General features: G+C 64.2%; 40 protein-coding genes and 1 pseudogene. 28 read left to right on the forward strand and 13 right to left on the reverse strand.

Annotated elements, in window-relative coordinates:
- A partial coding sequence (locus IG169_RS14105) for a septum site-determining protein MinC (protein WP_487345383.1) occupies positions 1–294 on the reverse strand: 294 nt, incomplete at its 3' end.
- A gap of 282 nt (positions 295–576) precedes the next feature.
- Between IG169_RS14105 and IG169_RS14110 the strand changes: the two genes are divergently transcribed.
- Complete coding sequence (locus IG169_RS14110) at positions 577–3,228, forward strand: bifunctional diguanylate cyclase/phosphodiesterase (protein ID WP_210326025.1); 2,652 nt, start codon at positions 577–579, stop codon at positions 3,226–3,228.
- Between the two features lie 21 nt (positions 3,229–3,249).
- Here the strand turns inward: IG169_RS14110 and IG169_RS14115 are convergent, their stop codons facing one another.
- On the reverse strand, positions 3,250–3,558 hold the full coding sequence (locus IG169_RS14115; RefSeq protein ID WP_343225655.1) for an SbtR family transcriptional regulator: 309 nt from the start codon (positions 3,556–3,558) through the stop codon (positions 3,250–3,252).
- Between IG169_RS14115 and IG169_RS14120 the strand changes: the two genes are divergently transcribed.
- Together IG169_RS14120 and IG169_RS14125 are read left to right on the forward strand one after the other, a co-directional pair.
- Positions 3,549–3,929 carry a hypothetical protein gene (locus IG169_RS14120; protein WP_428982251.1) on the forward strand — a complete coding sequence of 127 codons (381 nt, stop codon included), beginning with the start codon at positions 3,549–3,551 and terminating at the stop codon, positions 3,927–3,929. The genes IG169_RS14115 and IG169_RS14120 overlap by 10 nt on opposite strands.
- A gap of 295 nt (positions 3,930–4,224) precedes the next feature.
- Positions 4,225–5,097, forward strand: a complete 873-nt coding sequence (locus tag IG169_RS14125) for a helix-turn-helix transcriptional regulator (protein ID WP_246717388.1) — start codon at positions 4,225–4,227, stop codon at positions 5,095–5,097.
- Positions 5,098–5,121: 24 nt separating this feature from the next.
- Here IG169_RS14125 and IG169_RS14130 read toward each other — a convergent pair whose 3' ends face one another.
- Positions 5,122–5,685, reverse strand: coding sequence for a hypothetical protein (locus IG169_RS14130; RefSeq protein WP_193176872.1), 564 nt, complete (start codon positions 5,683–5,685; stop codon positions 5,122–5,124).
- 222 nt (positions 5,686–5,907) lie between these two features.
- Here IG169_RS14130 and hmgA point away from each other — a divergent pair, with 222 nt between their 5' ends.
- From hmgA to IG169_RS14145, 3 genes are all read left to right on the forward strand, one after another.
- Positions 5,908–7,263 carry a homogentisate 1,2-dioxygenase gene (hmgA, locus tag IG169_RS14135; protein ID WP_193176873.1) on the forward strand — a complete coding sequence of 452 codons (1,356 nt, stop codon included), beginning with the start codon at positions 5,908–5,910 and terminating at the stop codon, positions 7,261–7,263.
- A gap of 287 nt (positions 7,264–7,550) precedes the next feature.
- On the forward strand, positions 7,551–8,573 hold the full coding sequence (locus IG169_RS14140; RefSeq protein WP_193176874.1) for an LLM class flavin-dependent oxidoreductase: 1,023 nt from the start codon (positions 7,551–7,553) through the stop codon (positions 8,571–8,573).
- Between the two features lie 97 nt (positions 8,574–8,670).
- The gene (locus tag IG169_RS14145) at positions 8,671–9,831 is read left to right on the forward strand and encodes a sialidase family protein (RefSeq protein WP_193176875.1); all 1,161 of its coding nucleotides are present in this window, start codon (positions 8,671–8,673) and stop codon (positions 9,829–9,831) included.
- Between the two features lie 16 nt (positions 9,832–9,847).
- Here the strand turns inward: IG169_RS14145 and IG169_RS14150 are convergent, their stop codons facing one another.
- From IG169_RS14150 to IG169_RS14160, 3 genes are read right to left on the reverse strand one after another with little or no spacing between them, the layout of a single operon-like run.
- On the reverse strand, positions 9,848–11,521 hold the full coding sequence (locus IG169_RS14150; protein ID WP_193176876.1) for a CRTAC1 family protein: 1,674 nt from the start codon (positions 11,519–11,521) through the stop codon (positions 9,848–9,850).
- Positions 11,518–12,927 (reverse strand): di-heme oxidoredictase family protein, encoded by a 1,410-nt coding sequence (locus IG169_RS14155; RefSeq protein ID WP_193176877.1) that lies wholly within the window; start codon positions 12,925–12,927, stop codon positions 11,518–11,520. Before IG169_RS14155 ends, IG169_RS14150 begins: the two co-directional genes overlap by 4 nt.
- A 4-nt stretch (positions 12,928–12,931) precedes the next feature.
- A complete protein-coding gene (locus IG169_RS14160) occupies positions 12,932–14,155 on the reverse strand; it encodes an ROK family transcriptional regulator (protein ID WP_193176878.1) in 1,224 nt (407 codons plus the stop codon).
- 210 nt (positions 14,156–14,365) lie between these two features.
- Between IG169_RS14160 and xylF the strand changes: the two genes are divergently transcribed.
- From xylF to IG169_RS14180, 4 genes are all read left to right on the forward strand, one after another.
- The gene (gene xylF / locus IG169_RS14165) at positions 14,366–15,403 is read left to right on the forward strand and encodes a D-xylose ABC transporter substrate-binding protein (protein WP_193176879.1); all 1,038 of its coding nucleotides are present in this window, start codon (positions 14,366–14,368) and stop codon (positions 15,401–15,403) included.
- Between the two features lie 85 nt (positions 15,404–15,488).
- Entirely contained in the window at positions 15,489–16,787 is a 1,299-nt protein-coding gene (locus IG169_RS14170; protein ID WP_193176880.1) for a sugar ABC transporter permease, read from the forward strand.
- A 2-nt stretch (positions 16,788–16,789) separates the two neighbouring features.
- The gene (locus IG169_RS14175; protein ID WP_193176881.1) at positions 16,790–17,560 is read left to right on the forward strand and encodes an ATP-binding cassette domain-containing protein; all 771 of its coding nucleotides are present in this window, start codon (positions 16,790–16,792) and stop codon (positions 17,558–17,560) included.
- A 155-nt stretch (positions 17,561–17,715) separates the two neighbouring features.
- The gene (locus tag IG169_RS14180) at positions 17,716–18,459 is read left to right on the forward strand and encodes a helix-turn-helix domain-containing protein (RefSeq protein ID WP_193176882.1); all 744 of its coding nucleotides are present in this window, start codon (positions 17,716–17,718) and stop codon (positions 18,457–18,459) included.
- 113 nt (positions 18,460–18,572) lie between these two features.
- Here IG169_RS14180 and hemN read toward each other — a convergent pair whose 3' ends face one another.
- Both hemN and IG169_RS14190 read right to left on the reverse strand, forming a co-directional pair.
- Positions 18,573–19,928, reverse strand: a complete 1,356-nt coding sequence (gene hemN, locus IG169_RS14185; RefSeq protein WP_193176883.1) for an oxygen-independent coproporphyrinogen III oxidase — start codon at positions 19,926–19,928, stop codon at positions 18,573–18,575.
- Positions 19,925–20,434, reverse strand: coding sequence for a hemerythrin domain-containing protein (locus IG169_RS14190; RefSeq protein WP_193176884.1), 510 nt, complete (start codon positions 20,432–20,434; stop codon positions 19,925–19,927). The genes hemN and IG169_RS14190 overlap by 4 nt, the downstream gene beginning before the upstream one ends.
- A 181-nt stretch (positions 20,435–20,615) precedes the next feature.
- On the opposite strand from IG169_RS14190, the gene ccoN reads away from it, so the two are divergent.
- From ccoN to ccoP, 4 genes are read left to right on the forward strand one after another with little or no spacing between them, the layout of a single operon-like run.
- Positions 20,616–22,226 (forward strand): cytochrome-c oxidase, cbb3-type subunit I, encoded by a 1,611-nt coding sequence (gene ccoN / locus IG169_RS14195; RefSeq protein WP_193176885.1) that lies wholly within the window; start codon positions 20,616–20,618, stop codon positions 22,224–22,226.
- A 12-nt stretch (positions 22,227–22,238) separates the two neighbouring features.
- A complete protein-coding gene (ccoO, locus tag IG169_RS14200; RefSeq protein WP_193176886.1) occupies positions 22,239–22,970 on the forward strand; it encodes a cytochrome-c oxidase, cbb3-type subunit II in 732 nt (243 codons plus the stop codon).
- A gap of 9 nt (positions 22,971–22,979) precedes the next feature.
- On the forward strand, positions 22,980–23,135 hold the full coding sequence (locus IG169_RS14205; protein ID WP_193176887.1) for a cbb3-type cytochrome c oxidase subunit 3: 156 nt from the start codon (positions 22,980–22,982) through the stop codon (positions 23,133–23,135).
- A gap of 3 nt (positions 23,136–23,138) precedes the next feature.
- Positions 23,139–24,011 carry a cytochrome-c oxidase, cbb3-type subunit III gene (ccoP, locus tag IG169_RS14210; protein WP_193176888.1) on the forward strand — a complete coding sequence of 291 codons (873 nt, stop codon included), beginning with the start codon at positions 23,139–23,141 and terminating at the stop codon, positions 24,009–24,011.
- Positions 24,012–24,033: 22 nt separating this feature from the next.
- Here the strand turns inward: ccoP and IG169_RS14215 are convergent, their stop codons facing one another.
- The gene (locus tag IG169_RS14215; protein ID WP_246717389.1) at positions 24,034–24,717 is read right to left on the reverse strand and encodes a DUF2270 domain-containing protein; all 684 of its coding nucleotides are present in this window, start codon (positions 24,715–24,717) and stop codon (positions 24,034–24,036) included.
- Positions 24,718–24,968: 251 nt separating this feature from the next.
- Between IG169_RS14215 and ccoG the strand changes: the two genes are divergently transcribed.
- Genes ccoG through ccoS form a run of 4 tightly spaced genes read left to right on the forward strand, consistent with a single transcriptional unit; the run spans position 24,969 to position 29,527 of the window.
- On the forward strand, positions 24,969–26,558 hold the full coding sequence (ccoG, locus tag IG169_RS14220; RefSeq protein WP_193176889.1) for a cytochrome c oxidase accessory protein CcoG: 1,590 nt from the start codon (positions 24,969–24,971) through the stop codon (positions 26,556–26,558).
- A complete protein-coding gene (locus tag IG169_RS14225; RefSeq protein WP_193176890.1) occupies positions 26,555–27,046 on the forward strand; it encodes a FixH family protein in 492 nt (163 codons plus the stop codon). Before ccoG ends, IG169_RS14225 begins: the two co-directional genes overlap by 4 nt.
- A gap of 22 nt (positions 27,047–27,068) precedes the next feature.
- Complete coding sequence (locus IG169_RS14230; RefSeq protein ID WP_246717390.1) at positions 27,069–29,372, forward strand: heavy metal translocating P-type ATPase; 2,304 nt, start codon at positions 27,069–27,071, stop codon at positions 29,370–29,372.
- Complete coding sequence (gene ccoS / locus IG169_RS14235; RefSeq protein WP_193176891.1) at positions 29,369–29,527, forward strand: cbb3-type cytochrome oxidase assembly protein CcoS; 159 nt, start codon at positions 29,369–29,371, stop codon at positions 29,525–29,527. Before IG169_RS14230 ends, ccoS begins: the two co-directional genes overlap by 4 nt.
- A gap of 9 nt (positions 29,528–29,536) precedes the next feature.
- Here ccoS and IG169_RS14240 read toward each other — a convergent pair whose 3' ends face one another.
- The 3 genes from IG169_RS14240 to IG169_RS14250 all read right to left on the reverse strand — a co-directional run bounded on the left by IG169_RS14240 (position 29,537) and on the right by IG169_RS14250 (position 32,754).
- Entirely contained in the window at positions 29,537–30,259 is a 723-nt protein-coding gene (locus IG169_RS14240) for a hypothetical protein (RefSeq protein ID WP_193176892.1), read from the reverse strand.
- Between the two features lie 94 nt (positions 30,260–30,353).
- Complete coding sequence (locus tag IG169_RS14245; protein ID WP_210326026.1) at positions 30,354–31,271, reverse strand: DMT family transporter; 918 nt, start codon at positions 31,269–31,271, stop codon at positions 30,354–30,356.
- Between the two features lie 64 nt (positions 31,272–31,335).
- Positions 31,336–32,754, reverse strand: coding sequence for a helix-turn-helix domain-containing protein (locus IG169_RS14250; RefSeq protein WP_193176893.1), 1,419 nt, complete (start codon positions 32,752–32,754; stop codon positions 31,336–31,338).
- 135 nt (positions 32,755–32,889) lie between these two features.
- Here IG169_RS14250 and IG169_RS14255 point away from each other — a divergent pair, with 135 nt between their 5' ends.
- The 8 genes and pseudogenes from IG169_RS14255 (at position 32,890) to scpA (ending at position 41,143) form a co-directional block, all read left to right on the forward strand.
- The gene (locus IG169_RS14255; RefSeq protein ID WP_193176894.1) at positions 32,890–34,422 is read left to right on the forward strand and encodes an acyl-CoA carboxylase subunit beta; all 1,533 of its coding nucleotides are present in this window, start codon (positions 32,890–32,892) and stop codon (positions 34,420–34,422) included.
- Positions 34,423–34,510: 88 nt separating this feature from the next.
- Complete coding sequence (gene yghU / locus IG169_RS14260) at positions 34,511–35,428, forward strand: glutathione-dependent disulfide-bond oxidoreductase (RefSeq protein WP_193176895.1); 918 nt, start codon at positions 34,511–34,513, stop codon at positions 35,426–35,428.
- Positions 35,428–35,805 carry a hypothetical protein gene (locus IG169_RS14265; RefSeq protein WP_193176896.1) on the forward strand — a complete coding sequence of 126 codons (378 nt, stop codon included), beginning with the start codon at positions 35,428–35,430 and terminating at the stop codon, positions 35,803–35,805. Before yghU ends, IG169_RS14265 begins: the two co-directional genes overlap by 1 nt.
- 92 nt (positions 35,806–35,897) lie before the next feature.
- Positions 35,898–36,239 (forward strand): endonuclease domain-containing protein, encoded by a 342-nt coding sequence (locus IG169_RS14270; RefSeq protein WP_343225656.1) that lies wholly within the window; start codon positions 35,898–35,900, stop codon positions 36,237–36,239.
- Between the two features lie 99 nt (positions 36,240–36,338).
- A pseudogene (locus IG169_RS14275) lies at positions 36,339–37,820 on the forward strand (acetyl-CoA carboxylase biotin carboxylase subunit); the annotation flags it as partial.
- Positions 37,806–38,444 carry a biotin/lipoyl-containing protein gene (locus IG169_RS24455; protein ID WP_428982252.1) on the forward strand — a complete coding sequence of 213 codons (639 nt, stop codon included), beginning with the start codon at positions 37,806–37,808 and terminating at the stop codon, positions 38,442–38,444. The pseudogene IG169_RS14275 and the gene IG169_RS24455, both read left to right, overlap by 15 nt.
- Positions 38,444–39,004 carry a hypothetical protein gene (locus IG169_RS14280; protein ID WP_193176898.1) on the forward strand — a complete coding sequence of 187 codons (561 nt, stop codon included), beginning with the start codon at positions 38,444–38,446 and terminating at the stop codon, positions 39,002–39,004. The genes IG169_RS24455 and IG169_RS14280 overlap by 1 nt, the downstream gene beginning before the upstream one ends.
- Before the next feature lie 3 nt (positions 39,005–39,007).
- Positions 39,008–41,143: a methylmalonyl-CoA mutase gene (gene scpA / locus IG169_RS14285; protein ID WP_193176899.1), complete on the forward strand. Its 2,136-nt coding sequence runs from the start codon at positions 39,008–39,010 to the stop codon at positions 41,141–41,143.
- Positions 41,144–41,150: 7 nt separating this feature from the next.
- On the opposite strand, the gene IG169_RS14290 is transcribed toward scpA, so the two are convergent.
- Entirely contained in the window at positions 41,151–42,017 is an 867-nt protein-coding gene (locus tag IG169_RS14290) for a DUF2189 domain-containing protein (RefSeq protein WP_193176900.1), read from the reverse strand.
- A gap of 275 nt (positions 42,018–42,292) precedes the next feature.
- On the opposite strand from IG169_RS14290, the gene IG169_RS14295 reads away from it, so the two are divergent.
- Together IG169_RS14295 and IG169_RS14300 are read left to right on the forward strand one after the other, a co-directional pair.
- On the forward strand, positions 42,293–43,192 hold the full coding sequence (locus tag IG169_RS14295; RefSeq protein ID WP_193176901.1) for an NAD(P)-dependent oxidoreductase: 900 nt from the start codon (positions 42,293–42,295) through the stop codon (positions 43,190–43,192).
- 25 nt (positions 43,193–43,217) lie between these two features.
- Positions 43,218–43,373: a hypothetical protein gene (locus tag IG169_RS14300; RefSeq protein WP_193176902.1), complete on the forward strand. Its 156-nt coding sequence runs from the start codon at positions 43,218–43,220 to the stop codon at positions 43,371–43,373.
- Positions 43,374–43,617 lie beyond the last annotated feature (244 nt).

The raw sequence follows: 43,617 nt of genomic DNA on the forward strand, positions 1-43,617 counted from the left end.
CGCCGGAGGCATGTCACGGCCGAGCAGGGACGACCGCGCGCCCTCGATGCCCATGATCCGGACGCCGCGCTTGTCGAGTTCGCTTACGAGGTCGCGCAATTGCGGGCGGTCGATGTCGACACCCTCGAGGTCGAGCACGATCGGGCGCTGCAGGAAAAATCCCGCCGAACGGGCAGCCAGATCGTCGAGCCGCACCAGCCAGTCATCGAAGGGCGGCTCCGGGCTGAGCACCATTGCGAGGAAGGAACGGCCCTTGAGGCGGATGGGCTGGGTGGCGGTTAGCACTTCGGTCATCTTCGTTAATTTTCCGTTGCCCAGTTCTATTTGAAACGTGGTTAACGAATGGTTATTTCGCGTGCCTTGCGGGAGGATGGAAAAGCCGCCGACGGGTGTGAAATTTTGTCTTGGCGCCTCCATCGATGACCGGCGCGGGCGCGCCGATCGCGCGAAAGTTCCCCTTAGTCATTTGTTTGAGGTTTGGCGGTAACCTGACCGCGGATAAATGAAGTGCGGTTCCCAAGGTCCGGAGATTTTGGGAATTTCTCGATTTCGCAGGGTTCTATGGCAAGACGTTTCATGCCCCGGTTCAAAGCAGGCCAGGCCCTCTCGCGGCCCAGTGTCATCGCCGCCGGGATCGCCCTTGCCGTCACCCTGGCGGCGGGCATATTCGCCGAATATCAGAACCGCCTGGTCCATCACCAGCGCGCGCGCGCCGATGTCGCCGAACAGCTCGGCCTGATTCGGTCCAGGCTCGAAGGCAACATCAACAGCAATATCCAGCTGGTGCGCGGTCTCGTGGCGGTCATCGCCACCCAGCCCGATATCGACCAGCAACGCTTCAGTGCCATCGCGGCCAGCCTGATCGGCAATCACTCGCAGTTGCGCAACATCGCCGCCGCCCCGGATCTGGTCGTCAGGCTGATGTATCCAATCGAGGGCAACGAGAAGGCCATCGGGCTCGACTACCGCAAGAACGAGCAGCAACGCGACGCGGCTATGCGGGCCGTCAATTCCCGCCACATGGTTCTGGCCGGCCCGGTCAATCTCCTGCAGGGCGGCCGGGGCTTCATCGGGCGATTTCCCGTTTATGTCGACGATGCCGACGACACCAGGCATTTGTGGGGTCTCGTTTCGGCTGTCGTCGATGTCGACCGGCTCTATGCGGATAGCGGACTTCTCGATCCCGACCTGCCGATCGAGATCGCCATCGCCGGGCGGGACGCCACTGGCAGCGACAGCACGGTCTTTTTCGGGCCGGCCGGGATCTTCGGCCGCGATCCCGTCGTTTCGGACGTGTCGCTTCCGACCGGCAGCTGGCGGATCGCCGCGATTCCCCGCGGCGGCTGGACCGGCGCGCCCGCAAACGCCTGGGAGTTCCGGTTTCTCATCCTTGTCGCGGGCCTGCTTGTCATCCTGCCGATCTCGATTGCCGGCTATCTCTACGATCAGCGCCGTACGCACATCAGCGAGCTGAGGCGGCGCCAGGACCAGATGCGGAAGTTGTCGCAGCGCCTGAAGCTGGCGCTCGACACCTCGAAGATCGGCGTTTGGGAGTTGAACCTCGACACGCGGGAGATGGCCTGGGACGACCGGATGAAGGAGCTCTATGGCGTTCCCGACGACGTCGACCCGACGAAATACGATGTCTGGTCGACGGCGCTCCATCCGGACGACCGCGAACGGGCCGAAGGGGAGTTCCGGGAGGCGATTTCCGATTGCGGCACATATTCGTCGGAGTTCCGCGTCGTTTTCCCCGACGGGACGATACGCTGGATCCGGGCCATCGGCGCCGTGCACGACAATATCGGCGGACACCGCCATATCATCGGCGTCAACTGGGACGTGTCGGACGACATCCGTCTCAAGACCCGGCTGATGGAAGCCAAGCGGAATGCCGAGCTCCGCAACCGCGAGCTCGAGGACGCCCGCGCGCAGATGGAGCACAACTCGCTGCACGACAGCCTGACCGGACTGCCGAACCGGCGTTTTCTCGACGAGCTGCTTCTGAACGGGCGCGACGGCCGCAAGCCGACGGCCCTGCTGCATATCGACCTCGACCGCTTCAAGCAGATCAACGACACTCTGGGCCATGCCGCCGGCGACGCGATGCTGATCCATGCCGCGTCCGTCCTGAAGGCGAATACGCGCGCCGACGACTTCGTTGCGCGGATCGGCGGCGACGAATTCGTCATTGCCACGACGACGCAGATCGATGAAGCGCAATTGTCCCATCTTGCCGACCGCATCATCGACCAGATGCGCCAGCCGGTTCCCTACAAGAACCATCTGTGCCGGTTCGGCGCCAGCATCGGCGTCGCCCTGGCGGACGAGAGCGTCACCGATTCCGGCAAGCGCTTGCTCATCGATGCCGACATCGCGCTCTACCGCGCGAAGAGCGACGGCCGCAATCGCTACGAGTTCTTCTCCGCCGCGCTGAAGGCCGAGGTCGTTCGCAACAAGCGCGTCGCCGACGACATTCTGAGCGGCCTCGAGCGGCGGGAGTTCCTGCCTTACTTCCAGCCCCAGTTCGACGCGAAAACCTTCGACATCGTCGGTGTCGAGGCGCTTGCGCGGTGGAAACACCCGACCGAGGGCGTGTTGACGCCCGACGTGTTCCTGGGGATCGCCGACGAGCTCAATGTCGTGCCGCTGATCGACCGCACCATCCTCGAACAGACGCTGTGGCAGTCGACGCGGTGGAAAGCGGCCGGTATCTCGATTCCGAAAATGTCGGTCAACGTGTCGGCCGGCCAACTGCACGACGCCGACCTCATCCACCGCCTCGACGGGCTTGCCATAGAACCGGGCACGCTGTCGTTCGAGCTGCTGGAGTCGATCTTCCTCGACGAGGGCAACGGAATCGCCGCCGCCAATATCGAACGCCTCGAGACGCTCGGTATCGACATCGAGATCGATGATTTCGGCACCGGCTACGCCTCGATCATCAGCCTCATCCATCTCCATCCGGCGCGTCTGAAGATCGACCGCAGGCTGATCACGCCGATCGTCGGTTCCGACAGCCGGCGGCGCCTTGTCGCGTCGATCATCGACATCGGCCAGTCGCTCGGCATCAAGGTGGTGGCGGAAGGCGTCGAGACGATGGAGCACGCCGAGATCCTGCGCGACCTCGGCTGCGACACCCTGCAGGGCTACGCCTTCGCCGCGCCGATGCCGTCGGAAACGCTGATGGAATTCGTCCGCGAGGAACGCTGGCGCAAGGTGGCGTAGGAAAGACGGGGCAGGCAGCTTTTATTTCGCCTCGCCGCTCCGCAGGCGCAGGCCGTCCAGAAAGACGTCCACCAGACGAATGACCTTGTCCCGCCAGCCCGGCTGCTGGCGCGTGTAGCACATGCCGATCAGGGCACGCATCATGTCCTCCGGCGCAATGTCATCGCGGATTTCGCCGGCGGCGACGGCGGCGGACATCAGTTCGCTGACGGCGCCTGTCATCCGCGCGGCGGAATCGGCAAAAAGCGCGTCGGAACTTCCGGCCGCGGGGCGAGCGCGGCGAGCACGCCCTTCTTGGTGGCGACCATGTCTATCTGGGCGTGAAGCCACCGGCGCAGCGCTTCCAGCGGCGGCGCCTCGTTCGAAAGCGTGGCGGCGAGAGAGACGAGCTGATCGTCAACCCGAAACTGGCGAGGAGCCAGCTCTATGGCGGGATGATCTGGGGCATCTCCTTCGCGCCGCACGGGTCGTCCGGTCAATGCCGATCTTGCCGGCTATCACATCCCGGTCCCTGTCGACATCCCGGCCATGGAGGCGCTGCTGATCGACGAGGACGACCCTACGTCAACGGTCTCGGGATCAAGGGCGTCGACAAGATCGGCATCACCGGAACGGTGGGCGCGATCGCCAACGCGATCTGGCACGCCACCGGGGTGAGGGCGCACCGCTTTCCGATCCGCATCGAGGACCTCATGAGTTGAGAAAGTCCGGGGCGGGGGCGTGAAACGACCCCCGCAGCCGCTTGCCCGACGGGTCGGAGGGCGGTGCGACGGGGGCGATAGTGCCATGCGACGCGAACTGCGCTAATGAGCCTTTGGCGGATCCTTTCGCCGCCAGGAAACAGTCATGGTCGCTTTTCCCCTTGTCTGGCTTGTCAGCGTTTTGACGACAATCGCCGCCTATACGCTGGCGCGGAACACGCGCGTGCCCCTTTTCGCGCGCTTTTTCCTCTGCGTCTTTCTTCTGTCCCTGGCTACCATCGGCCTACTTTTGGGATTGCGGCTTTCCTTCGGGGCCGGCTGGGCGGGTCTGGCTCAGCCGCTGATTGCCGTGCTGGTTGCGCCATCGGCCTATCTGGGATTTCGCGCCCTGTCGCAGGATACCTCGGCGTCATGGCGCGAAGCCCTGATTTGGAACGGCGTGCCGGTCGTGTTCGCGCAATTGGCCATTCTGGCGCCAATCCCCGTTTCCGCCGATGTGTTCGTCCTGGCGATCACCGGCGTATATCTTTTTCGTATCGCAACGCTGTTGCGCTATCACGCGGATGACTTCGTGCAGGTAACGCCGGATGCCATGCGCATCGTACGATTGGCGATATATGCCACGATGGTGTTGCTCGCCATGATGGTGGCGACGGATGGCCTGATCGTCGCGGCCAGTCTTTTTGCGCGTGAGCCCTTTGTTCTGAATTTCCTGACCGGCGTTTCCGGTGTCTTCGCGGCTTTCATATTCATTGTCGCGCTGGTCGGCGGGCCGATCGTGCTGTACCCGCCCGGCAGCGCCGGGAACAAGACGGAAGCGCCGAGTGATCGCGACCGGGCGTTAATGCAAGCCCTCGATGCGCTGATGACGGAGAAACAGCTCTACAAGGACAACAACCTGACTCTGGCGCGTGTGGCGCGGCGTTTGTCGGTGCCTGTTCGGGAGGTCTCGGCCGCGACAAACAGAACGACGGGCGAAAATTTCTCGCGCTACATGAACGCCTATCGCATCCGGCATGCGCAGCGTGTCCTGCGCGAGACGGATCTGTCGATCACGGAGGTCATGTTCGACGCCGGCTTTATCTCGAAATCCAGCTTCAATACCGAGTTTCGCCGCATCGTCGGGCAAACCCCGTCGCAGTACCGGATGAAAACGGCGGACGCATAACAGCGCCCGCCATCCGTGGCCAAATCAAAGTTCCCGGCATGCGATGCGGGTTGTCTCGATCCCGAATATGTCCGCCAGAATGTTGCGGCCGGGATTGAAGACGAAACCGTAGCCTTCGTTCAAGCCGGCTTCGATAACGATATCCGCGTCCGGGTGGTCGTCCTCGCTGATGCGATACGTATCGCTGGTGATGTCATGGCCATTCGCCAGAGCCTTGGCGACACGCCTGCTCTTGAGCACCAGACGGACGGGTTTGGCGAGATGCGCGGAAATCGCGTCGCCTCCGAAATCCCCGGCAACGAACCGAAGCGGAAAAGTCAGGCAATAGCCCGTTTCGTGACTGCGCAAGATCACGTCACCGCGTCCGGCCTTGCCCCGCAATTGCAGAAGCGTCGCTTCGCGTGGCCTTTCGACCACGACGATACCGAAGGCGCCCGCAGGGATTTGCTGGCCGGTTTCGGTCTGGATGGCGGCTCTCGTTATCCATGCCTCGTTCTCGCTTGCCGCATCGGCAAGTGCCGCAACGGACGCGAAAAGGAAAGCGACAAGGGTGGCCGGGAGCGAGATGGATGTATGTCGGATCGACATTGATTCAGGTCCTTTGATGAGTTTTCAATGTGCGCCGGGGCAGGAGTGCCGCGGTTCGCTGCATCAAAGGTGTCGGGGCGATGAATTCGCCCGTATACATGATCCCGAACGTTCGAGATCGCTTTTTCGAACATTTCTGGCGCGACGCCCGCACCGTTGATAGTTACAGGTGAAACTAATATCCTCCTCGTCAATCTATGCAATGTGACGAGGAGGACCCCCATGCTCGACACCGTCAAGGACGACCTGAAATCCACTGCGGCGAAAGCCAACGACCTGCAATACATGCCCGGTTTCGGCAATGATTTCGAGACCGAGGCGCTGCCCGGCGCGTTGCCGCAGGGCATGAACAGCCCGCAGAAATGCAATTACGGGCTCTATGGCGAACAGCTCTCCGGCACGGCGTTTACCGCGCCGAGCCACCAGAACGAGCGAACCTGGTGCTACCGCATCCGCCCGTCCGTGAAGCATTCCGGCCGCTACGCCAAGATCGACCTGCCGTACTGGAAATCGGCGCCGAATGTCGATCCGGACGTCATCTCGCTTGGCCAGTACCGCTGGGATCCGGTGGCGATGACCGACGAGAAGCTGACCTGGCTGACCGGCATGCGCACCATGACGACGGCGGGTGACGTCAACACCCAGGTCGGGATGGCGACGCATATCTATCTCGTCACCGAATCGATGGTGGACGAGTATTTCTATTCCGCCGACTCCGAGATCCTGATCGTGCCGCAGGAGGGCCGGCTGCGCTTTTGCACCGAGCTCGGCGTCATCGAGCTGGAACCGAAGGAGATCGCGATCATCCCGCGCGGCCTGGTCTATCGGGTCGAGCTGATCGACGGGCCGGCGCGCGGCTTCGTCTGCGAGAATTACGGTCAGAAGTTCGAGCTGCCGGGCAGGGGGCCGATCGGGGCGAACTGCATGGCCAACCGGCGCGACTTCAAGACACCGGTCTCGGCTTACGAGGACCGCGAGACGCCGTCGGTGCTGACCATCAAGTGGTGCGGCCAGTTCCACACGACGAAGATCGGCCATTCGCCGCTCGACGTCGTCGCCTGGCACGGCAATTACGCGCCGGTGAAATACGACCTGCGCAACTATTGCCCGATCGGCTCGATCCTGTTCGACCACCCCGATCCGTCGATCTTCACGGTGCTGACCGCGCCGTCAGGCGTTCCCGGCACAGCCAATATCGATTTCGTCCTGTTCCGCGAGCGCTGGATGGTGATGGAGGACACGTTCCGTCCGCCTTGGTACCACAAGAACATCATGAGCGAGCTGATGGGCAACATCTACGGCCAGTACGATGCCAAGCCGCAGGGCTTCGTGCCGGGCGGCATGAGCCTGCACAACATGATGCTGCCGCATGGCCCGGACCGCGAAGCCTTCGACAAGGCATCGAACGCCGAGTTGAAGCCGGACAAGCTCGACAACACGATGAGCTTCATGTTCGAGACCCGCTTCCCACAGCACCTGACGGCCTTCGCCGCGAAGGAAGCGCCGCTGCAGGATGACTACATCGACTGCTGGGACAGCCTGGAGAAGAAGTTCGACGGGACGCCCGGCAAGAAGTGAGCTTGCGAAACCGATTCCGGCGACAGGCCTAAGTAGCTGAAAAAACAGATCGACGGGCGGGTGCGAAAGCGGCCGCCCGTCGAGTTTTTCGCACGCACGGCATTCTTGGCCCTATTCTTGCGGGCGAAACGTTTCGGGTTCGCACGTCAATGGCGGATGCACGGGGCGATACGGCGCTTCGTTGAACAGTGCGTCCATCTTGCGGTCGGCCCCGACATCTCCATACAGAGCGGTCAAACGGGCATCGCGCCGATCCGGCGCGCCCAGCACAAGCGGAGTTTCTCCTGATGAAGACTATTGGCTTCCTCTCGTTCGGGCACTGGTCGCCCGACCGCGGATCGCAGGTGCGGACCGCGTCGGATGCACTGCTGCAATCGATCGAACTCGCGGTGGCGGCGGAGGAACTCGGGCTGGACGGCGCCTATTACCGGGTTCACCATTTCGCCCGCCAGCTTGCCTCGCCGTTCCCGCTTCTCGCCGCCGTCGGCGCGCGCACGTCGAAAATCGAGATCGGCACCGGCGTGATCGACATGCGCTACGAAAATCCGCTCTACATGGTCGAGGACGCCGGCGCGGCCGACCTGATCGCCGGCGGGCGGCTGCAACTCGGTATCAGCCGCGGCTCGCCCGAGCAGGTGATCGATGGCTGGAAATATTTCGGCTACCAGCCGGCCGAAGGGGATACCCATGCCGAGATGGCGCGCCGTCACGCCGAGATCTTCCTGCAGCAACTGGAGGGCGAGGGGTTTGCGCAGCCGAACCCGCAGCCGATGTTCCCCAACCCGCCCGGACTTCTCCGGCTGGAACCGCATTCGGAGGGCCTCAGGGAGCGGATCTGGTGGGGCGCGGCCTCGAACGCGACGGCCGAATGGGCCGCGAAACTGGGCATGAACCTGCAAAGCTCGACGCTGAAGACCGATGAGACGGGCGAACCGTTCCACATCCAGCAGGCAAAGCAGATTCGCGCCTATCGCGACGCCTGGAAGGCGGCCGGCCATTCCCGGACGCCGCGCGTTTCGGTCAGCCGCTCGATCTTCGCGCTGATCAACGACACGGACCGGATGTATTTCGGCCGCGGCGGCAAGGATGCCGACCAGATCGGCTACATCGACAAGGACATGCGCGCGATTTTTGGCCGCTCCTATGCCGACGAGCCGGACCGGCTGGTCGAGCAGTTGAAGGACGACGAGGCGATCGCCGAGGCCGACACGCTGTTGCTGACCGTGCCCAACATGCTGGGCGTCGATTACAACGCCCATGTCATCGAAGCGATCCTGACCCACGTCGCCCCGGCGCTTGGCTGGCGATGAGGGGTGAAATGGTTACCCGTCCCCGGAACCAGTGAAAATACGTTGACCTCAAACTAAATTTTGCTAGGCTTTCTCCCGATTGCGGAGGAACGATTGCATGACGGACGGCGGTGTCACGGTTCTTGTCGGAACAACGAAGGGCGCGTTTCTGGTTTCGGGCGGCGAGGATCGCAGCAACTGGTCGGTCTCCGGGCCATTCTGCGACGGCTGGCCGATCAACCACGTCATCGGCGATCCGGAGACCGGAACGCTCTGGGCCGGCGGTGGCGGCGACTGGCACGGCGCGGGCATCTGGCGCTCCGAGGACGGCGGCGAGACGTGGGAACTGACCAAACTCACCAGGGGCACGATGGACGAATGGGCCGCCAACGATCCCGATTTCGCGGCAATGACCGGCTGGACGGATACGCCGCCGCCGTTCGGGGAGCAGTTCTCGCAAGTCTGGTCGCTGCATTACGCCCATGGCACGCTCTATGCCGGCACCAAGCCGGCTAGGTTCCTCGCGAGCCAAGACGGCGGCAAGACGTGGGAGCATCTCGAGGGGCTGGCCAACCATCCTTCCGCCGACAGCTGGAATCCGGGCGCGGCCGGCCTCGTGCTGCACACCATCGTTTCCGATCCCGCGGATCCGGACAAGATGTGGATCGGCATCTCGGCGGCGGGCGTCTTTGCCACCGAGGACGGCGGCCAGACGTGGGAGCGGCGCAATCGCCTCTCCAACGCCGAAGCCTGCGGACATCACGAGCATCCTGCCGCGCCCCGCGACGGCGAAACCGGCCATTGCGTTCACAACATGATGCGCGCGCCGGGCGACGGCGATCTGCTCTACCAGCAGAACCATCACGGCGTGTGGCGCTCGGCCGATGGCGGCCGCAGCTGGGACGACATCACCGTCGGCCTGCCGTCGACCTTCGGCTTCCCGATCCGCGTCCATCCGCGCGATCCGGAGACGATCTGGACCATGCCGCTCAACGGCGACATGGCGGGCCGTTTTCCGCCCGACGCGGCGGCCGCGGTCTGGCGGTCGCGCGACGGCGGACAAAGCTGGCGGGACATGCGCGCGGGATTGCCGCAGGAAGCCTGTTTCTTCACCGTGCTGCGCCAGGCGATGGGCGGCGACCGGCGCGATCCGGCCGGCATCTATTTCGGGACCAATTCGGGCTCCGTCTTCGCCTCCACCGACGAGGGAGACAGCTGGCAGGAGATCGCGCGGCACATGCCGACGATTCTGGCGGTGGAGGTTCTGGACCGGGGGTAAGTCGCAGCGTGGGGCTTTACTCCGGCGGATACCAGTACTGCGCCTGCTCCGACCCCTTCCGGATGACGACGAAATTGTTGGCGAAGACGCGGTAGGGGGCGCTCCATTCGCCGTCGGGCCACTGGATTCGGATCTGGGCGCGCTCGGCGGTGCCGGTGCCGACATGGATGAACCCGGCCGAGCCGGAGGCATGGCCGCCGCCGACATGCACCTTGCGGGTGCGCGTCTCGTTGCCGGACTTGACGGTGACGGTCGCGCCGATGGCGTCGCGGTTCACGCCCTTCTGCTGCAGTTCGATTTCCAGCCAGTTGCCCATCGGCCGCGCGCCGGTTTCGGTCTTGGCGCCGCAATTGCGGAACAGGCTCACCGGCGCCTCGCGGTTGACGACGGCGAGGTCGAGCATGCCGTCCATGTTGAAATCGGCGACCGCCGCGCCGCGGCCGCGCCGGGGCAGCGCGATGCCGGCCTTGTCGCCGGCCTCGACGAAGCCGCCGCCTGCCTTGCCGAGCAGCATGTTGTCAGGATCGTAGGAGGCGAAATCCTGCATCTGCTGGACATTGCCCTTGGCGATGAACAGGTCGAGCCGTCCGTCATTGTTGAAATCGTCGAAATCGGCGTGCCAGCCGGTCGAGGGCTTCAGATCGTCGCCGGTATAGGGGCGGTGCGCGGTGGCGCCCTCGTCGAAGGCGATGTCGCGATAGACCGGCCGGTCCGGCTCGGCCTCGTCGTCCAGCGTCTCCAGCTTGGTGTCGCCCATCGAGGTCAGCGCGTATTCCGGATAGCCGTCCGCGTTCAGGTCGGCCTCGGCGATGCCCATGCCCCAGATCTGCACGCTGCGCCAGCCGTCCGACTTGCGGTAGGGCCGGGGCGGCTTGCCGGGCACGATGCGCCAGAGCTGTTCCTCGCCGTCGCGGTAATATTGCCGGTCATTGGTGATGCGCAGGTCCGGCTCGCCGGTGTGGTTCCAGTCGGTGAACAGCATCGACAGCGCGCAATAGCCGGGCGACAGCGGGAACTGCTCCGAATAGTCCGGCGTGTCCTTGCCTTGCGCCGGGCGGATGAAAACATTGTCGTGGCAGGTGCCCCAGGGCGATCCCGGCGCGGAGCGGTCGACATAGTTGCCGAAGGCGAGCGTCGGGAAGGGGAGACCCGGCTCGAAGGTCGCCGCAAACGCCGTCGACCAGGCCCGTCCGCCGTCGAAGGCGAGCGCCCGGTTGGCCTCGGTGAAGGTGCAGTCGGGGCCGCCCTTGAGAATGATGTTTTCGCCGACGCGCAGCACGACGAGGTCGCGATGGCCGTCATTGTCGATGTCGATCGGATAAAGGCCGGTGACCTTCTCGCGGATATTGGCGGGCAGGGCGTCCGGCTTTTCCTCGAACCGCAACTCGCCGCCGATGTCGGAGTGGTTGACATAGAGGCTTGCCGGGCTGGTGCCGCCGGCAATGGCGAGATCGGGAAGGCGGTCGCCGTTGCAGTCGAAGGCGGCGGCGCCGCCGCCGACGAAATATTCCCACGGCCCGGTATATTGGTGGTCGATGCCGGCGGCGAGCGCCTCCTCGACCATCACCGGCACATCCATGGTCAGTTCGGCATCCCTGTCCGGCGCGTCCTGTTCCGGCGCGTTTTGCGCGCGCAGCGGCGCCGCCGCGAAAAGGAGGGCCGCGAGGGCGAATGCGATCCTGTTGGTCATGGTTCGATCACCAGTGTCTTGAGATAGGCGATGAGGGCGCTGCGCGCGCCGTCGTCGAGGCCGATATACGCGTCGCGCGAGGCGCGCGCCTCGCCGCCATGGGCGCGGATGACGCCGTCGAGCGTCGTGAAGTCGCCGCGATGGCCATAGGGCGCGGTCGAGCCGATGCCCCAGATTTCGGTCGTCTGGAATTCGTTGCGCTCGACGAAGCGCTGCGACAGCAATTCGTTGCCGAGCGCGGCGACCTGCCGGTCGGTTATGACATGGCGCTTGAGGTCTCCGAACAGCGGCACGAGAACTTCGCCCTTGTCGTTACGCTCGAGGGTCTTCGTCCAGTCGAGCAGCGAGAGGTCGTAGACCGCGCCCTCGATCTCGCCGGCGCGCAACGTGCCCGCCGCGTCGAACGGGCCGGGATCGGCGAAGTCGAGGCTCTTCAGGGGCAGGGCGCGCACGTGGCAGGAGTTGCAGCCGATCGCGTCGAAGGCGGTGCTACCCTGTTTCGCCGCCGCCTGCCATGCGGCGTCGGCGGGCTGCATGACCGTCGGCGCCGGCCGAGAGGCCTGCCAGGCGACGAGGGCGGAAATGTCGCCGTCGGAGAGTTCGTGCGCATGCCCGTCCTCGTCGAAATCGGCCTCGCCGGTCCAGCGCGCGCCGAAACGTTCCTCGGCCTCCATGCCATGGTGCTGGTTCATGGCGTTGATGGTGAACTGGCGCAGCGAGGTCATCACGCCCTTCTGGCTGAACGGCCGGACGACGAGGTCGGTGTCGACGCCCTCGATCTCGTGCAGGTCGAGAATGCCGTCCGGCAGGGCGGTGATGCGGCCGAACCCGACCCCCTTGGTTTCGAGCGCCGCGGTCACGGGCTCGCCCTTCTGGCGCGCGGCGTGCAGCGCCGCCTTGCGGATCGCGTGCAGGTCGGCGGTCATCTCGCGCGCCAGCAGTTCGACCAGCCCGGCGCCCATCAGGTGGTTGGTGTTGCGCTCGTTGGAGAATTGCGGGTCGGTGGTGTCGAAGTCGGCGTTGGTGAAGCCCTCGTTGACGAAGACGTTGACCGTGAAATCGCCGGCGCCGCCCATCACGGGCTCGCGATGACAGCTCGAACAGGAGTTGGACTCCGTGCCGGCGATGCGCTGAAAGATGTTGTCGGGAGGGCGCTTGCGCTTCGTCGGGATGATGGCCTGGGTGGCCATCTTGCGCCCGGCGCCGTCCAGTTCGGTGAATTTCGCGCCGAACAGGCGCTCCCCACTGGCGATCAGCGCGTCGAGGGCCGCGCGGTCGAGCGTGCCGGTCAGCTTCGACTGGTCGACATGGGAGTTGATGGCGCGCTCGGCCCACGGCACGTCGCCGGCGGCGGCCGGGCTGGCGCAAAGGACCGCAAGCGCGATCGCGGACAGACGGTTCATCATCGGATCAGGACCTCGCCATTTCGCTGACCTTGTCGGCCTGGCTTTCGTCGATTTCGGACAGGGCGCCGATGCCGCAGCCTTCCAGGACGAGCGGCATCTCGTCCACATAGAGGTCGATCGGAATGTCCCTGGCTGCAAAGGCATTGGAATTCTCCAGGATTTCGCGCAGCGCCGGCTCCATGAGATCGAAGGCAATCGCGCCATGGCCGACGAAAACGACCCGGAACGGATCGACCAGCGCGAAAATACCCGCCAGGCCCGATCCTAGCGCACGACCGGCGGAAGCGAAAGTTTCGCGCGCCAGTTCGTCGCCCTCGCGCGCCGCATTGGCGATGCGCGCGATCTCGCCGGGGACGACATGGCTTGCGGGTTTCATGTCGCCGGGCTGGCCGCGAAACCGGCGCACGATGGCGTAATCGCCGGCATAGGCCTCGATGCAGCCCTTCGAGCCGCAGCGGCACAGCGCGCCATCGGATTCGAACAGCATGTGGCCGAACTCGGTGCCGGACGACTTGGTGCCGTTGATGATCTGGCCGCGCAGGAACAGGCCCATCCCGACGCCGTGGGCGAGGAGGATGGCGGCGAAATTGCAGCTGTAGAGCCGCGGGTCGCGCCAGTTGAGCGCCTTGGCGATCAGGTCGCAGTCATTGGCGATGCGGACCGGCGCGCGAAATTCCTCACTGAGCCAGCGTCCGATCGGAATGTTGGTCAGCGGGGTCATCGGCGAGCGAAGGACATTTTTTCCGGCGATGTCGGTGGTGCCCTGGACGCCGACCCAGATCCGGGCAAGCTGGTCATTGTCGAGCCCGGAGGCGTCCCAGGTCTGGCGGATCTCGGAAACCAGCGCCTGGCGGAAGGCGTCCATGGTGAGGTTCGCCATGTCGAGATGGAAGTCCTGATGCGCGATCACGGTGCCGGCAAAGTCGATGATGGTGACATTGACCGCGCCGATCTTCAAAATGATCAGCACCGCGTGGCGGAACCGCGGATTGATCGACAGGTTGACGCTCGGCCGGCCACGTCCGGTGCTGGCGCCGGTTTCGCTGCCGCGCGCGACAAGGATGCCCTCGGCGATCAGGTCGCTGGATATGGTCGAGACCGTCGCGGCGCTCAGTGCCGTCGACTGGGCGATTTCCCCGCGGCTGACCGCTCCCTTGCGGCGCACGATCTGGATGATGCGCAGCCTGTTTCGTCTTCGCATATCGTCGGAGCGAAGTACCACTGTCATTGGCCCGGCCGCCTCCTCACGTTCCGGGTGCGATGCAAAAATTTCATTTGCATTGCAACAAGTTGTCACATTTCCGTTTCATGTTGACATGCAAGCCCTTTTGAGTCACGATTTTTTTTGAGGCTTGAAATAAAGGGCTTCAAGGCGGGCCGAACAGTCGTTGTTCCGGTCCTGTTCAGCAGTTGCATTTCTATGCACCGGGAGGATTACATGAAAAAGATTGCAAGCGCGCTCCTAGCGGGCGTTGTGTTGTCGGTATCTATGGCCGGCGCGGCATGGGCCGATGGCAAGAAGATCGGCGTTTCCTGGTCGAATTTCCAGGAAGAGCGCTGGAAGACCGATGAAGCGGCCATGAAGGGAGCCATCGAGGCGAATGGCGACACCTATGTCTCGACCGACGCCCAGTCGTCCGCCTCCAAGCAGCTTTCCGACGTGGAGAGCCTGATGGCTCAGGGCGTCGACGCACTCATCGTGCTGGCGCAGGACACGCAGGCGATCATCCCGGCGGTGCAGGCCGCTGCCGACGAGGGTGTGCCGGTTATCGCCTATGACCGCCTGATCGAAGACAGCCGCGCCTTCTACCTGACCTTCGACAATGTCGAAGTCGGCCGCATGCAGGCACGCGCCGTTCTCGCGGCGGCCCCGAAGGGCAACTACGTGATGATCAAGGGCTCGCCCACCGATCCGAACTCCGACTTCCTGCGCGGCGGCCAGCAGGAAATCCTGCAGCCGGCCCTCGACGCCGGTGATATCAAGATCGTCGGCGAGGCTTATACCGACGGCTGGCTTCCGGCCAACGCCCAGCGCAACATGGAGCAGATCCTGACCGCGCAGGACAACAAGGTCGACGCGGTGGTCGCGTCCAATGACGGCACCGCCGGCGGCGTCGTTGCCGCGCTTGCGGCACAGGGAATGGCCGGCCAGGTACCGGTCTCGGGCCAGGACGGCGACCACGCGGCTCTCAACCGCGTTGCCAAGGGCACGCAGACCGTCAGTGTCTGGAAGGATGCTCGCGATCTGGGCAAGAATGCCGGCGAGATCGCTGCAAAGCTGGCCAGCGGCATCGCGATGGCCGACATCGACGGTGCAATCGAGTGGACATCGCCCGCGGGAACGACGATGACCGCCAAGTTCCTGGCTCCGGTTCCGATCACCAAGGACAATCTCGATGTGGTCGTGGATGCCGGCTGGATCACCAAGGAAGAACTCTGCCAGGGTGTCACCAACGGTCCGTCCCCCTGTAACTGACATTCATCATCTGTTACAGAATGCGTGACTGATGCCCCCATCCTTTGGGGTGGGGGCATCTCAATGCTTGGACCCGGACACGGCTATGACTGACACTTCCTCTGCAGCGACCGCGCAACCGGTGAAGCCCCGCAACTTTTTCGCAGCGCTGGAAATCGATACGCGGCTTCTGGGCATGGTGGGCGCTTTCATCCTGATCTGCGTCATCTTCAGCCTGTTGACCGACGGGCGCTTCATGACGCCGCGCAACATCTTCAACCTGACGATCCAGACGGCCTCCGTCGCGATCATGGCGACGGGCATGGTGTTCGTGATCGTCACCCGCCATATCGACCTGTCGGTAGGTTCGCTGCTGGCGACATGCTCGGCTGTCATGGCGATGATACAGACGGTCGTGACGCCGGACTGGCTGGGGCTTGGCCTGAACCATCCGGCGACGGCGCCTATCGCCATCATTGCAGGTATCATCACGGGGCTGGCGATCGGCGCCTTCCAGGGCTGGCTGATCGGCTACCTGACGATCCCCGCTTTCATCGTGACACTGGGCGGCTACCTGGTCTGGCGCAACGTGGCCTGGTACCTGACCACCGGTCAGACGATCGGGCCGCTCGACAAGAACTTCCAGCTGTTCGGCGGCATCAACGGCACGCTCGGACAAACCTGGAGCTGGATCTTCGCTGCGTTCGCCATCGTCGGCGCCCTCTATGTGCAGTTCAATGCGCGCCGGACCAAGGTCAAGCACGAGTTCCCGGTGAAGCCGGTATGGGCGGAAGTGGTCATCGGCGCAATCATTGCGGCGGCGATCATCGGCTTCGTCGCGATCCTGAACGCGTATGAAATCCCGACCGCGCGGCTGCAGCGCATCTACGCTGCGCGCGGCGAGGTCATGCCGGACGGGCTGGTCGCCGGCTACGGGATCCCGATATCGGTCTTGTTGCTTATCCTGGTCGCCATCGTGATGACGATCGTGGCGCAGCGCACGCGGCTCGGCCGTTACATCTTCGCCACCGGCGGCAACCCGGAAGCGTCGCAGCTGGCCGGCATCAACACGCGTTTTCTGACGGTCAAGGTCTTCGCGATCATGGGAGCCCTTTGCGCGCTGTCGGCGATCGTCGCCTCGTCGCGCCAGACCTTCCATTCCAACGACATCGGCACGCTTGACGAACTGCGAGTCATCGCCGCGGCGGTGATTGGCGGCACGGCGCTGTCCGGCGGTCTTGGAACCATTTACGGGGCCATTCTCGGCGCGCTGATCATGCAGAGCCTGCAATCGGGGATGGCGATGGTCGGCGTCGACGCGCCGTTCCAGAACATCGTGGTCGGAACGGTACTGGTGGTCGCCGTGCTTATCGATATCATCTACCGCCGGCGGACGGGAGACTGACCATGGCCGCGCCTCTTGTCGAACTGCGCCAGATGCAGAAATCATTCGGCGGCATTCATGCCGTCGACCATGTCTCGATCGACCTCAATCCCGGCGAGGTGGTCGGTGTGCTCGGCCACAACGGCGCCGGCAAGTCCGTGCTGATGAAGATGCTGTCGGGCGCCTTGCCGCGCGACGGCGGCGAGATCTGGATCAACGGCGCGCAGGCGACGATCAACAATCCGCGTGATGCGCGCGACTACCAGATCGAGACGATCTACCAGTACCTGGCGCTCGCCGACAATCTGGACGCCGCCTCCAACCTGTTTCTCGGCCGCGAGCTGGTGACGCCGATGGGATTCCTCGACGACGCCACGATGGAAGCCGAGACGCGCAGGATTCTGGCGCGGCTCAATCCGAACTTCCGGCGTTTCCACACACCGGTTGCGGGGCTTTCGGGCGGGCAGCGGCAATCCGTCGCGATCGCGCGCGCGGTCTACTTCAACGCCAAGATCCTGATCATGGACGAACCGACCGCCGCGCTCGGTGTGCAGGAAACGCGCATGGTCGCCGAACTGATCGAGCAGTTGAAGTCGGAGGGGATCGGCATCTTCCTGATCGACCACGACATCCATCAGGTGAAACTCCTGTGCGACCGGGCGAATGTGATGAAGAACGGCCGGCTGGTCGGCACCGTCGAGGTCGACAAGGTCACCGAGGATGACATGCTCGGGATGATCATCGCCGGCAAGTGTCCGCCGTCCGGCATTCCGGGGCCCGGTGCCATCGAGTGACGATCTGCCACAGCCCGGCCGAACACCGGCCGGGCTGTATTTTTCGCAAAACATTCATATGAGAGTCGCCTTTGCTTGCGCATACGGCACTTGACCAATTATTGTGCGGCAGAAATGATATTTAACGGCGTTTTGGTTTTGCCCGGGAGATTTGAGTGGCCACGGAATCCGCACGTAAGGACATCCATACCTCGGATATTCCGGCGATCTGCAAATCCTGCGAAGCCCGGCACCGGGGTATCTGCGGGGCGCTCACGCCCGAACAGTTGACCAAGCTCAACCGCTTCACCAAGCAGCAGCGTTACGAGAGCGGCCATGAATTGCTGTCGGCGGGCGAGGACGTCCACCGTTACTCGAACATCCTGCGCGGCGTGGTGAAACTGTCGAAGCTGATGGCCGACGGACGCCAGCAGATCGTCGGCCTGCAATTCGCACCGGATTTCATGGGACGTCCGTTCCGCGCGCAGAGCGAAGTGATCGCCGATGCGGCGACCGACGTCACCGTCTGCACCTTCCCGAAGGCCGTCCTGGAAGAGCTGGTGAGCGAATCGCCCAATCTCGAACACCGTCTGCACGAACAGGCGCTGGAGGAACTGGACGAGGCGCGCGAGTGGATGCTGACGCTCGGGCGCAAATCGGCGGGCGAGAAGGTGGCCAGCTTTCTGTTCCTGATCGCGTCGAACATCGATCCCGAGATCGAAACGGACGAAGGGCCGGTCATGTTCGAACTGCCGTTGAAGCGGTCGGATATCGCGGATTTCCTTGGCCTGACGATCGAGACCGTGAGCCGCCAGATCACCAAACTGCGCAAATCCGGCGTCATTCAGGTGGAAAACAACCGCACGGTGATCGTGCCGGATCTCGAAAGGCTGGAAAGAGCCTGCGAGATCGACGGCTAGAGCCGTTCATCTTCAAATGGAATCGTTTGAACGCGGGGATTTCGACGCAGCCGGGGCGGAAAATCCATTCCATCAAACTGCTTCCATTTAAAGATGAACGGCTCTAGGCGGCGTCAGACCGCTTTCGAATACCGCACAGAACTCTCGTTCAGATAGGCGTCGAACCAGCTTGCGACGATACGCGTGAACGGCCGCGCCTGCTCGCGGATCCGGAAACCCGTCTCGTCGACCTCGGTGAGCCCGTGGCAGTCGCCCGCCGCCGCCAGCTTCGCTTCGGCGATATAGGGGCGGGCGGCGTAGCCGAATTTCTGTTCCAGGCCGTCAAACGAAATCGAGAAATCGCACATCAGGCGCTCGATCATATGGGCGCGGATGCGGTCGTCGAGGCTGAGCTGGATGCCGCGTGTCGCCGACAGGCCGCCGTCGAGAACGGTTTTCTCGTACTGGCTGGTCGGCACGATGTTCTGCACATAGGCGTCGCCATAGGAACTGATCGAGGACGCGCCGAGGCCGATCAGCGTGCGGCAGGCGTCGGTCGTGTAGCCTTGGAAATTGCGGAAGAGGCGGCCTTCGCGGGCGGCTTCGGCCATGGTGTCGCCGGGCTTGGCGAAATGGTCGATGCCGATGCGGTCGTATCCGGCGGCGGCGATCAGGTCGGCGGCAAGGCCGGCATGGCGGAACCTGTCCATCGTGCCGGGCAGGTCCTCCTCGCGGATCAGGGTCTGGTGCTTTTTCAGCCACGGCACATGGGCGTAGCCGAACAGCGCGATGCGGTCGGGGGCGAGCGACAGCACCTTGTCGATCGTCGAGACCAGCCGTTCCTCGGTCTGCAAGGGAAGGCCGTAAAGGGCATCGATGTTGAGCGAATGGATGCCGGTCTCGCGCAACGCCGCGATCACGTCACGGGTCTGCTCGAAGGTCTGCGGGCGGTTGATCGCCTCCTGCACGGCATCGGAGAAATCCTGCACGCCGACGCTGGCGCGCGTCACGCCAAGGGCGACAAGGCCTGTCAGCGTCTCGTCGGTGACGTCGGACGGATCGATCTCGACGCTGATCTCGGTGGCGGCATCGAGGTTGAAATTGTCGCGCAGCGCCTGCGAGAGCCGTTCGAAGTCCGGCTGGCGCAGCATGCTCGGCGACCCCCCACCGAGATGCAGATGCGCCAGCCGGAGTCGACGCCCGGCGGTCTCCCGCACGGTCGCCATCTCCCTGATCAGTGCGCCGACATAAGCCTCCACCGGCGCATATTTCAGGGTGTGCTTGGTATGACAGCCGCAAAACCAGCACAGCCGGTCGCAAAACGGGATGTGCAGATAGAGCGAGACCGCCTCGTTTGCCGGCAGCCTTTGCAGCCGCGAGCGGGCGATCGCCAGACCGGCCTGGTCGCTGAAATGCGGCGCGGTCGGATAGCTGGTGTAGCGCGGCACGGCGCCGCGCTGGCTTGCCAGGATTTTTTCGGGGTCGATCATCCTGCGGCCTGCTGCTTGCACAGGATCGGCACGATGTGCTCGCGCTCGAACGCGATGTGGCGGCGCAGCCCCTCGAAGAAGCCGCGCAGCATGTAGGCGAGCGTCTCGGCGTTGGACGAGGCCTTGTCGGTGACGAAGCGGATCAGCGCGTCGGCGACCTCGTCGGCGAAGCTCTCGTCTTCCCAGTGCTCGTAGCGCAGGCGCTCGGTTGTCGCTTTCAGGTTTTCATCGACCCCATCGAGCGACATCAGCATCGGGAACAGCGTCTTTTCCTCGTATTCGTGCGCCGCGCAGATCATCGGATGGATGCATTTGGCCAGTTGCAGGCAAAACTGCGTGTCCGACAGTTCGGGCAACTCGTCGGCCAGTTCCTCGAGTTTGGCGCACAGCACGAGTTGTTCGTCGTGATGGGTGATCAGCTTCGAGCACACCAGTTTGGCGTCAACACCGGAGGCTCTCGGCAACGGCACGACATTATCGTCGAAGACGGTTCTTCTTGTTTTCATCGAGGTGGCCTCACCGGGCATTCAGGGAATTTCGGCAAGCATCGCCTGTTGGCCGGTGCCCTACATTGATCCAAGTCAAGGCAGTTGGACACGAAGCGCTGACATATCCATAGTGCGAAAAGAGGTCAGACGGCCGGGACAGCCGAGACTGACCAAGACGCATGTCCGAAGGGGGTCTCCCATGAATAATAGCTTTACGACCGCACTGGTCGGGTTGGCGGCGTTTCTCGTCCTGCTCGGTGCGGCATTTGCCCAGGATGCGGCGTTTCAGCAGCATGCCTGGATCATTTTCTTCGTGCTCGCCATCTCCACGGTCGTGATGCTGCGGCAGATGAAATTCGCGCCGGCAGGCGCGGAAAAGCCCGACACATCCGGCTACATGGATGACGTGATTCGCTACGGCGTGATCGTCACGGTGTTCTGGGGCGTGGTCGGCTTCCTGGTCGGGGTGCTCGTCGCCTCGCAGCTTGCCTGGCCGGAACTCAATATCGAACCGTGGTTCAATTTCGGCCGGTTGCGGCCGGTGCATACTTCGGCGGTGATTTTCGCATTTGGCGGCAACGCGCTGATCATGACCTCCTTCTACGTGGTTCAGCGCACCTCGCGCGCGCGCCTGTTCGGCGGCGGTCTCGCCTGGTTCGTGTTCTGGGGCTACCAGCTGTTCATCGTCATGGCGGCGACCGGCTACCTGCTCGGCATTACCGAGGGCCGCGAATACGCGGAGCCGGAATGGTATGTCGACCTGTGGCTGACGGTCGTCTGGGTCGCTTATCTCATCGTGTTCATGGGCACGCTGTTCAAGCGCAAGGAGCCGCATATCTATGTGGCGAACTGGTTCTATCTCGCCTTCATCGTGACGATCGCGATGCTGCACATCGTCAACAACCTGTCGATGCCGGTGTCGTTCCTTGGATCGAAGAGCTATTCGGCCTTCTCCGGCGTGCAGGATGCCCTGACGCAGTGGTGGTACGGCCATAACGCGGTGGGCTTCTTCCTGACCGCGGGCTTCCTTGGCATGATGTATTATTTCGTGCCGAAGCAGGCAGGCCGTCCGGTCTACTCCTACCGCCTGTCGATCATCCACTTCTGGGCGCTGATCTTCCTCTATATCTGGGCCGGTCCGCACCACCTGCACTACACGGCGCTGCCCGACTGGGCGCAGACGCTGGGCATGGTGTTCTCGATCATGCTGTGGATGCCCTCCTGGGGCGGCATGATCAACGGCCTGATGACGCTTTCGGGCGCATGGGACAAGCTCAGAACCGACCCGATCCTGCGCATGCTGGTGATCTCGGTGGCCTTCTACGGCATGTCGACCTTCGAAGGTCCGATGATGTCGATCAAGGCGGTGAACTCGCTGTCTCACTACACCGACTGGACCATCGGCCACGTGCATTCCGGTGCGCTCGGCTGGGTCGGCATGATCTCGTTCGGCGCGATCTACTACCTCACGCCGAAACTGTGGAACCGCCAGCGCCTCTACAGCCTGCGGCTCGTCAACTGGCACTTCTGGCTCGCCACGCTCGGCATCGTCGTCTACGCGGCGGTCATGTGGGTGTCGGGCATCATGCAGGGCCTGATGTGGCGCGAATACGACGACCAGGGCTATCTGGTCTACTCGTTCGCGGAATCCATTGCCGCGATGCACCCCTACTACGTGCTGCGCATGATGGGTGGCCTGCTCTACCTGACGGGCGCCCTGGTGATGGCCTTCAACATCTACAAGACGATCCGCGGCGACGTGCGTTCCGAGGTGCCGATGGGCGCCGAAGCGCTGCAGCCGGCGGAATAAGGAGCACATCCAATGTCGATAATGGAAAAACACCAGGTTCTCGAAAAGAACGTCACGCTCCTTTTCGTCGCCGCCTTCGCCGTGGTCACGGTCGGCGGCATCGTCGAGATCGCACCGCTGTTCTACCTCGAGAACACGATCGAGAAGGTGGAGGGGATGCGTCCCTATTCACCGCTCGAGCTGGCCGGCCGGGACATCTATGTGCGCGAGGGCTGCTACCTCTGCCACAGCCAGATGATCCGTCCGTTCCGCGACGAGGTCGAACGCTACGGCCACTACTCGCTGGCAGCGGAGTCGATGTACGACCATCCGTTCCAGTGGGGGTCGAAACGAACCGGGCCTGACCTGGCCCGGGTCGGCGGACGCTACTCGAATGCGTGGCATGTCGAACACCTGATCCACCCGCAGTCGGTGGTGCCGGAGTCGGTCATGCCGTCCTACGCGTTCCTCGCCAAGACCGAGCTCAAGATCGAGAACGTGTCGGGACACCTGATCGCCAACCGGCGCGTCGGGGTTCCCTACACCGACGACATGGTCGCGAACGCGGAAGCCGACCTGATGGCGCAGGCTGACCCGAACGCCGATACGTCGGGGGTCGAGGAGCGCTATCCGAAGGCCGTGCTCGGCGATTTCGATGGCGATCCGGCCAAGGTGACGGAGATGGACGCGCTCGTTTCCTATCTGCAGATGCTCGGTACGCTGGTCGACTTCTCGGTCTACCAGCCCGAACAGAATTACCGGTAGGAGGCAGCAATGAATCTCGAATACCAGGCCATGCGTGCCTTCGCCGACAGCTGGGGGCTGCTCATGATGTTCGCGTTCTTCGTCGCGACCGTCCTGTGGCTGTTTCGCCCCGGCGCAAAGAAATCCAGTGATGATGCGGCCCGCATCCCCTTCAAGGAGGACTGATCAATGGCCGACAAAAAGGAAATCGATGAAGTCTCCGGCGTCGAGACCACGGGTCACGAATGGGACGGCATCAAGGAACTGAACAACCCGTTGCCCCGCTGGTGGCTGTGGACCTTCTATGCCTGCATTATCTGGGCGCTGGCCTATACGGTCTTCTATCCGGCGTGGCCCGGCATCACCGGGGCGACGGCGGGCATTCTCGGCTGGTCCAGCCGCGGCGACCTGGCCAAGGAAGTCGAAACCGCCAAGGCCGCCCAGGCGGTCTATCTCGACAAGCTGGCGGCGACCGACATCACGCAGGTGAGCGCCGATCCGGAACTGGTCCAGTTCGCCTCGGCCGGCGGTGCGTCGATGTTCAAGGTCTACTGCGTGCAGTGCCACGGCTCGGGCGCGCAGGGTGGTCCGGGCTACCCGAACCTGAACGACGACTCCTGGATCTGGGGCGGCACCATCGAGGACATCTACACGACCCTCATGCATGGCGTGCGCTATGCGGCCGACGAGGATACCCGCATCAGCGACATGCCGGCCTTCGGCCGTGACGAGATCCTCACCCGCGAGGACATCAACAATGTCGCCTGGTATGTGCGCAAGCTCTCCGGCCAGGACTACGAGGAGACCAATGCGGCCGCCGGCGAGACGATCTTCGCCGACAACTGCGCGGCCTGCCACGGCGACAATGGCCAGGGCACGCCGGAACTCGGCGCGCCGCGCCTGAACGATGCGATCTGGCTCTATGGCGGCACCCATGCCGACATCGTCGCCCAGGTTACCAGCCCGCGGCAGGGCGTCATGCCCGCGTGGAGCGGCCGTCTCGGCGAGACGTCCGTCAAGCAGCTCGCGGTCTATGTCCACGGCCTCGGCGGCGGACAATAACTGAAAAGTGGCGGCGCGGGTCCTATCCCATCGAGCTCGATGCGGATCCGCGCTGCCGAAACTTCGCACTGTCGCTCGCGGCGCTCCACATGGCCATCGCCGCCCAGCTCGCGACATAGACGATGCCGATCCCGAGGACGGCCTCGCCGGGAACCGGGCCGATATCGGCCCGCCCGATGAACTCCTCCAGGGACGTGACCGCTGTCGGATGCACCATCAGTTTGCCGATATAGGCGACCGTCTGGATCAGCAGGATCCAGAGATAGTTGCGCCTGATGCGCCGGCCGATCGCGGTGGCGAGGCCGATATGGTATTCCGGCCGCGAATAGTCGTCGGCCAGCACCTCGTTCCATCCCGATTCCATGTCCAGGTCGCCGGTCGTCAGCATCGGCACGTAGAGATTGGTCTCGATCCAGCGCGCGCGGGCGCGCCAGACATTGAAATAGCGGTAGCGCCGGGCTTCCAGAAGCAGGAAGAACAGGATCAGGATGCCGACAAGGACCAGCGGCAGGGCCGCCGCGTTCGGCGAGGAAAAGGCGATCGACAGGGCGATCCCGAGCGTCACCACGGCCCAGTTCGTGGTCGTGTCGAGCCGGGTTCTCCAGATGGTCGAGCGGTAGATTTCGCCGCGATACAGATGGGCGATGGCGCCCATTTCAGAGGCGGTGAATTTGCGCCCAGCCCGCTGCTTCTTTACGGTGTCCATGGCGGTCTCCTCCCGACCAGGCAGTGTCTCACGCGTTCGGGTCGCGGTCAAAACGGTCAAACGCGGCGCGGTTCCACGGGAAGACCCGGCCGGCGCCGGTTCGAGACCGCTTCCGGCGCAAACGCCGCGCTGCGGCGAAAAGCTGCAGGGGACATGCATTTTTTAGCGGCGTGGGCATCTAAGCTTGATGCAGGTCAAGGAATGTCGCGCCTGCAAAACGGCAAGGTCGCCGAAAAACCGGGAAACCACCGATGAACGATCAATCCGTCGCAGCCAAGGTCAAGGACAAGGACGCCGATGTCGAAAGGCTTGACGTCGAAGCGGTCAATGTTGGCGCGAAACAGAAGACACAGCCGCTTTACGCGGCGCGTGAGGCGATCTTTCCGAAACGCGCCGAGGGGCGCTTTCGCCGGCTGAAATGGCTCATCATGCTGGTGACGCTCGGCATCTACTACGTGACGCCGTGGATCCGCTGGGACCGCGGCACGCACGCGCCTGACCAGGCCGTTCTCATCGACATGGCGCATCGCCGCTTCTACTTCTTCTTCGTCGAAATCTGGCCGCAGGAATTCTTCTACGTCGCCGGCCTCCTGGTGATGGCGGGCGTCGGGCTGTTTCTCGTCACCTCCATCGTCGGGCGCGCATGGTGCGGCTACACCTGTCCGCAGACCGTGTGGACCGACCTTTTCATCGCGGTGGAACGGTTCTGGCAGGGCGATCGCAATGCCCGCATGCGGCTGGCGAAGGCGCCGTGGTCGTTCGAGAAAATCCGCAAGATGGTGTCGACGCACGCGACCTTTCTGGTGATCTCGGTGCTGACCGGCGGCGCGTGGATCTTCTATTTCGCCGACGCGCCGACACTGTTGAAGAGCTTCGTCACCCTCCATGCGCCGTTCATTGCCTATGCGACGGTCGCGGTGCTGACGGCGACGACCTATGTCTTCGGCGGGCTGATGCGCGAGCAGGTCTGCATCTACATGTGTCCGTGGCCGCGCATCCAGGCGGCGATGCTGGACGAGGATTCGCTCGTCGTCACCTATAATGACTGGCGCGGCGAGCCGCGTTCGCGTCACGCCAAGAAGGCGGCTGCGGAAGGCAAGCCCGTCGGCGATTGCGTCGACTGCAACGCCTGCGTCGCGGTCTGTCCGACGGGTATCGACATCCGCGACGGCCAGCAGCTCGAATGCATCACCTGCGCGCTGTGCATCGACGCCTGCGACGCGATCATGGACAAGACGGGCAAGGAACGCGGCCTGATCGCCTATGCGACGCTGCGCGAATACAACCACAACATGGCCATCGCCCAGGATCCGGCGACCGGCACGATCATCCCGTCGCGGGTCCGCGACGCGGACGGGAAATTCGACGACAACATCAAGCATTTCGACTGGAAGATCATCTTCCGCATCCGCTCGCTGATCTACATGACCGCATGGGCCGCCATCGGCGTCGGCATGATGGTGGCGCTGCTCAGCCGCGACCGGCTGGAGATCAACGTCCAGAAGGACCGCAACCCGGTCTTCGTCACCTTGTCCGACGGCTCGATCCGCAACGGCTACACGGTCAAGCTCCTGAACATGATCCCCGAGCCGCGTGTCGTCTTCCTGTCGCTCGATGGCCTGCCGGGTGCTACGATGAGCATCAACGACGTCGACCAGCCCGATGGCGTGAGCTTCGCGATCCCGGTCGAGCCGGACAAGCTGCGCGCGCTGCGCGTCTTCGTCTCGCAGCCGAAGCAGTTCACGCATCCGGGGCAGGTGCACTTCAAGCTGACGGCCGAAGACAAGCAGTCGTTCGAAACCGATACCTATGACGCGATATTCGAGGCTCCGAAGAAATGACCATATTCGAGAAGATCCTGGGTACCCGCGAGTTCACCGGCTGGCACATGCTGGGCGTGCTGGTGCTGTTTTTCGGCACCATCATCAGCGTCAACCTGACGCTCGCCTACTACGCCAATTCGACATGGACCGGCCTCGTCGTCCCGAACTCCTATGTCGCGAGCCAGCACTTCAACGACGTCACGGCGGAAAAACGCCGCCAGGCGGCGCTCGGCTGGTCGGCGAAGATGGATTACGAGGACGGCGTTTTCTTCGTTGACCTGACGGACCCGGACGGCAACGCCATCCGCGACGCCGTCATCGCGGCCAAGATCGGCCACCCGGTGCAGGACCGCGACGACCAGACGGTGACGCTGCTCGCCGAGGGCGGCGCGCGCTACGCAGCGGAGGTCGCGCTGCGGCCGGGTGTCTGGAATGTTGATCTTTCGGTGACCGGCCCGAAGGGCGAAGTGTGGACCCGCGCGATCCGGTTCATGGTCAAGGGGTAGGTGGTTCAAGGGGTAGCATGAGATGGCAGGCAGCTGCTGCGGCGGAGACCTCGGCGTAGATAACGCCATGTGTTCGACCGGTGTGCGCGACTTCACGCGGGTGGAGGAATTGATGCGCGCCGGCCATCGCGAGGAAGACGGCACGGTGCGTTACGTGCTGTCGGTGCCGGACATCCATTGCGGCGCCTGCATCTCGGCGATCGAGCGCGGCCTGAACGGGCTGGAAGGCATCGTCTCGGCGCGGGTGAACCTGTCGCTGAAGCGCCTGACCGTTATCCTCGACAGCGCGGAACGCTCGCCCGGTTTCGTGATCGCGAAACTCGACGCGCTCGGCTATCCGGCCGCCGCCGTCGATCTCGGCGACCTCGGCAATGTCGAGCAGAAGCGCAAGTCCGACCGCCTGCTGAAATCGCTTGCCGTCGCCGGATTCGCCGCCGGCAACATCATGCTGCTGTCGGTCTCGGTGTGGTCCGGCGCAACGGGCGCGACGCGCGACCTGTTCCACCTGATCTCCGGCCTGATCGCCATTCCGGTCGTCGCCTATTCGGGCCAGGTGTTCTTCTCCTCGGCGCTCAACGCCTTGATGGCGCGGCGTCTCAACATGGACGTGCCGATTTCGCTCGCCGTGATCCTGGCGCTCGGCATGAGCACCTATGAAAGCCTGACCGGCGGCGCCGAAGCCTATTTCGACGCGGCGGTGACGCTGCTGTTCTTCCTGCTGATCGGGCGTTACCTCGACCAGGTGATGCGCGACCACGCGCGCAGCGCCGTGCTCGGGCTCGCCAGGATGACGGCGCGCGGCGGCACGGTGATCGGCGCCGACGGCAAGGCGGCCTATGTGCCGGTCGACGAGATCGTGCCGGGCATGGTGATGCGCGTCGCGCCGGGCGAGCGCATTCCCGCCGATGGCCGCATCGTCAAGGGCGCTTCCGATCTCGACCGGTCGCTGGTCACCGGCGAAAGCGCGCCGGTTTCGGTGTCGCCGAACACCGACGTGGAAGCCGGAACGCTGAACCTGACCGGGCCGATCGACATCTCGGTCACCCGCAAGGCCGACGAATCCTTCATCGCCGAGGTCATGCAGATGATGGAGGCGGCGGAAAACGGACGCGGACGCTATGTCCGCATCGCCGATCGCGCTGCGCGGATCTATGCGCCGGCCGTGCATCTCCTGTCGCTGTTCGCCTTCGTCGCCTGGATGATCGTCACCAAAGGCGACTGGCATGCCTCGCTCTATACGGCGATCTCCGTCCTGATCATCACCTGTCCCTGCGCGCTTGGCCTCGCCGTTCCGGTGGTCCATGTCATCGGCGCGGCGCGCCTATTCGGCCAGGGCATCCTGATGAAGGACGGCTCAGCGCTGGAGCGGCTCGCCGAGGCCGATTTCGCGATCTTCGACAAGACCGGCACGCTGACGACCGGCACGCCGCGTATCGCCGCGTCGAGCATCAGCGCCGACGACGCACCGGCGGCACGCGCCCTGGCGCTGCATTCGATCCACCCGGCGTCGCGCGCCATCGCGGCCTTCCTGTCCGACGCGGACAACGCCGACATCACCGATATTCATGAAGTGCCGGGCTATGGCGTGGAAGGCATGCTCGACGGCCGCAAGATACGGCTCGGCCGGGCGGAATGGGCCGGCCAGATCGCCGACGTGAAGGCGGATGAAGCGCTCGCCAGGGGCGGTCTGTCCTTTGCCTCCGAGGGCGGCGAGATCGCCGGCTTCACGCTGTCGGAAACCCTGCGGCCGGGCGCGGCGGAAGCCGTCGGCGCGCTTTCGGGGCAGGGCATGACCATCGAATTGCTGTCGGGCGACAGCGCGGCTTCGGTCAAGGCGATCGCCGGGACGCTCGGCATCGCGACCGTGCGGGCGCACGCGACCCCGGCCAGCAAGATCGCCCGCATCAAGGGGCTGCAGGCCGAGGGCCACCGCGTGCTGATGGTCGGCGACGGGCTCAACGACGCGCCGGCGCTCGCCACCGGCCATGTCTCGATGGCGCCGGCCTCGGCCTCCGACATCGGACGCATGGCGGCGGATTTCGTCTTCACCCGCGATACGATGATGTCGGTGCCGTTCGCGCGCGAGGTCGCGCTCAAGGCGGGCCGGCTGGTGCGGCAGAATTTCGGCCTCGCGATCCTTTACAACTGCATCGCGGTGCCGCTCGCCGTCGCCGGCTTCGTCACGCCGCTGATCGCCGCGCTGGCGATGTCCGGCTCGTCCATCGTCGTCGTCACCAACTCGATGCGGCTGGCGCGCGGCGGCAGGCTGCTGCCGGGCTTCAAGCGCAAGGAAAAGGCCGGGCAGTCGACGGAGGCGCTGGCGTGAATGTCCTGATCTTCCTGGTGCCGATCGCGCTCGGCCTCGGCGTGCTGGGCCTCGGCGCATTCCTGTGGTCGATCAGGACCGGCCAGTACAACGACCTCGACGGCGCCGCGGAGCGGATATTGGACGAGGACGCGGACGAGAAGCCGCTGGGTTAGGGTTTCGGTCTAAGGGTTTTTGGCCAAGACGTCGTCGATTGCAGCCGAAATCCACTGTGTGATTAGGGACCTGGCTTCCCATATTTCCATCGGCTTTTCGTGCGGTGGGAACTTTGGGCTCGGATGATGCCGCCCATCCGTATTTGCTGTTTGACGAAATCGCCTCTCTTCCTTTTCCGAAATACCAGAGTTGGGAAACTCTCGAATGGCTTCGTATGCTTTGTACAGCTCTATCCAACCTGGCTTTCCCTCCATGTATCGCAAGGCGCTTCCGATATCCGGTTTCAGATCCGTCGCGCGCATCCAAAGCTGCGCTCTTGATGGCGCGGGAGGCGGCTCGATTACGTTGCCATCAGAGTCCGAGACTGTAACCTCAACGATCCCGCCGCGGAGGCGCATCATACCGGCTTCAGCCTCAATTCGGATATGCTTACGCGGCTTCCCGTCGGGGACAAACTCGATCACGGCACTATTAACGATAGGATCGGCATCCGCGTTTTTCGCCATGACTACATTGAGGGTTCGGAATAACTGCTTACCGGCGTCATGCACCTCCTTACTTGTGGTGAGGCCGTCGAATCCCGATGATCTAAGGGCTAGGTAGTTTCCGTGCTCATGTTCGACTTCCTCGACAAAAGGATCAAAGGGCGGCTTGAGAAATACTCGCCATCTTTCCTTGTCGTCATCGTTGCCGATCAGTTCGATGCCCCACTGATTGGTTGCCCGGTTCATTTGCGCTCCCGGCGCTGGGTCTTTGGGTTAGCTCAACAGCAACATAGTGGCTTCGCCGCTCATTCCCAAGCGGCGGGGCGGCGCGGGCGGAACCTTATTGGTGCCGCCTCTGGCGCACCGCCAGCCGCTCCCGATGCAGCGTATAGATGCCCGAGGCCATGATGATCGCCGCGCCGACCAGCGTCCACCCGTCCGGCAGTTGCGAGAACACCAGCCAGCTCAGTCCCGTGCTCCAGACGATCATGGTGTATTGCAGCGGCGCCAGCGTCGCTGCCTCGGCAAGTTCGAGGGCGCGAATGATGAGGAGTTCGCCGGTCCCCGCGGCACAGGCAAGAAGCAGGATCAGCAGCACCTGCTGACCGCTCGCCGGCGTCTGCCAGACGAAGAGCATGGGCACGGTCAGAAGCGCGACGCTGCTGATCGCCGTGTAGGTAATGGTCGTCACCGTCCGGTCCACCGGCCCGAGGATGCGCGACAGGATCTGGCGCACCGCAAACAGCGAGGCGGCCGCGAGAACCACGAAGATCGCGGGATGCAAAAGGCCGAGCCCCGGCCGGATTATGATCAACGTGCCGATGAAGCCGATCGTCACGGCCGTCCAGCGGCGGATGCCGACCGTCTCGCGCAGGATGAGAGCGGCCAGTATCGTCACCGCGAAGGGCGCGACGAAACTGACGGCGACAGCATCGGCCAGCGGAACATAGCCGACAGCGAAGATGAAGGCGGACGCCGACATCGCGGCCGCGCAACCGCGCAGGATCTGCAAGCCGGGGCGCTTTGTTTTCAAAACGGGAAGGCCGCGCGTGGCGAGAAACCAGATACCGGCGCTCAGCAGCCCGAGCTGGCGGAACCAGGCGATCTGGAAGGGTTGAAAATCCCGGGTGAGATATTTTGCGGTCGCGTCGGCAACCGAAAAGAACATGAATCCCAGAATCATCAGGCCGATACCGAAGCCGGTTCGGTTGACGCGTGGCGGTTCGACTGCTGCGATGGGGGCGTTAGGGTAGGGCATTCGGTCTGCCCTTATCCTTTTCCGCCGCGCAAAGCCATCGGACAGTCAAGCGCTTGGGCGAGGCCTACTCGAAACTGAAGGGCACCGTGTCGCGCGCGGTCTCGTCCACGAACAGCTTGTGCTTGAGCGGCGGCACGGCGCGCTGGTGGCAGTCTTTCCTCTCGCAGATTCGGCAGGAGATGCCGATCGGCTCGAAGGCCTCGTTGCGGGCGATGTCGAGGTCGTCGGCATAGACGAGTTCGCCCGCGTGGCGCACCTCGCAGCCGAGCGCGAGCGCGTAGCGTTGCACCGGCCGGCGGAAGCCGCCGCCGGGTTTCGACACCGTCGTCGCAAGGCACAAATAGCGAATCCCGTCAGGGGTTTCTGCCAGTTGCCTGATGATCCGGTTCGGCGTCTCGAAGGCCGAATGGACGTTCCACAAGGGGCAGGCGGAGCCGAATCTCGCGAATTGCAGCTTGGTGGCGGAGTGGCGCTTGGTGATGTTGCCGGCCTGGTCGACGCGGGCGAAGAAGAACGGCACGCCCTTCAGCCCCGGCCGCTGCAATGTCGAGAGCCGGTGGGAGACCTGCTCCAGCGAGGCGCCGAAGCGGTCGCCGAGAAGCTCGATGTCGTGGCGCAATTCGCGCGCGGCGTCGAGGAAGGTCGCGTAGGGCAGGACGGTGGCGCCGGCAAAATAGTTGGCAAGCCCGATCCGGCAGATCGCGCCGGCGTCGCGCGAGCGGAATTCGGCCTTTTCGACGATCTGTTGAATCGCGTCGGAATGGGCGAGCAGGGCGAGCTGGTGGGCGATCTGGAAGGCGTGGGTGGCCGGCGACAGGCGCGGATTGAGCGCCAGCACGCGGCTTTCCGGCGCGTAGCGGCGCAACGCGCCCGGTTCCGCCGCATCGCCGCCGACGATGACGCGCACGCCGTGCTCGCGCTCGATGTGGTCGGCAAGGGTGCGGGCGCGGTTGGCGGTCTCGCCGCCGAGCCGGGCGGCGAGGCGCTCGGCCTCGCGGTCGAGCCCGTCGACATAGTTGTCCATGTAGTGGAAAAAGTCGCGCACCTCCTCATAGGGCGTCGGGTCGGACTGCGCGCCGGTGCGCTCCAGCGTGTCGTCGAGCTCGGCGAGGCGCTCGCCGGCGCGGCGCAGCGCCTGGTGCATCGAGAGGAAGGCATGCGCGACGGCGGGCGTGTTCTGGACGACGAGCTTCAGGTCCTGGGCCGGCGGCTGCTGGCCGCCGAACAGCGGGTCGGCCAGCGCCTCGGCGAGATCGGCGAGCAGCCGGTCATCCTCGTTGCCGGACAATTCCTTGATATCGACGGAGAATATGTCGGCGAGCGCGAGCAGCACCGGGGCGGTGATGTGGCGCTGGTTGTTTTCGAGCTGGTTGAGATAGCTGGTCGAAATGCCGAGCTGGGCGGCGAAGGCCGATTGCGTCAGCCCGTGGCCCTGGCGGATGGTGCGGATCTTGCGACCGGCAAAGACTTTCCGTGCGCGCATGTTTGCAACTTCGCTATTTGCTATTTGATTTTTTACTAAATCCGCTTGCTTGCTTTTTCAACCCTAGCTGCGCAGGTTCGAAACGATTACGAAACCCGTTCGGGAAACGCGCGGGAACCGATTGAAAGGGCTCAAATGCTGGAAATCATCGAACAGTTGGAGCAACGCCGCGGGGAAGCCCGTCTCGGCGGCGGGCAGAAGCGCATCGACGCGCAGCACGCCAAGGGCAAGCTGACGGCGCGCGAGCGGCTCGAAGTGCTGCTCGACGAGGGCTCCTTCGAGGAATACGACACCTACAAGGCGCATCGCTGCACCGATTTCGGGATGGACCAGACCAGGATTCCCGGCGACGGCGTGGTGACCGGCTGGGGCACGATCAACGGCCGTCCGGTCTATGTCTTCTCCCAGGATTTCACCGTCTTCGGCGGCTCGCTGTCGGAGACGCACGCCGAAAAGATCTGCAAGGTGATGGACCTCGCCATGCAGAACGGCGTGCCGATAATCGGCCTCAATGATAGCGGCGGCGCGCGCATCCAGGAGGGCGTCGCCTCTCTCGGCGGCTATGCCGAGGTGTTCTGGCGCAACGCGCAGGCCTCCGGCGTCATTCCGCAGATTTCCGTCATCATGGGCCCGTGCGCGGGCGGGGCGGTCTATTCGCCGGCGATGACCGACTTCATCTTCATGGTGAAGGACACCAGCTACATGTTCGTCACCGGCCCGGACGTGGTGAAGACCGTCACCAACGAGATCGTCACGGCGGAGGAACTCGGCGGCGCGTCGACGCATTCGAGGAAGAGTTCCGTCGCCGACGGCGCCTACGAGAACGACATCGAGACGCTTCTGGAAGTGCGCCGCGTGTTCGATTTCCTGCCGCTGTCGCACCGCGAAACCCCGCCGCTGATCCCGACGGCGGACCCCGGCGACCGGCTGGAGATGAGCCTCGACACGCTGGTGCCGACGGACGCGCACAAGCCCTACGACATGCACGAGGTCGTCACCAAGGTCGCCGACGAGGGCGCGTTCTTCGAGATCCAGAAGGACCACGCGAGGAACATCCTCACCGGCTTCATCCGCCTCAACGGCTCGACGGTCGGCGTCGTCGCCAATCAGCCGATGGTGCTGGCCGGCTGTCTCGACATCGACGCCTCGAAGAAGGCCGGGCGGTTCGTGCGGTTCTGCGACGCCTTCAACATCCCGATCCTGACCTTCGTCGACGTGCCGGGCTTCCTGCCGGGGACCGCGCAGGAATATGGCGGCATCATCAAGCACGGCGCCAAGCTGCTGTTCGCCTATGCGCAGGCGACCGTGCCGAAGGTCACCGTGATCACCCGCAAGGCCTATGGCGGCGCCTATGACGTGATGGCCTCGAAACACATCCGCGCCGACATGAACTATGCCTGGCCGACGGCGCAGATCGCGGTGATGGGCGCCAAGGGCGCGACCGAGATCCTCTACCGCTCGGAACTGGGCGACCCCGACAAGATCGCCGCACGCACCAGGGAATACGAGGACCGCTTCGCCAACCCGTTCATCGCCGCCGAGCGCGGCTTCGTCGACGAGGTGATCATGCCGCACTCGACGCGCAAGCGCGTGGCCCGCGCCTTCGAACTCTTGAAGGGCAAGCAGGCCAGCGCGCCGGCCAAGAAGCACGACAACATTCCGTTATGAGGGGAAGCCTGCGCATCGATGGCTGCAATCCTCCGCTTCTGCTCTATAAATCCTGGTGGAACCCAACCTCCAGGAAGGACTCGATTTGATGACTGACGACACCAAATTCCCGCCCGAGAAGAACCTGCCCGCCGGCTATGTGCCGCCGAAGGTCTGGACGTGGGACGAGGAGAATGGCGGCGAGTTCGCCTCGACCAACCGGCCGACCGCCGGCGCGCAGTTCGACAGGGACCTGCCGGTCGGCAAGCACCCGCTACAGCTCTATTCGCAGGGCACGCCGAACGGGGTGAAGGTCACGGTGATGCTGGAGGAACTGCTCGAAGCCGGGTATTCGGACGCCGAGTACGACGCCTGGCTGATCCGTATCGGCAGGGGCGACCAGTTCGGCTCCGGCTTCGTCGCGGTCAATCCGAATTCCAAGATCCCGGCGATGATGGATCACGCGCCGAAGGGCGGCGGCGAGCCGATCCGGCTGTTCGAATCCGGCTCGATCCTCGTCTATCTGGCCGAGAAATTCGGCGCTTTCCTGCCGACGGACGTCCGGACCCGCGCCGAGACGATGAACTGGCTGTTCTGGCAGATGGGGTCCGCGCCCTATCTCGGCGGCGGCTTCGGCCATTTCTATGCCTATGCGCCGATGAAGATCAAATACGCGATCGACCGCTACGCGATGGAGGTGAAGCGCCAGATGGACGTGCTCGACCGGCACCTCGCCGGCCACGAGTACATGGCCGGCAATGAATACACGATCGCCGACATGGCGATCTGGCCCTGGTACGGGCGCATGGCCGCCGGACAGTCCTATGGCGATTCCGGCAATTTCCTCGCCGTCGACGACTATCCGAATGTCCAGCGCTGGACGAAACAGATCGCGGAACGCCCGGCGGCAAAGCGCGGCACCATGGTCAATCGCACGGCCGGCAAGCCCGAAAGCCAACTGTGGGAGCGCCACGACGCCTCCGACTTCGACACGAAGACGCAGGACAAGATCGAGGACGCCGCCTGATGGCCAAGCTGCCGGACATGACCAAGCATCGCGGCTTTCCGTCGGGAATGCCCGGCACGGGATTCCAGTTCACCATCCGCCGCGCCAATCCGAAGGGCGTGTCGCCGATCGTCGAGCGCAAGCGCTATCCCGACCGCGACAAGACGGAAGCGCTCGCCGACGCCGCCTTCATGCACGCGCTGTGGCACCATTTCGGGACCGAGCCGTTCGAACGCGGCAATCTCGACGCCCGGCGGCTGTCCTTCCTGTTCAACCGCGAGGTCGTGCCGGCGGAAAAGCCCTTCGACCCGGCCTCCTACGAGGCGATGCTGCAAATCGACGAAGACGTGGCCCGGGCGAGTTTTCCCGAAGCCTTTGAGGATGTGATGGAGGTGTGACGCGATCCTTCTCCCCCCTTGGAGGGGGAGAAAGCAAAAGCTTGGGCTTGGCGGAGCCAAGTCCTTAGCTTTTGCAAGAGAGGGGGACGGATGTGGGAGACAAGAGGCTGCGGACCTTCGCCAAGGCGATGCGCAAGGAGCCGACGGATGCGGAATATGCGCTTTGGCAGATGCTGAGGTCCCGCAAGCTGAACGGAATGAAATTCAGGCGGCAGGAGCCGCTCGGGCCATACATATGCGATTTCGTCTGCCACGCGCGCAAACTGATCGTCGAAGCGGACGGGTCGCAACATGAGGGATCGAAGCGTGATGCGTGTCGTGACCGATATTTTGAAGACCAGGGTTACCGGACGATCAGGGTCCGGAACGAGGATATTTTGGAGGACGCGGATGCAGTCGCATTGCGGATCATCGATGAAGCGGGCGGGCGCTAATCCCCCTCTCTTGCCTTTTCCAGGGACTTACGCGGGCTACGCCCACGTAATTCCGGGAAAAGGCTTTCTCCCCCTCGAGGGGGGAGAAGGAGTGCGAGTATGACCACTGAACTCTTTTCCAAGATCCTCGTTGCCAATCGCGGTGAAATCGCCTGCCGCGTCTTCAAGACCGCCAAGCGTCTCGGCATCGGCACCGTTGCCGTCTATTCCGAGGCGGACAGGAATGCGCTGCATGTCGAGATGGCCGACGAGGCGGTGCTGATCGGCCCGCCGGCCGCCAACCAGAGCTATCTGGTGATCGACAAGATCATCGAAGCCTGCAAGGAGACCGGCGCGGACGCCGTGCATCCGGGCTATGGCTTCCTGTCGGAGCGCGCGGAATTCGCCGAGCGGCTGAAGGCCGAGGGCATCACCTTCATCGGCCCGCCGGTGGGCGCCATCGAGGCGATGGGCGACAAGATCACCTCCAAGAAGATCGCGGCCGAGGCGAACGTCTCCACGGTGCCCGGTTACATGGGGCTGATCGATGACGCCGAACACGCGGTCGAGATCGCCAACGGCATCGGCTATCCGGTGATGATCAAGGCGTCGGCCGGCGGCGGCGGCAAGGGCATGCGCATCGCCTGGAACGACGCCGAGGCGCGCGAGGGCTTTGACCGCTCCAAGTCGGAGGCGGCATCGTCGTTCGGCGACGACCGCATCTTCATCGAGAAATTCGTCACCGAGCCGCGCCATATAGAGATTCAGGTGCTGGCCGACAGCCACGGCAACGCGGTTTATCTCGGCGAGCGCGAATGCTCGATCCAGCGGCGCAACCAGAAGGTCATCGAGGAGGCGCCGTCGCCGTTCCTCGACGCGGAGACCCGTAAGGCGATGGGCGAGCAGGCCGTCGCGCTGGCGCAGGCCGTCGGCTACGCGTCCGCCGGCACGGTCGAGTTCATCGTCGACAAGGACCGCAATTTCTACTTCCTGGAAATGAACACCCGGCTGCAGGTCGAGCATCCGGTGACCGAGCTGATCACCGGCGTCGACCTCGTCGAGCAGATGATCCGCGTCGCCGCCGGCGAGCGGCTGACGCTGGCCCAGGACGACATCAAATTGAACGGTTGGGCGGTGGAGAGCCGGCTCTACGCCGAGGATCCGTATCGCAACTTCCTGCCGTCGATCGGCCGGTTGACGCGCTACCGCCCGCCGGCGGAGGGCGAGCGCTTCGACGGCGTGATCGTGCGCAACGACACCGGTGTCTTCGAGGGTGGCGAGATCTCGATGTTCTACGACCCGATGATCGCCAAGCTGTGCACCTGGGCGCCGAGCCGCGACGAGGCGGTCGAGGCGATGGCGGAATCGCTCGACGCCTTCGAGGTCGAGGGCATCGGCCACAATCTGCCGTTCCTGTCGGCCGTGATGGACCATCCGCGCTTCCGCAACGGACGCATCACTACGGCCTTCATCGCCGAGGAATATCCCGACGGTTTCGCCGGCGCAGAGCTTTCAACGGAAAACCTGCGCCTCGTCGCCGCAACGGCGGCGATGGCGCAGTGGATCGCCGACCGGCGCGCCTCGTTCATCTCCGGGCGGATGGAGAAGGGGGCGAAATACGGCCCGTCCGAGACGCCCTTCGTGGTACGTGCGGGCGGTGAGGAATTCGAGATCGCGATCGACGACGAAGCCACGCGCGGTTTCTATGACGTCGAGGATCTGACCGCGCCGCAGGACGGCGAATGGGGCAACCCGGTCTGGCTGTCGTTCGGCGACGAGGACGGCGCGCGCGCCTATCAGATCTCCTGGCGGCCGGGCGACCGGGTGGCCACCATTTTCGCCGAGGGCAACGAGGAGGGCCACTGGCACGAGATCGCGGCGATGAAGATCGCGCCGATCCCGGGCGGCTTCCGGGTGCGTTATCGCGGCGCCGACCTGAAGGTGCACGTGATGGCGCCGCATGTGGCGCGGCTCGCCAGCCTGATGCCGGAAAAGCAGCCGCCGGACACCTCCAACCTGCTGCTATGCCCGATGCCGGGCCTGGTCGTCGCCTTGAACGTGCAGGAGGGCGAGGAGGTGCAGGAAGGCCAGACGCTCGCCATCATCGAGGCGATGAAGATGGAAAACGTGCTGCGCGCCGAAAGGGCCGGCAAGGTCGCGAAGATCCCGGTCGAGGTCGGCGCGAGCCTGGCGGTGGACGCGGTGATCATGGAGTTCGAGAAGTAATGGGTTACACCATTTCTCTTCTGTATTTTCCCGGTGCCGCGAAGAAGCAGGCGCTTGCAGCCGCTGGCTACTCCGAAACCAGTGAAGAGGACGAGGTGAACGAGGAGCCGGTCAGTGGAGCTGAATTGAAGAATGGCGATTATCTGATCTGGCGGAACTGGGAGTGGGATCCGGTTGGGGAGGATTACTACCGCCGCATTTCGACGAGTTCCCCGCTTGTCGTTCTGGATCTGAGCGAAACGACGATGGCGTGCGGACTGTTTTTTTACCGGGACGGCTGGTCCGAGTGGTCGATATCGCACTTTGCCGAGAACGGTATCGACAACCTGACAGCAACTGGCACGCTACCGGGAGGCTTGGCGGGAAAGCTGGAAACGCTACGCCGCGATGCCGCGCGAAAGCAGGCCCAGGATGACGAGGTCGACTACTACTTTGACGTACCTGTCGAGATGTTCCGTCACCTTTCCGGATTCCGGTACGACATGGAGCACGACCGCGCATTCCATGTCTTGGAAGCGGCCAACGACTCCGCAGCGCCTCTCGGGAAACCTTGGAGATAGACCATGACCAAGAAAACCAAACGAGACTGGCTCGATCTCGCCGAAAAGGAGATCAAGCGCGATCCTTCCACCCTCGACTGGGCGACGCCGGAGGGCATCACCGTCCATCCGCTCTACACGGCCGACGACCTGCCCGAGGGCGCGGCCGACGAACTCCCCGGCTTCGCGCCGTTCACGCGCGGGGTGAAGGCGACCATGTATGCCGGACGGCCGTGGACGATCCGGCAATATGCGGGCTTTTCGACCGCGGAGGAGTCCAACGCCTTCTACCGGCGCAACCTCGCCGCCGGGCAGAAGGGCCTGTCGGTCGCCTTCGACCTCGCCACCCACCGCGGCTACGACTCGGACCACCCGCGCGTTTCCGGCGATGTCGGCAAGGCGGGTGTGGCGATCGACTCGGTCGAGGACATGAAGATCCTGTTCGACGGCATCCCGCTCGGTGAGATGTCCGTCTCGATGACCATGAACGGCGCGATCATCCCGGTGCTCGCCATGTTCATCGTCGCCGGCGAGGAGCAGGGCGTGAAGCGGGCCGATCTCACCGGCACGGTGCAGAACGACATCCTCAAGGAGTTCATGGTCCGCAACACCTATATCTACCCGCCGGAACCCTCGATGCGGATCGTCGCCGACATCATCGAGTACACGGCGAAGGAAATGCCGAAATTCAACTCCATCTCGATCTCCGGCTACCACATGCAGGAGGCCGGGGCGACGCTGGCGCAGGAACTCGCCTATACGCTCGCCGACGGGATGGAATATGTCCGCGCCGCCAAATCGCGCGGCCTCGACGTCGACGCCTTTGCCGGCCGGCTGTCCTTCTTCTTCGGCATCGGCATGAACTTCTTCATGGAGGCGGCGAAGCTGCGCGCCGCGCGGCAGATGTGGTCGCAGATCATGACGGATTTCGGCGCCAAATCCGATCGCTCGAAGATGCTGCGCACGCATTGCCAGACGTCGGGCGTCTCGCTCACCGAGCAGGACCCGTACAACAATGTCGTGCGCACCGCCTTCGAGGCGATGTCGGCCATTTTGGGCGGCACGCAGTCGCTGCACACCAATTCCTTCGACGAGGCGATGGCGCTGCCGACGGATTTCTCGGCCCGCATCGCCCGCAACACGCAGCTGATCCTCGAACACGAGACCGGCGTCGCCAATGTGGTCGACCCGCTCGGCGGCTCCTATTACGTGGAAGCCCTGACGAAGGACCTCGCCGACAAGGCGTGGGAGCTGATCAGGGAAGTGGAAGCCTTGGGCGGCATGACCAAGGCGGTCGAGGACGGGCTGCCGAAACTGCGCATCGAGGAGGCGGCGGCGCGCCGGCAGGCGCGCGTCGACAAGGGCGAGGAGGTGATCGTCGGCGTCAACCGCTTCAGGCCCGCCGACCCGGACAAGGTCGACATTCTCGCCATCGACATCACCAAGGTGCGCGCCTCGCAGATCGCCAAGCTGAAAAAGGTGCGCGAGACGCGCAGCAAGGCCGCGCTCGAGAGCGCGCTGCAAAATCTCGAAAAAGTCGCGGCGTCCGGCAAGGGCAATTTGCTGGAAGCCGCCGTCGAGGCCGCGCGGGCGCGGGCGACGCTGGGCGAGATTTCCGATGCCATGGAGCGCGCCTTCCAGCGCCACCACGCCATCACCCGCGTGATTTCCGGCGTCTATGGCGAGGCCTATGCGGGCGACCCGGAATATGCCGCGATCCAGACCCGCATCGCCGAGGTGACGAAGACGCTGGGCCGCAAGCCGCATATCCTCGTCGCCAAGATGGGCCAGGACGGCCACGACCGCGGCGCCAAGGTGATCGCCTCGGCGTTTGCCGACATGGGCTTCACCGTCGATCTGTCGGACATGTTCGAGACGCCGGAAGAGGTCGCGCAAAAGGCCAAGGCGATGGAGGTCGACGTCGTCGGCGTCTCGTCGCTCGCCGCCGGCCACAAGACGCTGGTGCCGGAACTGATCGACCGGCTGAAGGCGATCGGCGCGGGCGACATCAAGGTCGTTTGCGGCGGCGTCATCCCCGAGCAGGACTACGCGGATCTGCGCGCCGCCGGCGTCGCCGAAATCTTCGGCCCCGGCTCCAACGTGCTGGAGGCGGCCAACGCCGTGCTGGCGCAGGTGGAGGGGCTGCGGAGGAACCGCTAGCGCGCCGCTACTCGCCCGGGCGCGGCACGAGGCTGCGATAGAGGTGCCAGGTCGCGTGGCCGAGCAGCGGGATCACGATCACCAGGCCGATCAGCGCCGGCAGCGCGCCGATGACGAGACCGGCAGCGACGATCACGCCCCATGCCGCCATCGGTCCGGGGTTCTTCGTCGCCGCGCGGATCGAGGTGCGCACGGCCGTGACCGGCCCGACCGGCCGGTCGAGCATCAGCGGGAAGGAGATCGCTCCGACCGACAGCGCGGCGATCGCGAAGAGGAACCCGGTGCCGATCCCGGCAACGATCATCGTGCGGCCCGCTTCGGTCATGAAGACGTCGCGCACGAACGCGGCGGTCGTCTGCGGCGGCTGCTGGCCGAGCGTCGCGAGATAGATCCAGTATGCGGTGACGAGCCAGGCGATGAAGATCGCGAGCAAGAGCAGCCCGACAACGGGAATCGCGCCATAGGCCGGCGTCGTTCCGGTGTCCTTTTCGCCTGCGGCCTCGCGTTCGCGCCGCCGGCTCAACGCGTAGAACCCGATCCCCGCGACCGGGCCGATCAGCGCGAATCCGGAGGCGAGCGGGAATATCAGCGGAAGCAGGTTGTGCGTGGACGCCGCGACGGCGAGCACGATCCCGGCGACCGGATAGATGATCGCCAGCGAGAGCGCGTCGGAGCGGAACGCGCCGAGGTCGTCGATGCCGCGGGCGATCGCTTGGCGGACGTCGTCGAGGCCGATCCGGTTAACCGCCGGCAGTGCGTCCGTTTCTTCGGGCACGTGCATCGTGTCGGCGGCCCTGCCGATGGCATGGGTCATTTCGACGAGGCGGTGCGCGCCCCATTCGATCGGGTTCTTGATCTGCTTGTCGATGGCCATGGGTCTCGCTCCTCCCGAATTGGCGTTCGAGGTCGCGGTCGCCCGTGGCGTGCGCGTCGCCGGCCGCCCGCCACGCGGACCGTTGCGGCCTTGTCGAGGGAAATATAGCGCCGCGCGGCCGTCCGGCAATGCCGGGCACCGGCGAATGCCCGGAGCCATGGCGGAGAGCCGATATCCGGCCGATTGACTTGACCGGCCCGAACGGTTTCACCTTGTCCGGTCTGCGTGCCCGATCCGATTGCCGGGTGCATTCACATCCACGCGGGAGGACATCCATGCATTACGGCTTCATCGGTCTCGGCAATCTCGGCGGGCATCTGGCCGCCAGCCTCCTGCGGGCGGGGTTCGCGGTCTCCGTCCATGACAGGAACCGGCAGGTCGCCGACCGCCTCGTCGAGGCCGGTGCGCGATGGGCCGATACCCCGGAGGCGCTTGCCGAGGGCTGCGACGCGGTCATCACCTGCCTGCCGTCGCCGAAGGTCTCGGAACAGGTGCTCGGCCAGATCCTGGCCGTGATGAAGCCCGGCGCGACATGGATCGAGATGTCGACGCTGGGGCGCGACGAGATCCTGCGTCTCGGCGCGGTCGCCGCCGAAAAGGGCGTCGACACGATGGAACTGCCGGTCACCGGCGGCGTGCATCTGGCGGCCCAGGGCAAGATCACGATGCTCGCCGGCGGCGACAGGGCGCTGTTCGACCGGCATCTGCCGGCGCTCGAGGCGATGGGCGACAGGATCTTCCACATGGGTCCGCTCGGCAACGCCTCGATCATCAAGGTCATCACCAACATGCTGGCCTTCATCCACCTGAAGGCGACCGGCGAGGCGCTGATGCTGGCGAAGCGCGGCGGGCTCGATCTCGCCCAGGCCTGGGCGGCGATCCAGGCGTCGTCGGGCAATTCCTTCGTGCACGAGACCGAGGGCGCGCTGATCCTCAACGGTTCCTACGACATCGCGTTCAACATCGATCTGGCGCTGAAGGACCTCGATTTCGCGATGCAGTTCGGGCGCGAGTTCGGCGTGCCGCTGGAACTGGCCGCGCTCACCGAGCAGACCTATGTCGAGGCCAAGGCGGCCTATGGCGGCGCGGCGCAATCGCCGATGATCGCCAAACTGCTCGAAGACCGCCTCGCCACCGACCTGCGCGCGCCGGGCTTTCCCGCCAAGCTGGTCTAGGGGTGTCTACTGCCACAAGACACTGGTGCCGGAACTGATTGACCGGCTGAAGGCGATTGGCGCCGGCGACATCAAGGTCGGCTGCGGCGGCGTGGCGGAAATCTTCGGTCCCGGCTCCAACGTGCTGGAAGCGGCGAATGCGGTTCTGGCGCAGGTGGAGGGGGTGAGAAGGAACCGGTGAGGGGCTCTCTCCCCCTTGGTGGGGGAGAAAGCAAAAGCTTGGTCTTGGCGAAGCCAAGTCCTTAGCTTTTGCAAGAGAGGGGGCTTCGATGCGCGCGAGTGGTTTTGGCGGCTAATTAGAGGAGTTGTCCTTCGTATTCGCTGGATGTCTGCTCTGCGCCCCATGCACGAACCCGCTTCGCGGGAGAGTCGCGGGTGGCGAGATAGCGTCATAATTATTGGCTTCGGCCAAGACAGGCCTGATC

Source organism: Oricola nitratireducens, assembly GCF_014904745.1.
Classification (GTDB): domain Bacteria; phylum Pseudomonadota; class Alphaproteobacteria; order Rhizobiales; family Rhizobiaceae; genus Oricola; species Oricola nitratireducens.

Bases quoted from the DNA above. Each gene is read 5' to 3' on its own strand.
- IG169_RS14110 (WP_210326025.1), top strand. From the start codon at position 577: ATGCCCCGGTTCAAAGCAGGCCAGGCCCTCTCGCGGCCCAGTGTCATC.
- IG169_RS14130 (WP_193176872.1), bottom strand. From the start codon at position 5,685: ATGTCGATCCGACATACATCCATCTCGCTCCCGGCCACCCTTGTCGCT.
- hmgA (WP_193176873.1), top strand. From the start codon at position 5,908: ATGCTCGACACCGTCAAGGACGACCTGAAATCCACTGCGGCGAAAGCC.
- IG169_RS14140 (WP_193176874.1), top strand. From the start codon at position 7,551: ATGAAGACTATTGGCTTCCTCTCGTTCGGGCACTGGTCGCCCGACCGC.
- IG169_RS14145 (WP_193176875.1), top strand. From the start codon at position 8,671: ATGACGGACGGCGGTGTCACGGTTCTTGTCGGAACAACGAAGGGCGCG.
- IG169_RS14150 (WP_193176876.1), bottom strand. From the start codon at position 11,521: ATGACCAACAGGATCGCATTCGCCCTCGCGGCCCTCCTTTTCGCGGCG.
- IG169_RS14155 (WP_193176877.1), bottom strand. From the start codon at position 12,927: ATGATGAACCGTCTGTCCGCGATCGCGCTTGCGGTCCTTTGCGCCAGC.
- IG169_RS14160 (WP_193176878.1), bottom strand. From the start codon at position 14,155: ATGACAGTGGTACTTCGCTCCGACGATATGCGAAGACGAAACAGGCTG.
- xylF (WP_193176879.1), top strand. From the start codon at position 14,366: ATGAAAAAGATTGCAAGCGCGCTCCTAGCGGGCGTTGTGTTGTCGGTA.
- IG169_RS14170 (WP_193176880.1), top strand. From the start codon at position 15,489: ATGACTGACACTTCCTCTGCAGCGACCGCGCAACCGGTGAAGCCCCGC.
- IG169_RS14175 (WP_193176881.1), top strand. From the start codon at position 16,790: ATGGCCGCGCCTCTTGTCGAACTGCGCCAGATGCAGAAATCATTCGGC.
- hemN (WP_193176883.1), bottom strand. From the start codon at position 19,928: ATGATCGACCCCGAAAAAATCCTGGCAAGCCAGCGCGGCGCCGTGCCG.
- IG169_RS14190 (WP_193176884.1), bottom strand. From the start codon at position 20,434: ATGAAAACAAGAAGAACCGTCTTCGACGATAATGTCGTGCCGTTGCCG.
- ccoN (WP_193176885.1), top strand. From the start codon at position 20,616: ATGAATAATAGCTTTACGACCGCACTGGTCGGGTTGGCGGCGTTTCTC.
- ccoO (WP_193176886.1), top strand. From the start codon at position 22,239: ATGTCGATAATGGAAAAACACCAGGTTCTCGAAAAGAACGTCACGCTC.
- IG169_RS14205 (WP_193176887.1), top strand. From the start codon at position 22,980: ATGAATCTCGAATACCAGGCCATGCGTGCCTTCGCCGACAGCTGGGGG.
- ccoP (WP_193176888.1), top strand. From the start codon at position 23,139: ATGGCCGACAAAAAGGAAATCGATGAAGTCTCCGGCGTCGAGACCACG.
- IG169_RS14215 (WP_246717389.1), bottom strand. From the start codon at position 24,717: ATGGACACCGTAAAGAAGCAGCGGGCTGGGCGCAAATTCACCGCCTCT.
- ccoG (WP_193176889.1), top strand. From the start codon at position 24,969: ATGAACGATCAATCCGTCGCAGCCAAGGTCAAGGACAAGGACGCCGAT.
- IG169_RS14225 (WP_193176890.1), top strand. From the start codon at position 26,555: ATGACCATATTCGAGAAGATCCTGGGTACCCGCGAGTTCACCGGCTGG.
- IG169_RS14230 (WP_246717390.1), top strand. From the start codon at position 27,069: ATGGCAGGCAGCTGCTGCGGCGGAGACCTCGGCGTAGATAACGCCATG.
- IG169_RS14240 (WP_193176892.1), bottom strand. From the start codon at position 30,259: ATGAACCGGGCAACCAATCAGTGGGGCATCGAACTGATCGGCAACGAT.
- IG169_RS14245 (WP_210326026.1), bottom strand. From the start codon at position 31,271: ATGCCCTACCCTAACGCCCCCATCGCAGCAGTCGAACCGCCACGCGTC.
- IG169_RS14250 (WP_193176893.1), bottom strand. From the start codon at position 32,754: ATGCGCGCACGGAAAGTCTTTGCCGGTCGCAAGATCCGCACCATCCGC.
- IG169_RS14255 (WP_193176894.1), top strand. From the start codon at position 32,890: ATGCTGGAAATCATCGAACAGTTGGAGCAACGCCGCGGGGAAGCCCGT.
- yghU (WP_193176895.1), top strand. From the start codon at position 34,511: ATGACTGACGACACCAAATTCCCGCCCGAGAAGAACCTGCCCGCCGGC.
- IG169_RS14265 (WP_193176896.1), top strand. From the start codon at position 35,428: ATGGCCAAGCTGCCGGACATGACCAAGCATCGCGGCTTTCCGTCGGGA.
- IG169_RS14280 (WP_193176898.1), top strand. From the start codon at position 38,444: ATGGGTTACACCATTTCTCTTCTGTATTTTCCCGGTGCCGCGAAGAAG.
- scpA (WP_193176899.1), top strand. From the start codon at position 39,008: ATGACCAAGAAAACCAAACGAGACTGGCTCGATCTCGCCGAAAAGGAG.
- IG169_RS14290 (WP_193176900.1), bottom strand. From the start codon at position 42,017: ATGGCCATCGACAAGCAGATCAAGAACCCGATCGAATGGGGCGCGCAC.
- IG169_RS14295 (WP_193176901.1), top strand. From the start codon at position 42,293: ATGCATTACGGCTTCATCGGTCTCGGCAATCTCGGCGGGCATCTGGCC.